48 protein-coding genes (2 of these 48 cut by a window edge) are annotated in these 57,671 nt (G+C 40.7%); 16 read left to right on the top strand and 32 right to left on the bottom strand.

Features of this window, described 5'->3' with window-relative positions:
- Positions 1-514, top strand: partial view of a mechanosensitive ion channel family protein gene (locus tag QWZ17_RS20695; RefSeq protein ID WP_290307211.1) — the 3' end only. 596 nt of this gene lie to the left of the window's left edge; only the last 514 of its 1,110 coding nucleotides appear in the window; its start codon lies off the left edge, out of view; it ends in the stop codon at positions 512-514.
- On the opposite strand, the gene QWZ17_RS20690 is transcribed toward QWZ17_RS20695, so the two are convergent.
- The 5 genes from QWZ17_RS20690 to QWZ17_RS20670 all read right to left on the bottom strand — a co-directional run bounded on the left by QWZ17_RS20690 (position 511) and on the right by QWZ17_RS20670 (position 7,819).
- Positions 511-996: a DUF4126 family protein gene (locus QWZ17_RS20690; RefSeq protein WP_290307210.1), complete on the bottom strand. Its 486-nt coding sequence runs from the start codon at positions 994-996 to the stop codon at positions 511-513. The genes QWZ17_RS20695 and QWZ17_RS20690 overlap by 4 nt on opposite strands.
- Positions 997-1,144: 148 nt before the next feature.
- Positions 1,145-4,588 carry an efflux RND transporter permease subunit gene (locus tag QWZ17_RS20685; RefSeq protein ID WP_290307209.1) on the bottom strand — a complete coding sequence of 1,148 codons (3,444 nt, stop codon included), beginning with the start codon at positions 4,586-4,588 and terminating at the stop codon, positions 1,145-1,147.
- 26 nt (positions 4,589-4,614) lie between these two features.
- Positions 4,615-5,730 carry an efflux RND transporter periplasmic adaptor subunit gene (locus QWZ17_RS20680; protein WP_290307208.1) on the bottom strand — a complete coding sequence of 372 codons (1,116 nt, stop codon included), beginning with the start codon at positions 5,728-5,730 and terminating at the stop codon, positions 4,615-4,617.
- 31 nt (positions 5,731-5,761) lie between these two features.
- Positions 5,762-7,111: a TolC family protein gene (locus tag QWZ17_RS20675; protein ID WP_290307207.1), complete on the bottom strand. Its 1,350-nt coding sequence runs from the start codon at positions 7,109-7,111 to the stop codon at positions 5,762-5,764.
- Positions 7,112-7,198: 87 nt separating this feature from the next.
- Positions 7,199-7,819 carry a TetR/AcrR family transcriptional regulator gene (locus tag QWZ17_RS20670; RefSeq protein ID WP_290307205.1) on the bottom strand — a complete coding sequence of 207 codons (621 nt, stop codon included), beginning with the start codon at positions 7,817-7,819 and terminating at the stop codon, positions 7,199-7,201.
- Between the two features lie 286 nt (positions 7,820-8,105).
- Here QWZ17_RS20670 and purB point away from each other — a divergent pair, with 286 nt between their 5' ends.
- On the top strand, positions 8,106-9,452 hold the full coding sequence (purB, locus tag QWZ17_RS20665) for an adenylosuccinate lyase (RefSeq protein ID WP_290307204.1): 1,347 nt from the start codon (positions 8,106-8,108) through the stop codon (positions 9,450-9,452).
- 252 nt (positions 9,453-9,704) lie between these two features.
- Positions 9,705-10,256 carry a NifU family protein gene (locus QWZ17_RS20660; protein ID WP_290307203.1) on the top strand — a complete coding sequence of 184 codons (552 nt, stop codon included), beginning with the start codon at positions 9,705-9,707 and terminating at the stop codon, positions 10,254-10,256.
- Between the two features lie 158 nt (positions 10,257-10,414).
- On the opposite strand, the gene QWZ17_RS20655 is transcribed toward QWZ17_RS20660, so the two are convergent.
- The 5 genes from QWZ17_RS20655 to QWZ17_RS20635 form a co-directional block, all read right to left on the bottom strand.
- Positions 10,415-11,206, bottom strand: a complete 792-nt coding sequence (locus QWZ17_RS20655) for an inositol monophosphatase family protein (RefSeq protein WP_290307202.1) — start codon at positions 11,204-11,206, stop codon at positions 10,415-10,417.
- Complete coding sequence (locus QWZ17_RS20650) at positions 11,172-11,657, bottom strand: GtrA family protein (protein ID WP_290307201.1); 486 nt, start codon at positions 11,655-11,657, stop codon at positions 11,172-11,174. Before QWZ17_RS20650 ends, QWZ17_RS20655 begins: the two co-directional genes overlap by 35 nt.
- On the bottom strand, positions 11,650-12,816 hold the full coding sequence (locus QWZ17_RS20645; protein ID WP_290307200.1) for a prolipoprotein diacylglyceryl transferase: 1,167 nt from the start codon (positions 12,814-12,816) through the stop codon (positions 11,650-11,652). The genes QWZ17_RS20650 and QWZ17_RS20645 overlap by 8 nt, the downstream gene beginning before the upstream one ends.
- Before the next feature lie 29 nt (positions 12,817-12,845).
- Positions 12,846-14,165: a tRNA (N(6)-L-threonylcarbamoyladenosine(37)-C(2))-methylthiotransferase MtaB gene (gene mtaB / locus QWZ17_RS20640; RefSeq protein ID WP_290307199.1), complete on the bottom strand. Its 1,320-nt coding sequence runs from the start codon at positions 14,163-14,165 to the stop codon at positions 12,846-12,848.
- A 153-nt stretch (positions 14,166-14,318) separates the two neighbouring features.
- Entirely contained in the window at positions 14,319-14,690 is a 372-nt protein-coding gene (locus tag QWZ17_RS20635) for an NINE protein (RefSeq protein ID WP_290307198.1), read from the bottom strand.
- A gap of 192 nt (positions 14,691-14,882) precedes the next feature.
- Here QWZ17_RS20635 and QWZ17_RS20630 point away from each other — a divergent pair, with 192 nt between their 5' ends.
- Positions 14,883-15,728 carry a class I SAM-dependent methyltransferase gene (locus tag QWZ17_RS20630; RefSeq protein ID WP_290307197.1) on the top strand — a complete coding sequence of 282 codons (846 nt, stop codon included), beginning with the start codon at positions 14,883-14,885 and terminating at the stop codon, positions 15,726-15,728.
- Positions 15,729-15,783: 55 nt separating this feature from the next.
- Here the strand turns inward: QWZ17_RS20630 and QWZ17_RS20625 are convergent, their stop codons facing one another.
- The 3 genes from QWZ17_RS20625 to ppk1 (QWZ17_RS20615) form a co-directional block, all read right to left on the bottom strand.
- The gene (locus QWZ17_RS20625; RefSeq protein ID WP_290307311.1) at positions 15,784-16,350 is read right to left on the bottom strand and encodes a UbiX family flavin prenyltransferase; all 567 of its coding nucleotides are present in this window, start codon (positions 16,348-16,350) and stop codon (positions 15,784-15,786) included.
- A gap of 180 nt (positions 16,351-16,530) precedes the next feature.
- Complete coding sequence (locus QWZ17_RS20620) at positions 16,531-17,409, bottom strand: Ppx/GppA phosphatase family protein (protein WP_290307196.1); 879 nt, start codon at positions 17,407-17,409, stop codon at positions 16,531-16,533.
- A complete protein-coding gene (ppk1, locus tag QWZ17_RS20615) occupies positions 17,406-19,457 on the bottom strand; it encodes a polyphosphate kinase 1 (RefSeq protein WP_290307195.1) in 2,052 nt (683 codons plus the stop codon). The genes QWZ17_RS20620 and ppk1 (QWZ17_RS20615) overlap by 4 nt, the downstream gene beginning before the upstream one ends.
- 188 nt (positions 19,458-19,645) lie before the next feature.
- Here ppk1 (QWZ17_RS20615) and QWZ17_RS20610 point away from each other — a divergent pair, with 188 nt between their 5' ends.
- Positions 19,646-20,137 carry a YajQ family cyclic di-GMP-binding protein gene (locus QWZ17_RS20610; RefSeq protein WP_290307194.1) on the top strand — a complete coding sequence of 164 codons (492 nt, stop codon included), beginning with the start codon at positions 19,646-19,648 and terminating at the stop codon, positions 20,135-20,137.
- 64 nt (positions 20,138-20,201) lie between these two features.
- Here the strand turns inward: QWZ17_RS20610 and bioB are convergent, their stop codons facing one another.
- The 5 genes from bioB to ribD all read right to left on the bottom strand — a co-directional run bounded on the left by bioB (position 20,202) and on the right by ribD (position 25,630).
- Entirely contained in the window at positions 20,202-21,209 is a 1,008-nt protein-coding gene (bioB, locus tag QWZ17_RS20605) for a biotin synthase BioB (protein WP_290307193.1), read from the bottom strand.
- Between the two features lie 200 nt (positions 21,210-21,409).
- A complete protein-coding gene (mgtE, locus tag QWZ17_RS20600; protein ID WP_290307192.1) occupies positions 21,410-22,765 on the bottom strand; it encodes a magnesium transporter in 1,356 nt (451 codons plus the stop codon).
- Between the two features lie 129 nt (positions 22,766-22,894).
- Positions 22,895-23,509 (bottom strand): IMPACT family protein, encoded by a 615-nt coding sequence (locus QWZ17_RS20595; protein ID WP_290307310.1) that lies wholly within the window; start codon positions 23,507-23,509, stop codon positions 22,895-22,897.
- Between the two features lie 69 nt (positions 23,510-23,578).
- Positions 23,579-24,469, bottom strand: a complete 891-nt coding sequence (locus QWZ17_RS20590; protein ID WP_290307191.1) for an EamA/RhaT family transporter — start codon at positions 24,467-24,469, stop codon at positions 23,579-23,581.
- A 135-nt stretch (positions 24,470-24,604) separates the two neighbouring features.
- A complete protein-coding gene (gene ribD / locus QWZ17_RS20585) occupies positions 24,605-25,630 on the bottom strand; it encodes a bifunctional diaminohydroxyphosphoribosylaminopyrimidine deaminase/5-amino-6-(5-phosphoribosylamino)uracil reductase RibD (protein WP_290307190.1) in 1,026 nt (341 codons plus the stop codon).
- Between the two features lie 9 nt (positions 25,631-25,639).
- Between ribD and prmC the strand changes: the two genes are divergently transcribed.
- Entirely contained in the window at positions 25,640-26,572 is a 933-nt protein-coding gene (gene prmC / locus QWZ17_RS20580) for a peptide chain release factor N(5)-glutamine methyltransferase (protein WP_290307189.1), read from the top strand.
- Between the two features lie 136 nt (positions 26,573-26,708).
- On the opposite strand, the gene xerD is transcribed toward prmC, so the two are convergent.
- Positions 26,709-27,608 carry a site-specific tyrosine recombinase XerD gene (gene xerD / locus QWZ17_RS20575; protein WP_290307188.1) on the bottom strand — a complete coding sequence of 300 codons (900 nt, stop codon included), beginning with the start codon at positions 27,606-27,608 and terminating at the stop codon, positions 26,709-26,711.
- 41 nt (positions 27,609-27,649) lie between these two features.
- Here xerD and aroQ point away from each other — a divergent pair, with 41 nt between their 5' ends.
- The gene (gene aroQ, locus QWZ17_RS20570) at positions 27,650-28,069 is read left to right on the top strand and encodes a type II 3-dehydroquinate dehydratase (RefSeq protein ID WP_290307187.1); all 420 of its coding nucleotides are present in this window, start codon (positions 27,650-27,652) and stop codon (positions 28,067-28,069) included.
- Between the two features lie 10 nt (positions 28,070-28,079).
- Here the strand turns inward: aroQ and QWZ17_RS20565 are convergent, their stop codons facing one another.
- Positions 28,080-29,117 (bottom strand): glycosyltransferase family 2 protein, encoded by a 1,038-nt coding sequence (locus QWZ17_RS20565; protein ID WP_290307186.1) that lies wholly within the window; start codon positions 29,115-29,117, stop codon positions 28,080-28,082.
- The gene (locus QWZ17_RS20560; RefSeq protein WP_290307185.1) at positions 29,114-29,998 is read right to left on the bottom strand and encodes a lysophospholipid acyltransferase family protein; all 885 of its coding nucleotides are present in this window, start codon (positions 29,996-29,998) and stop codon (positions 29,114-29,116) included. Before QWZ17_RS20560 ends, QWZ17_RS20565 begins: the two co-directional genes overlap by 4 nt.
- A gap of 14 nt (positions 29,999-30,012) precedes the next feature.
- Between QWZ17_RS20560 and QWZ17_RS20555 the strand changes: the two genes are divergently transcribed.
- Positions 30,013-30,648, top strand: coding sequence for a WbqC family protein (locus QWZ17_RS20555; RefSeq protein WP_353959515.1), 636 nt, complete (start codon positions 30,013-30,015; stop codon positions 30,646-30,648).
- Positions 30,649-31,773 (top strand): magnesium/cobalt transporter CorA, encoded by a 1,125-nt coding sequence (corA, locus tag QWZ17_RS20550; RefSeq protein WP_290307184.1) that lies wholly within the window; start codon positions 30,649-30,651, stop codon positions 31,771-31,773.
- Between the two features lie 86 nt (positions 31,774-31,859).
- Here the strand turns inward: corA and msrA are convergent, their stop codons facing one another.
- From msrA to QWZ17_RS20535, 3 genes are all read right to left on the bottom strand, one after another.
- On the bottom strand, positions 31,860-32,516 hold the full coding sequence (gene msrA, locus QWZ17_RS20545) for a peptide-methionine (S)-S-oxide reductase MsrA (protein WP_290307183.1): 657 nt from the start codon (positions 32,514-32,516) through the stop codon (positions 31,860-31,862).
- Between the two features lie 77 nt (positions 32,517-32,593).
- Entirely contained in the window at positions 32,594-32,857 is a 264-nt protein-coding gene (locus QWZ17_RS20540; RefSeq protein WP_290307182.1) for a DUF3820 family protein, read from the bottom strand.
- A 24-nt stretch (positions 32,858-32,881) separates the two neighbouring features.
- The gene (locus QWZ17_RS20535; RefSeq protein WP_290307181.1) at positions 32,882-34,054 is read right to left on the bottom strand and encodes an MFS transporter; all 1,173 of its coding nucleotides are present in this window, start codon (positions 34,052-34,054) and stop codon (positions 32,882-32,884) included.
- Between the two features lie 205 nt (positions 34,055-34,259).
- On the opposite strand from QWZ17_RS20535, the gene QWZ17_RS20530 reads away from it, so the two are divergent.
- Positions 34,260-35,420, top strand: a complete 1,161-nt coding sequence (locus QWZ17_RS20530; protein ID WP_290307180.1) for a putative sensor domain DACNV-containing protein — start codon at positions 34,260-34,262, stop codon at positions 35,418-35,420.
- A 96-nt stretch (positions 35,421-35,516) separates the two neighbouring features.
- On the opposite strand, the gene QWZ17_RS20525 is transcribed toward QWZ17_RS20530, so the two are convergent.
- From QWZ17_RS20525 to QWZ17_RS20495, 7 genes are all read right to left on the bottom strand, one after another.
- Positions 35,517-38,114 carry a BamA/TamA family outer membrane protein gene (locus tag QWZ17_RS20525; protein ID WP_290307179.1) on the bottom strand — a complete coding sequence of 866 codons (2,598 nt, stop codon included), beginning with the start codon at positions 38,112-38,114 and terminating at the stop codon, positions 35,517-35,519.
- 53 nt (positions 38,115-38,167) lie between these two features.
- A complete protein-coding gene (locus QWZ17_RS20520; protein WP_290307178.1) occupies positions 38,168-40,516 on the bottom strand; it encodes a GAF domain-containing protein in 2,349 nt (782 codons plus the stop codon).
- Positions 40,517-40,651: 135 nt separating this feature from the next.
- On the bottom strand, positions 40,652-41,575 hold the full coding sequence (locus tag QWZ17_RS20515; RefSeq protein ID WP_290307177.1) for an SdiA-regulated domain-containing protein: 924 nt from the start codon (positions 41,573-41,575) through the stop codon (positions 40,652-40,654).
- Positions 41,572-43,611 carry a polyphosphate kinase 1 gene (gene ppk1 / locus QWZ17_RS20510; protein ID WP_290307176.1) on the bottom strand — a complete coding sequence of 680 codons (2,040 nt, stop codon included), beginning with the start codon at positions 43,609-43,611 and terminating at the stop codon, positions 41,572-41,574. The genes QWZ17_RS20515 and ppk1 (QWZ17_RS20510) overlap by 4 nt, the downstream gene beginning before the upstream one ends.
- A gap of 37 nt (positions 43,612-43,648) precedes the next feature.
- The gene (locus QWZ17_RS20505) at positions 43,649-44,932 is read right to left on the bottom strand and encodes a Pycsar system effector family protein (RefSeq protein ID WP_290307175.1); all 1,284 of its coding nucleotides are present in this window, start codon (positions 44,930-44,932) and stop codon (positions 43,649-43,651) included.
- 266 nt (positions 44,933-45,198) lie between these two features.
- Positions 45,199-47,763: a DUF3857 domain-containing protein gene (locus QWZ17_RS20500; protein ID WP_290307174.1), complete on the bottom strand. Its 2,565-nt coding sequence runs from the start codon at positions 47,761-47,763 to the stop codon at positions 45,199-45,201.
- Between the two features lie 160 nt (positions 47,764-47,923).
- On the bottom strand, positions 47,924-50,947 hold the full coding sequence (locus tag QWZ17_RS20495; RefSeq protein WP_290307173.1) for a protein O-mannosyl-transferase family: 3,024 nt from the start codon (positions 50,945-50,947) through the stop codon (positions 47,924-47,926).
- Positions 50,948-51,286: 339 nt separating this feature from the next.
- Between QWZ17_RS20495 and QWZ17_RS20490 the strand changes: the two genes are divergently transcribed.
- From QWZ17_RS20490 to QWZ17_RS20465, 6 genes are all read left to right on the top strand, one after another.
- Entirely contained in the window at positions 51,287-52,909 is a 1,623-nt protein-coding gene (locus QWZ17_RS20490) for a gliding motility protein RemB (protein ID WP_290307172.1), read from the top strand.
- A 283-nt stretch (positions 52,910-53,192) separates the two neighbouring features.
- Positions 53,193-54,242, top strand: a complete 1,050-nt coding sequence (locus QWZ17_RS20485) for a winged helix DNA-binding domain-containing protein (protein ID WP_290307171.1) — start codon at positions 53,193-53,195, stop codon at positions 54,240-54,242.
- Between the two features lie 107 nt (positions 54,243-54,349).
- Positions 54,350-54,904: a carboxymuconolactone decarboxylase family protein gene (locus tag QWZ17_RS20480; RefSeq protein ID WP_290307170.1), complete on the top strand. Its 555-nt coding sequence runs from the start codon at positions 54,350-54,352 to the stop codon at positions 54,902-54,904.
- Between the two features lie 259 nt (positions 54,905-55,163).
- Positions 55,164-55,781, top strand: a complete 618-nt coding sequence (locus tag QWZ17_RS20475) for a pyridoxamine 5'-phosphate oxidase family protein (protein ID WP_290307169.1) — start codon at positions 55,164-55,166, stop codon at positions 55,779-55,781.
- Positions 55,778-56,674 (top strand): helix-turn-helix domain-containing protein, encoded by an 897-nt coding sequence (locus tag QWZ17_RS20470; RefSeq protein ID WP_290307168.1) that lies wholly within the window; start codon positions 55,778-55,780, stop codon positions 56,672-56,674. Before QWZ17_RS20475 ends, QWZ17_RS20470 begins: the two co-directional genes overlap by 4 nt.
- Positions 56,675-56,719: 45 nt before the next feature.
- Positions 56,720-57,496, top strand: a complete 777-nt coding sequence (locus tag QWZ17_RS20465) for a DNA-formamidopyrimidine glycosylase family protein (protein ID WP_290307167.1) — start codon at positions 56,720-56,722, stop codon at positions 57,494-57,496.
- A 45-nt stretch (positions 57,497-57,541) separates the two neighbouring features.
- Here QWZ17_RS20465 and QWZ17_RS20460 read toward each other — a convergent pair whose 3' ends face one another.
- A protein-coding gene (locus tag QWZ17_RS20460) for a hypothetical protein (RefSeq protein WP_290307166.1) crosses the window boundary here: on the bottom strand, positions 57,542-57,671 show its end. 458 nt of this gene lie beyond the right edge of the window; only the last 130 of its 588 coding nucleotides appear in the window; its start codon lies off the right edge, out of view; the stop codon is at positions 57,542-57,544.

Genomic DNA, 57,671 nt, shown 5'->3' with positions numbered 1-57,671 from the left:
AGGCTTCCAGATAGCGTTTACACAACCTATTCGTATTGATGATGTATTGGTGGTAGAAGGCGAATGGGGCCGTGTGGAAGAAATTACACTAACCTATGTTGTGCTTAATATATGGGACAAACGGCGGCTTATTTTACCCATCAACTATTTCATCACCAAACCATTTCAAAACTGGACAAGAACCACATCAGAAATATTAGGTACCGTATTTTTATATGTAGATTATACCATCCCCATGGATGTTATCCGTAAGGAATTTGAACGACTCATTAATCTGAGTCCGCTCTGGGATAAAAAAGTACAGGTTGTACAAGTAACAGATACTAAAGAAAATAACATTGAAGTGCGTGTGTTGATGAGCGCCCGTAACTCATCAGAAGCTTTTGATTTACGCTGTTACATCCGCGAAAACCTAATAGGCTACATCCAGCAAAATTATCCGGGTAGTTTACCAAGGATTCGTAATGAAGTGAGCAATCTTGAAAAGTATATGCAGCAAAAAATGGAAAGTTAAGCCGCGTTGGCCAATTCCACACTGCTGCCGATAACCAGGGCATCTTCTATAGCACCCACAAGTGGGTCCATAATCCGGGTGGTTTTAACAACACCTTTACGCAGGTAAAAACTACCAAAGGTAGATGCTAATGCCGAAGCCCCGCCTATCAAAGCGCCCATGGCTGCTTTGCCACCAATAGCCTTGTAAACACTTGCTCCCGCCAATGCTCCGGAAAGCATTCTGAAGCCCACAGATCTTTTCTTGATACGATCAGGGGCCGACGGTAGCTTATCACCAATAAGTTCGCCTACGGCGAGTACTTTAAGCGCCAGCGCCACATTTTTTGATTGCATAAACTCCAAAGGTGAATCATCCAATTGTTTGGATTGATGGTGACTTAATATATGACTTGCAATAGCAGGTGCCGATGCAGAACGCATACCGGCCAACGCCCCCAGCCCTACCACCTGCCAAAAAGGTTCTGATATTTTGAGTTTCATAGTTGATGTTAAATTGATAATTATAAAACCCACCTATCTGTATTATGTTTCTGACCAACCGATATAAATTGGCAAACATCTGTCATAAACAACAATAGCCGCCCGGATTACTCCGGGCGGCTATTGTTGTTTTTATAATAAAAGCCGATTAAACTGTTTCAGCTTCTTCTAATACCGGTTTTGTATGATGCTCACCTTCCTTCTTACCAAACCATTTGGCTTTAAGGTTGTAGCGGATCAGATACATACACGGAACAAGGATTAGCGTAATAACGGTAGCAAAACCTAAACCGAAGATCATTGTCCACGCTAACGGTCCCCAGAAGGCAACGTTATCGCCACCGAAGTGGATATGCGGCGCAAAGTGGCTGAACATCTCCACAAAGTCGATATTGAAACCAACGGCCAAAGGTATTAAACCTAATATGGCGGCTGTAGCTGTTAGCAATACCGGTGTCATACGCGTATGGCCCGCTTCAACAACCGCGTCATGAACATTAGCTCCCTGCTCTATCAGCATATCCGTGAACTCCACAAGCAAGATACCATTTCGCACCACCACACCGGCGAGCGCGATGATACCCACACCAGTCATTACGATGGCCATAGTCATACCAAATAAGCTTACACCCAATAGCACACCAATGATACTGAAGAAGATCTCGCTAATAATGATCAAGGTTTTGCCTATCGAGTTAAACTGGATCATGAGGATGATCAATATCAAACCAAACGATGTAGCTAATGCGCCACCAAGGAAGATAACAGCCTCCATCTGGTCTTCCTGACCGCCTCCCTGGCGAATGATAATGTTATCCGCGTGTTTAAAGCTTTTTATAGCCGTTAAAATACTGGCATTAACGTCATTGGCATTGTAAGGTTTAATAACATTTGAGCCTAAAGTCAATACTCGACGTTGTTGCTTACGTTTAATGTTGCTGTAAGTGTTGGTATAACGTATATCTGTAAATGCAGATATTGGCACTTGTCTTATTGCGCCACCGGTTGCAAGGTCGCGATAAGTAATCTTCATATTCCGTAACTCATCGATATTACCGCGCTGGCTTTCAAGCGCTCGCACCTGTATTTTGTAATCGTCTTCTTTAGTATTTCGGAAGTTTCCGGCAGGGACACCAAAAACGGAAGCTTGCAGGGCGTCTGTAACAGTTTTTGTACTGATACCCTCACGATTTGCCCTTTCCCGGTCAATATCGAAAACAATTTCAGGTTTATCATTTTGCACATCAGCCACCAAGTTTTCTATACCTGCTATGTTTTGTTTTGCCAGGTAACTTTTTAAACGGTTTCCAGTGGTTACCAACGAATCTACATTATCGCCGATAATCTCAATACTAACATCTTTTTGAACAGGAGGGCCGCTATTTTCCTGCGTAACAGAAATTTTTGCTCCAGGAACACCCTGAACAGCAGTACGGATATTTTTTAGAATGGCTTTGGTATCTTTTCCGTTTCGCTTTCCAAATTCAACAAAGGCTACCGTAACCTTTCCTTTATTTTCGTAATCACCCTGGTCTTCGTCAGTTGGGTCGGCAACTCCTTTGGTAACATTGGAAATCACCGATGAAACAATATCTTTATCCGGTTCAACAACCTGAGCTACCCGTTTTTCAATTTGTTTTGTTACCTCATTTGTAGTGGCCTGATCTGTTCCGATTGGCATAGTTATATAAACGTACGCGAAGTTTGGATCGCCTGACGGGAAAAATTCAGGAGTTTTCCCTAAAAAGTGATTGATAACTAAAGCCAATACAAACAGCACGAATGTTCCACCAAGAACAGTAGCTGGCCTTTTAACTGCTCTCTCAAGCCATTTGGCATACCATTTTTGAAATTTCGGCCACACATTAGTTTGAAATCTGTCAATAATCTTTAATAAAACAAAGTGATTAAGCAGATATAATATAATTGCAAATACAAGGAAATTCCCCATACCCATAGTCCATTTGCCCGCGGCAAACATTCCGTAGCTCAATAAGGCCAATACCCCCATTATTAATAAAGTACGCACGGTTTTTTTATCAAACCGTTGATTATCATGTTCACCGGAAACATGGGGTTTCATAAAATCAACCGCAAAAACCGGGTTCATAATATAAGCTACCACAAGTGATGCCAACAAAGTGATAATAAGCGTAATTGGAAGGAAAAACATGAAATGACCAATAAGGCTATTCCAGAATGCGAGCGGAATAAACGGTGCAAGCGTTGTCATGGTACCACTAAAAACCGGAAGAAAAACCTCGCCAGCGGCCATCTTTGCAGCTTGCTTAATTGGCACCTTGCCATTATCAAAAATACGGTGCGTGTTTTCTATCACCACAATCGCATCATCCACAACTATCCCTAACGCAAGCAGGAATGAGAATAACACAATCATATTTAAGGTAAAACCTATAGCGGGCATTATCAAAAACGCTATAAAACAGGATAAAGGAACAGATAGCGCCACAAATATTGCGTTTGTGGTGCCCATAAAAAACATAAGGATAACGGTAACCAAAATAAAACCGATAACTATGGTGTTAATTAAATCATTAAGTGTAGTACGGGTTTTATCACTTTGATCGCCGGTTACAGTAATATTTAAACCCTTCGGAAACACCGTCTTTTGCTTTTGCTTGATTAAATCATTTATTTTATCAGATGCCTCAATTAAGTTTTCGCCCGCTCTTTTACTAACATTAAGCGTAATTACATTTTTAAATTTGGAATTTTCAGGTGTTTTCAAACGTGCATAACTTTCCTGCTCAAGAAAAGAGTCTTTCACATCTGCTATATCACGCAAATAAACAGCCTGGCCCTTAGGATTTCTGATTACCATAGCCGCAACTTCGTCCGCATTCTTAAAATCCCGTTTTATATCTATGCTTCTACGAATACCATCTGTTTTAATACTCCCGGCCGAAGAAAGGATGTTTTCGTTTCCAACCATCTGAATAATATCGCCGAAACTTACCTGGGCTGCTGCCATTTTATTCAAATCAACGTTAATTTGAATTTCAGGAGTTAACGCCCCTACTTCAACTACCTGCGAAATTTCCTTATAGCTTTCTATTTCATCTTTTAATTGATCGGCGTACTCTTTAAGCTTTTTCAAATCGTAATCGCCCGATAAGTTGATGTACAAAATAGGTAAATCTGCTACGTTGATATCGCTGATGTTTGACTCCTTTAAATTGGCATCGTTTTGTGGCAAATCCTGTTTTGCTTTATCAACGGCTTCTTTAACGTCCTGTTTAGCGTCTCTGATCTTTACGTCAGCCTGGAATTCAGCCGTAATTACAGACAAATTCTGAACAGAATTAGAGGTTACTTTTTTAAGCCCTTTTAATGATTTTAGTTGTTTCTCAATTTGTCTGGTAACCAGATTCTCCACATTCTGAGGCGATTGCCCCAGATACGGTGTATTGATAAATACTTTTGACTGCGCTATATCCGGAAAATTTTCTTTAGGCAGTGTGTTATAACTCACCAACCCTAATACAGTGATCAAAAAAATGAGCACATAAATGGCGGTTTTATTATCAATTGCCCAACTTGAGGGGGCAAATTCTTTAGTTGAATCTTTCATAATTAATAGATCAGTTTTTGATATAATTAATTAGTGCTGTTTAACACTTTCACTTTATCACCGTCTTCAATGTCGGTACCACCTTCTGTAATCAAATGATCACCTGCTTTTAAACCTGACAAAACCTCCGCTTTCCCGCCATATGAGGCGCCAGATTTGATATTAACTTTCTTTGCTATACCATTTTCATTTAAAAGTACATAGTCCCCATCTTCAGATTTTAAAATAGCTTTAACCGGTACAACTATAGCATTTGTTTTATTGTAGTTGGCTATCTGAATAATTGCTGTCATATTGGGACGTAAGCTTTTGCGTGTCGGCAATTTAATTTCAACACCAAAACTGCGTGAAGTAGGATCAATAACCTTGGCAGCAAAAGTAACTTTGGTTACTAAGGAGTCGTTCGCATCGGGTACCAAAATTTTGACGTCATTGCCGGTATTTACACTTCCTGAATAAGATTCGGGCACATCTGCCTTAACCTTTAGAGCATCGGCATTAACAATACGTATACCGTTTCCATTTTGACCGGGTTGTATAACCTGGCCCAGTTTCAGATCCATTTGATCAACCACACCAGTTATTGGCGAAGTTATGCGATACATTGCGGCTTGTTCGCGTTGAGCAGATAAAGCTTTTTTACTTGATTGTAACGCCGTTTGTGCCTGTAAAAATTGTACCTCGGTACCAATTTTTTGATCCCAAAGGTTTTTTTGACGATCGTAAAGTGTTTGATTTAAACTAACCTGCGCTTCAGTTTGAGCTATGCTTTGTTTTAAGGCGCTATTATCTAACTGAGCTAAAACCTGCCCTTTTGATACATGTTGACCAACTTTAACGTAAATGGCAGTAATATTGCCAGGCGATTGTGAGAAAGCTGTAACATTATCCTGAGCATCTATTTTACCTTGAATTTGAATGTAGTTGGTAAAAGAGGCAGGCTGCAAGATTATTGTGTTGACATCTGTTGTTTTTGAAGAATCACTTGAACCAACTTCGGCCTGTAGCTTTGCTATTTTAGAATTTAAATCAGCCTGTTGTGTTTTAAGCTCGGCAAGCTCGGCCTTTTTGTCTTTTGGTTTGTTGGTGCAGGCTGCAGCCAAAAGAACAAAAGCAGCCGGTATGTATAATATTTTTTTCATGTCGTGTTTATATAGTGAGTTTAGTTTGTGTTTATTGAATACGTCCGTAAGCCTGGTCAAGGTCAACCTTGCTAACCAGTGCATCATATAATCCTTGTATATATTTGTTGTCTGCATCTTCAAGCGCCGTTTGAGCTTGGGTTACCTCAATACTTGAACCTACGCCTTGTTGATACTTAATTTTTGATACCCTGAGTACTTCGCGGGCAAGGGCCTGATTGGCTTTTTGATTATTTAAGGTTTGCAAACCATTAATGAAATTTACGTTGGCTGTTTTGGCCTGCAAACTCAATTGATTTTTAAGGTCGTTAAGATCATTTTGTGATTTTTGAACAATGATCTTCGATTGTCTTACCTGGTTTAAACGTTGGCCACCACTAAAAACAGGCACATTTAGAGATAAACCTATGTAACTTGAAGGAAATACAGCACTATATAGTTTGCCGAAACCATTGTTTTGATACGATGCAGTATAGTTTCCGTTAAAGTTTAAAGACGGCAAATAAGCTGTTTTCTTATTTTTAAGATCAAGCTGGTTTAGCTTTACGTTGGTTTGCTGCAAATTGTATTCTATACGATTGTGATAAAATGCAGTATCAACAGCTAAATCGCCAGTGTTATCCGCCAGGTTAATGTCTTGTAATTTACTTGTAAGTAACAGGTTGTCATCAATAGGCATTCCCATCTGGAATTTAAGCAATTGATAATTCAGCGCCAAAGACCTGATCACATTTTCGCGATTAGTTACCAGATTATTATATTGAACAGTAATTCTGTCCACATCAATCATTTCAACAAAGCCTTGTTTGTTTTGCGCCACAGTTTGATCAACCTGCTGTTTTAGCTGAGCGATATTAGCATCCAATAACTTCACCTGCTCGTCACTTACCAAAACCTGGTAGTAGGCCTTGGTTACATTTACATTGGCGGTTATTTTTGACCGGGTATAGCTCCGAATTGACAATTCTTTATATGTTTTTGAAGCCTGTAGCCCTACAAAGTAACTTCCGTCAAACAACTTTTGGCTTAAGTTTACACCCAGGTTTGATTGGTATTTAACGCCAAATTTTACGGGTACAAATGTACCTGGCGCACCAAAAAATTCACCGGGTAATAGCGTTGTTGGAATTTTAAGGTAGTCCTGAATACCGGCGGTTCCGCTTACCTGTGGTAAACCAATGCCTGTGGTTTCTTTTACCTTATACTCTGCACTTTTGACATCCAATCCTGAATTTACAACTGTATTTTGATGTTCATACGCGTAATTTACACACTCCTGGATACTAAAGCTAAAAGTTTGATTATTGGGTGGCGCTTCCTGTGCATACCCTTTAAAGGCTATGGCACAAAAAACTGTCGCCGTAAAAAGTAAATATTTCATTGGTTATATATGTTGTTTGGTTATTGTTCTGTTTGCTAATTCAAATATCTTTTGCGTTGATGACAGCCTTATGTCAGTAGGGTTAAGTTATTCCTCGTTTATGTTTCTGTATTGGTTTAATAGTTTGTAGCCTTTTAGCGTACAAATACCGTAGTTAAAATGATCTAAAAACTGCACCTGCACTTTCCAGGTATTAAACTCGGCAACCGGAAAAAGTGATGTGTTAAAACCAAGTTCAACCGTATTAACCCGCATCCGCGCGATAATTTTCGGATCAATTTCTGGTCGGATATACCCTTGCGCAATCCCTTTGGTTAAAAGTTCCTCCAACGTGCTCACCAACACATCCGATTTAAACTTTTGAAACTCTTTCCATGCCTCCGGATGATATTTTTGCATATCATGAATCACAATAGGATTAATGCGTGAAAACATTTCTTCCGAGCATTTGGTCATATTGATCATTTCCTCTATCACGTTAGTTGATCTGCTCATAAATTCCAGCATCTGATCTTCATCTTCCTTAAGTTTCTTTTTCACTAACGCCACCACCAGCTCGTTTTTATCTTTAAAAAACTGGTAAATGGTTTTCTTTGACATGCCCAGGTGTTTGGCTATATCATCCATGGTAACGCTTTTTATCCCTGCTTTCAAAAACAGTTCTTCGCCACCCTGTATTATCCTATCTAATGTTTGAATCTGACTCATTGACTTTCCGAGTCAAAACTAAGGAAACATTTTTTGATTTCAAAGTTTCCGTTTGAAATGACGAATGGATTACAAAGAGTTTCAGATGTGCAGATTTTAAATGTGCAGGTGTGCAAATGACAAAACATTCTTTAAATGAAATGATGAATTGATTTTTCATTTGACTACTGAATATACCCAAATTGGACATCAATCATTAAAAAAATCTGCACATCTATTATCTGCATATCTGCACATCTATCATCTGCACATCTATTTTCCTATCTTTGCAAAAAATTATATTTCAATGAACTTTTCTCCTCTTTCAGCAATTTCGCCAATTGATGGTCGCTACCGTAATACTACCGCCGAACTTGCCGACTACTTTTCAGAATACGCGTTGATCAAATACCGCGTATTTGTTGAGATTGAATATTTTATAGCCCTGGTTGAATATCCACTGCCTCAGTTACAACAATTTGATAGCAATCTAACAGAAAAGTTACGCGATATCTACAGAAACTTTGATGAAGCGGACGCATTGAGCGTTAAAGAGATTGAAAAGACCACCAACCACGATGTTAAAGCAGTTGAGTATTTCATTAAAAGCGAATTTGACAAAATAGGCGGACTGGATGCTTTTAAAGAGTTTATTCACTTTGGCCTTACCTCACAGGATATCAACAACACTGCCATTCCATATACTTTTAAACTCGCGGTAAACAACACCTACTATCCCGCCATTGCCAGTTTGGTTGATACATTAAAAGGTTTTGCTACCGATTGGGATCAGGTTTCTTTATTGGCGCATACGCATGGGCAGCCGGCATCACCAACCCGCCTTGGTAAAGAGATCACCGTTTTTGTGGAGCGGTTGGAAGGGCAGCTGGAAATATTAAAATCTGTTAGATACTCAGCGAAATTTGGTGGCGCTACCGGTAATTTCAACGCGCACCACATCGCCTATCCTGATAAAGACTGGAAAGCTTTCGGTAATCATTTTGTAAACGAGGTTTTAGGACTAAGCCGTTCGCAGTTTACCACCCAGATTGAGCACTACGATAATTTTGCCGCCCAATGCGACGCGCTGAAACGCATCAACAATATTTTAATTGACCTTGACCGTGATATGTGGACCTACATATCAATGAACTATTTTAAACAAAAAATTAAAGCTGGTGAAGTAGGTTCATCAGCCATGCCACATAAGGTAAACCCTATCGATTTCGAAAACTCTGAAGGTAACCTGGGGATTGCAAATGCATTGTTTGAACACCTGGCTGCTAAATTACCAATATCAAGATTGCAGCGAGATTTAACCGACTCTACCGTATTACGTAATATCGGTGTGCCGGTAGCGCATACCTTAATCGCTATAAAATCAACCATTAAAGGTTTGAATAAACTGCTCCTTAACCAGGATGCCATAACCGCAGACCTGGAAGCCAATTGGCCGGTAGTTGCCGAAGCCATCCAAACCATTTTACGACGCGAAGGCTACCCTAACCCTTACGAGGCGTTAAAAGACCTTACCCGCACCAATCAACAAATTAACGCCAATACAATAGCCGAGTTTGTTGATACGTTAAATGTGAGCGACAGTGTTAAGGCAGAATTGAAAAAGATAACGCCGCTGAATTATACAGGAATATAAGTAGATGTGCTGATTTCAAATATGCAGATATGCAGATGAAGGATGTTTTGATTTGAGGATTCAGTTAAAAAATTCCCATCATTTGCACATCTGAAATCAGCATATTTGCACATCTTCTTCCATCATCTGCATATCTGAAATCAGCATATCAGCACATCTAACATCATCATTTCCCCGTCATAACATTTTAACTATTGCTTTTAAATCAAAAAGGTGATTAAATTTGTTTAATTAATCTAAATAGAATCTTCGATGAATATCAACGTATATACAGAATCAACGCCAAACCCGGCAACTATGAAGTTCATAGTAAATAAATTGCTGATTAATGGCAGCGCCGATTTCGCTACAAAAGAAAGTGCCGAAAAATCACCTTTCGCTAAGGAACTATATAAGTTTTCTTTTGTTAATGGTGTTTTCTTTGCCAGCAACTTTGTTACCATCACCAAAACTGATGATAGCGATTGGGCAGACGTTGAGCCGATAATGAAAGAGTTTGTAAAAGGCGCGGTTGAATCGGAATTAAAGGTTCAGTTAGAAGAAGCATCAGAAGAAACCAACTTTGAAGGCTCTGAAACTGAAGTAAAAATTCAGCAGATATTACATGACTACGTTCGTCCGGCTGTTGAGCAGGATGGCGGCGCTATTTCTTACCGTTCATTTAACGAAGGTGTGGTAACTGTTGAACTGCGTGGCTCATGCAGCGGCTGTCCATCATCAACTATTACACTTAAAGCCGGTATCGAAAACCTACTGAAACGTATGGTGCCAGAAGTTACCGAAGTAGTATCTGAGGCATTATAGTTGCACATTAATTTTGATAATTTAAAAAACATGAATGGCACAAATTTATTCGAATTACACGAATTGATTTGTGCCATTTTGATTAATGAAGAATTTGCTTAGCAATTCGAAATTTAAAGGGTTTCGCGCCAATTCGCTTTAATTCGTGAAATTCGTGTCTATTTGAAATATTTTTGAATTGCAGTAAGCATCTCCCCTGTTATTTTGCCGTTAGTAGCTAACAGTTCCCTTGCTTCCAACACTTCACTTCCGCCTTTAAAATTCAGTATCTCACCTCCTGCCTGTTTTACTATCACTATGCCGGCAGCTACGTCCCAGGCGTTTAAGTTATATTCGTAAAAGGAATCAAACCTTCCACAAGCGGTATAAGCTAAATCTACGGCGGCAGAGCCTATCCTGCGTAAACCGTGACTGGTTTTCATCAATTCGGTAAATAGTTCAATGTATGCAGCTTGCTTGGTAAAATCATAATAAGGGAAGCCGGTAGCTATTAAGCTGGTGGCAACCGTATTGTTTTTGCTTACGCTGATTTGCTTACCATTCAGATAGGCTGGTTCATCTTTACAGGCAGAAAAGCATTCGTCCTGGTTTATTTCATAAACTACGCCTAAAACAAGTTCATCGTATTCTTTAAGGGCGATACTTACAGAAAAAGCGGGAACGCCATGGATGAAATTGGTAGTACCATCTAAAGGATCAATAATCCAGTTATAACGTTCGCCAACTGTTGTAGTAGTTTTTTCTTCGGTGATAAAGCCGGCTTCGGGCAGTACCTTTCTTAGTCCTTCAACAATGATCCGCTCGGCATTTTTATCAACGTAGGATACCATGTCGTTAAGGCCTTTGTATTCAATTTTATCAGGATCGAATGATTTACGTTCCTGTCTGATAAAGTCGCCGGCCTGTTTGGCAACTTCAATTACCTGGTTCACTATATTTTGGAGTGTCATTGTTTTTTAATGATAAACTAAATGAAAACACTTTATGAATAAAAAAGCTTGCGAAAAACAAACTTAAAGCTGCACCAATCCTGGCTATGGGTGGATAAATGCCAAATACCTGGATTAGTATTTTGATAACGCCAAGGTTGGCAAAGAACCCCACAAAGGCAACCCCGGCAAAACGGAAGAATTGTTTATAGGCCGATGATTTTGATTGTGTAAAAACCATGTAACGGGTAATTAAAAAATTAACCATAACACCAAGCACAAAAGATATAGCCAATGATATCGTTGAGTTTCGGAAAGTATAATTTCCTATTAAATAAGTGCGCTGTGCAAGCAGGTTATGGTAGAAAAGATAAAACGCGGATACATCCACTAAAAAGCCGGCACCAGCCGAAAGTACAAATCTGAATACCTCGTTATTCAGTATTCTATTTTTGGCATTTTTATTAGCCATGCTTTAAAGTAGCGTTTTCTTTTTTCTTCATTCCGTTAATTATCAGTATGCTGCCCACAACCACCATGATTAATGAAATCATTTCGGCCTGGGTAAAGCTAATGCCAGCTACATGATATTTTGTATTCACCCGGATCAATTCGATAAAAAAACGTTCAACACCGGCAAGTATCATGTAAACACCAAACAAAACGCCCGATGATTTAAAAACGTGCCTAAGCTTCCACAGTAAAAAGAAAAGTAATAAACATATTACACACTCATAAAAAGAAGTAGGATACACCGGAAGCTTAAGTTCATGACAGAATTTGCCTATGCAATTAGCCATAGGTACACCTTCATCGTTCACATTGTGCGGAAATTTAAATGACCACATCCAATCTGGCGCCCAGCTTAACCAACCTGGTTTAGGTGCTAAATTAGGAACGCCCCAATCACCATCGCCAGACATTTGGCAACCTACCCTACCCAACGCGTAAGATAACATCATACCCGGGCCACCAATATCAAGCATATCCAACGGCTTAATACCATGTTTATGAGCTATGTAAAGCACCGCGGCGCCGCCGCAAATAAGGCCGCCATAAAAGGTTAAACCGCTAAAGCCAACCAACATGCCAATGGGATCTTTTACCAACTGATCCCAGTTTTCAAGTCCGTTAAATAATTTAGCACCAGCAAAGCCAAATACAGCCGCCCAAAGTAAAATACTTCCCATTAATTCGGCGGGATGCGCGTCTATTTCTTTAGTTTCGGCCTTGGGTAGTTTATGTTTTTCGCTTTCATAGTAAGCCCAGTATGCAAAAAGGGCAGCACCGATAATACCGCCAATCCAGTTACCGCGGGTAGATAAAAGAAAGCCTTGTGTGTCATCCAAAAGTTGGTGGTAATTCAATATACAGTCTACCAGTTTGTAGCCTAAAATAAAGCCAAAAACTCCGTTCCCGGCCAGCTCCGCTACACTTGCAGGTGCGCCAATGGTAACTGTTTTTTTAAAGGTATGGATAATGCCTAATTGTTCTTTACGTTTAAACTCCTGGGTAAACGCCCAATAGGCCGCAACAAAAGCAATAGCTACAAAAAAGCCGAATGTTTGTATAGGTAAGGGTAAGTTTATGCCAAAAAGGTAATGGAGAAGCGATGTTAAAGTAGGGAACATAGGTGTTATTTTGAAGCGAATATAGTGTTTTAATGCACTAATATTTCCTGGCTTTCTGTTATTTCGACGTCACCATCCGGTGAAATATTTGTTAAGTAAACCATTTTCAGCTCGTTAACCAAAACCGGGTCATACTTAGCTTTTACCTTAACGTAGTTGCGGGTAAAACCGTGCATCAAGCCTTCTTTGATATCGCCCTCAAATAAAACCTCATCGGTTTTACCGAGCTGCGATTCATAAAAAGCCCTGCGTTTTTTTTCCGACAAGATATGCAACATCTTACTCCTATCCGCACGAGCCGAACCGGGTACAGAGCCTTTCATTTCGGCTGCCAGCGTGTTCTCTCTTTCAGAGTAGGTAAACACGTGCAGGTATGATATGTTAAGATCATTAAGAAAATTATAGGTATCAACAAAGTCTTCCCTTGTTTCGCCGGGGAAACCTACAATAACATCCACACCGATGCAGCAATCGGGCATCAGCTCTTTTATTTTGGCTACCCGGTTAGTATATAATTCGCGTTTGTACCGGCGACGCATCAAACCAAGAATTTTATCAGAGCCTGATTGCAGCGGGATATGGAAGTGCGGTACAAAACGCTTTGAAGTGGCAACAAAAGCGATGATCTCGTCAGTAAGCAAATTGGGTTCAATAGATGAGATCCTGATCCGGTCTATTCCTTCTACTTCGTCAAGCGCTTTCACCAGGTCGAAAAACTTATCTTCCCGGTTACCGTTGCGGATACCAAAATCACCTAAATTAACACCGGTGAGTACTATTTCCTTTACTCCCGAAGCACTGATCTGTTTGGCTTGTTCGATAACGTTTTCGATGGTATCACTCCTGCTGGCACCACGCGCCAATGGGATAGTACAAAAGGTACAGGAATAATCGCAACCATCCTGAACTTTAAGGAAGGTACGGGTCCTGTCGCCAAAAGAATATGCCGGCACAAATTGATTAGCCTCACTTACCGGCTGGTTGTAAACAACAGCTTTGGGCTTCTTGGTTAAATCAGTAATATGATCAATGATCTGGAATTTTTCGGCGGCACCTAAAACCATGTCAACGCCGGGTATTTCGGCAATTTCCTGTGGTTTTAGCTGGGCGTAGCAGCCTACGATTGTTACGTAAGCGTTTGGTGAAATCTTGAGTGCCTCTTTAACTATTTTTTTACACTTTTTATCGGCATTTTCGGTAACCGAACAGGTGTTGATCACAAAAACATCGGGAGTGTTTGAAAACTCAACCGTATCATACCCTGCCTGGCTAAACAGCCTGCCTATGGAAGATGTTTCGGAGTAATTAAGTTTACAACCTAAAGTATAAAAAGCGACTTTCTTATTCATTGCAAGGCTGCAAAGATAAGCAATTAGTGAATTAGTGAGTTAGTGAATTAATGATTTTGACAATTAGGTAGTTAATCGAGTTAACATACATGCAAAATAACAAGCGCCAATAAGTTCCCTTAATGGCGCCTGTTATATATGGTAATTAATAAATTAGGCTAATACTTTGCTTTTTTGAGCGGCGTACTCTTCTTCGCTAAGGATACCTTTTTCTTTTAACTCATGTAGTTTATGCAACTGATCTGATATGCTGGGCTGCTCTTTTACGCCGTGATTAGTTGGAACATTAACAACTATGTTATTTACATTGTTATTGTTATGTGCTTCAAAACCTCTGCCAAAAAGCGCATTATACGTATCAACCTGGCCGCCCAATATAAACAGATCAATAAACCAACCTATACCAAAGAGGCCCAACGTAAAAAAATAAATAATTCCAATACCAATTTTATTAAGATAAAATTTATGAGCACCAAATGCCCCAAGGAAGAACCATAAAAGATAAGCTGTAGTTTTTGATTTCATTTTGCGATTTAATTTAAGTTTAATGAAGCAAACTAAACATAATTTTAATATTAAAAAAATATCGAATCATTATTTCAACATAATATTTTGAAATACCGAAACAAACTGACAATCATTAACCATTGGTTATTTTTTGATTTATATTTGATAAAAGCAAAGCCAATACCGCACACATCAAAACTATTATTCCATATGGACCCGCAACAAGAGCTAATTCGCGAGCAGCAAAAACAATCATGGGATAAGTTTTCACCGGGATGGAAAAAATGGGATAGCTTCAACATGGAGTTTTTGCGGCCAATGGGCGAAGCCATTATTGCCAATTTGGAAATCAAGAGAGATGATGAGGTATTGGATATAGCTACCGGTACCGGCGAACCGGGGTTAACTATTGCCAGCTTGGCTCCCAATGGAACTGTGACAGGCACAGATCTGTCTGAAAATATGCTTGCCATAGCCTTAGCCAATGCCCAAGCCAAAGGAATAGCAAATTATCAAACCGTAACTGCCGATGTTTGTGAATTGCCTTTTGCCAACCAAACTTTTAATGCTATTAGCTGCCGGATGGGATTTATGTTTTTTCCCGATATGAAGTTGGCGCTTGAAGAAATGTATCGCGTTTTAAAACCAGGCGGCAGAATATCCACATCGGTATGGAGTGGGCCGGAATCAAACAATTGGGTAACCACTACAATGAGCATTATTCAAAAACATATTGAATTACCTCACCATATTCCTGGTTCGCCCGGTATGTTCAGATGTGGAAAGCCAGGAATGCTTGCCGCGCTATTTAAACAGGCGGGTTTCAAAAACATCAGAGAAGAGGAAATAAAAGGAGATATTGACTACAAAAGCTTTGAGCAGTACTGGGAAATTATGCTGGATGTAGGTGCGCCTATTGTAGCGGCTCTTTCAAAAACCGATGATGAAACCAAAGAGCTGATCAAGAAAGAGGTTGGAGAATTGTTTAAATCGAGAAATGCAACGGGTGAGGCTAAACTGCAATATGCCTCCATCGTGATTTATGCGGAGAAATAACACTCACGATTGCGCATTATCAAATCCGAAATCGAAAATCCCAATTCCGAAATCTTTACATCCCTTTCCACTCGTAACTTTCGTTTTCCAGGCCTATCAAATCAATAACCCGGTTAACAACAGTCATGGCCAATTCTTCAATGGTTTGCGGTTTGCTGTAGTATGAAGGTATGGCCGGGCAGATTATGCCGCCGGCTTCGGTAACGGTTGCCATATTGCGGATTTGGATAAGGTTTAAAGGCGTGTCGCGGGCCACCAGGATGAGTTTACGGCGTTCTTTGAGGATTACATCGGCAGCACGGGTAATCAGGTCGTCAGAGATCCCTCCGGCTATCCTGCCCAATGTGCCCATAGAGCATGGCACAATCACCATGGTATCAAACTTGGCGGAGCCGGATGCAAAGGGTGCCATGAAATCTTTTTTGGCGTAAAAATTATACGGATACGTGCTATAATCTTCATTATCCAGTTCAAAGCGCCATACGTCTTTAGCGTTATCCGACATCACAACGGCAACTTCCTGTATCTGATCTTTTAACTGGCTTAGTTTTTTTAACAACAGATCGGCGTAAATAGCGCCGCTGGCTCCCGTAATGGCCACAACAATCTTTTTCTTCCTCATCATATAAAACCTCAACAACCCTAAAGGGCAAAAGTTACGGGCATAAAAAAGGGTCGAATACAAGTACCCGACCCTACATCTACCTATGAAAAACATGCCCTTGAGAGGGCACTACAAATGTACTAACAGTTTTTATATTATAAAACAAATTTGTAAAAATATTTTTACAACAATATTTTGTTAAGATAAGTTGTCTTCAATTAACGTTTGGATAATACCATCAACCATACCCACACGTGGCACATATATCTGTTTTATGCCCGCCGCTTTCATTACGGTAAGGTAAATTTCGCAGGCCGGGATAATCACATCTGCCCTGTCCTGGTTTAAGCCAAGCACATTAATACGATCCTTCAACGAGAATGAACTCAGGTAAGTATAAAGCGATTTTAGTTTGGTAAAAGCCATTGGCGCTTCATCTCCCTCTTCGGCCAGGCGGTGCAGTTTGTTGATATTACCTCCGGTGCCTATACCTAAAAGTTGTTTGTAACCACGGGTGTGCTCGCGGATAAATTCGCGCATATCATCCCATGTTTCTTCAGTGTCCTGGTTATCAAGGATACGAATGGTGCCTATATTGAATGATTTCGACGCCATTAACTCCCCTGCCGAGAATAACGACAACTCGGTACTGCCACCGCCAACGTCAATATATAAATAGCTTTTGCTTTTATCTATGGTTTGTTCGGCATGGCTGGCATATATGATTTTGGCTTCTTTTGAGCCATGAATAATTTCCAGATCGATATTGGCCTCGTCCTTAATCCGCTTTACCACATCTTCGCCGTTCTTAGCCTCACGCATGGCCGATGTGGCGTAGGCCAGGTAATGCGTAACCTTATACACATCCATCAGGTTGCGGAACGCAGCCATTGATTTTACGAGGTCGGCAGCTTTTTTATCAGAAATATGTTGCTGTATAAAAGCATCGTCGCCCAGGCGCAACGGCACCCTGATGAGGGTATTTTTTTTAAAAGAATAAGAACCATGGTTTTCAATAATATCGGCAATAAGCAGTCGTACTGCATTTGAGCCAACATCTATAGCGGCGTATCTCAATTTGTTTTATTTTTAGATTTAAGGTAGTTGTATATCTCTATCTGCGCACGGTGCGACTCTGCAGCGTGCGTTTTATGGTATTTGTTATTATTTGCGCTATTGATCTCGCGGGCCTTGGTATTGTCATGCAGCTGAATATTGATGATATCCTTTACTTCCTTGCGTAAATGCTCGTCATAAATCGGGAAGCCAACCTCCACACGGGTATCAATGTTGCGCGACATAAAATCGGCCGAGGTAAGGTAAATTAACTCGTTACCGCCATTGCAGTAAATATGCACCCGGGCATGCTCCAGGTATTTATCAACAATACTTATCACCTCTATATTTTCGCTGAAGCCTTTTATGCCTGGTACCAAACAACACATCCCGCGGATAATCATTTTAATTTTTACACCGGCGTTGCTGGCCTGGTAAAGTTTATTGATAATATCCTCATCGGCAAGGCTATTCATTTTAAAAATGGCGTAGGCTTTTTTACCGGCTTTGGCATTCTTAATCTCGTTATCAATCAACCTGTAAATAGCCGGGCGCGAATCAATAGGCGATACTATTAAATTTTTAAGCCCTTTAGGTAGCAGGTTACGTTTTAGTGCTTTGAAAATATTAACCAAATCGTCGGTAATCTTTTTATTGGCTGTAAACAGCGTATGATCGGCATAGATCTTAGCTGTTTTTTCATTGAAGTTACCCGTTGATAAGCAGCCATAGTAAACCATCTTTTGTTTTTCTAAACGGGTAACCAGACAAATTTTGGAGTGTACTTTGTAGCCGGGGATACCGTAAAGTACATTTACGCCCTCCTCTTCCAGCCTGTTGCTCCAGGAAATATTGTTCTGCTCGTCAAAGCGTGCCCTCAATTCAACCAGGCAGTTTACCTTTTTACCGTTTTTAGCTGCATTGACAAGCGCGTGTACTATTCTTGAATTTTCGGCCAAACGGTAAACCGCTATGCTGATTTCTTTAACTTTTGGATCGATAGCCGCCTCACGTAAAAAGTGGATGACATAATCATAAGATTGATACGGCGTACTCACCATATAATCTTTCTTGGCTATGAGCCCTATTAAACTTTTACCGAAAGACAAATCCTCTACCGGTAAAGCAGGATATTTAGGGTATTCCAACTCGGGCTGGCCCACGTTGGGGAACGAAATGAAATTTTTAAAATTGTGATACCTGTTACCGGGGATAAGGCTTTCGCCATGCAAACCCATTTTGGTTACCAGGTATTTTAACATGTCCATTGGCATTTCGGTATCATAAAGCAAGCGCATGGGCGTGCCTTTTTTCCGTTTCTGCAAACTTTTTGATAGCGCGTCAATGAACTTGCCACTCACTTCCTTATCCAGGTCAAGCTCGGCGTCGCGGGTAAGCTGCAAGGAATAGGCCTCGATACTATCGTGATCAAAAATGAAAAAGATATCTTCCAAACTATAACGGATGATATCATCCAACAGGATAATAAACTTCAGGTTATTGGTTTCGGGCAGTACAACAAAACGAGAAAGCGTATCCGGAAACTCGATGAGCGCTAATCTTGATTTTTTATTTTTGGTGAGTTTTACAAAAAAGTAAATTGCGCGATCGCGTAGCTCTGGCAAAGGCAGGCTATCATCAAGCATGATGGGCACCAATGTAGCCAATAACTTTTCCCTGAAATAATTTTTGACGAAAGCCCCACGGGATACGTTCAGCTGTTTATCATTCAGGATAAAGATCTTTTCCTCCGCAAGCTGCTTAACAATAATATTTTCATACAGGTTGTTAAACTTACGTTCCTGTTTTACTACGATGTTTTTAATTTGATTGAGCAGCTTTTTAGGATTATACCCTAAAATCTCTTTCGATTTTTCGTTTAAAGCGGCAAGCCTGCTCATGGTTGCTACCCTTACACGATAAAACTCATCAAGGTTAGATGAAAAGATAGCCAAAAACCTCACCCGCTCAATGAGCGGAACGGTTGGATCGGCAGCTTCCTGTAAAACCCTGTCGTTAAAATATAACCAACTTATTTCCCTGTTAATTAATGGTGGCTGTTTATCCATATAAATTTGCGGCCCCGGGGCCACGTTTACAAAACTGCTTATTTATTTGTTAATTTAATATTAACTCATCGGTATTTAACCTGTTTTTATTGATTAATATTTATTGCAGTATGTAAACAAATTGATAACTAAGCTGTGTAAATGTTTACAATACATTAGTTTTGCAAACATTATAAACATATTTACTTATGCCAACTTTCGACATCGTATCAAAAATAGACGGACAGACACTTGATAACGCTATCAACGTAGCTAAAAAAGAGATTTTAAACCGTTACGATTTTAACGACTCCAAGAGCACTATCGACCTCGATAAGAAAACCAACGAGATAACCATTGTTACCGAAAACGACATGCGTTTAAAAGCCATTCAGGATAGTATTATCAGTCGTATGGTTAAGCAACACCTTGACTCAAGCGCCCTTGATTTTGGGAAAGAACAATACGCGGCAGGCAACATGATCCGTAAAGAAATTAAAGTTAAAGAAGGTATTGACAAAGAAGTTGCCAAAAAGATAGTAAAGAAGATAAAAGACAGCGGCCTTAAAGTGCAGGCATCTATCATGGACGACCAGGTGCGTGTACAAGGCAAAAAAATTGACGACCTGCAAGCGGTTATCAGCCTTTGCCGTGCCGATAATTTTGGCCAGCCGTTGCAGTATATCAATATGCGCGACTAATTACTACAAAACAAAAAGAGGCGCAAATTGCGCCTCTTTTATAATACCTCATTTTAGTAACAGATTAATCCCCTGCTACTTCCATTTCTTCTTTAACCGCATTGGGGCGACCATTTTTGAATGCTTTACGTGGTGATAATCCAAGTAATTCAAACATAGCCATATCAGTATCAAACGATGGATTTGGTGTGGTCAACAATTTTTCGCCGGCGAAAATTGAATTGGCCCCTGCCATAAAGCAAAAAGCCTGTTCAACAACACTCATCTCTGTACGGCCTGCCGATAAACGCACTACCGTTTTTGGCATAATGATACGGGTTGTTGCAATCATACGTACCATATCCCAAACAGAAACCCTCGGCTGATCGGCCAGTGGCGTACCGGCAACGGGAACCAAAGCATTGATTGGTACAGACTCCGGATGTTTCGGCAGGTTTGACAATGTTTTAAGCATCGAAATCCTATCGGCAACAGTTTCGCCTAAGCCAATGATACCGCCGCTGCATACGCTGATCTTCGCTTTACGTACGTGCTTTAAGGTATCTAAACGCTCATCATAAGTACGGGTGGTGATAATACGCTTATAGTCCTCCTCAGAAGTATCCAAATTGTGATTGTAAGCATATAGGCCCGCGTCGGCCAAACGTTGCGCCTGGCTCTCCGTAAGCATACCCAGTGTACAGCAAACTTCCATATCAAGGCTATTTACGGCCTTAACCATATCAATAACCTTATCAAAATCCCGGTTATCGCGCACCTCGCGCCATGCAGCACCCATACATAATCTTGAAGCACCACCTGCTTTAGCTTTTTCGGCGGCAGCGATTACTTCATCTTTAGGCATTATGGCATGCACATTAACGCCGGTATTGTAACGGGCGGCCTGCGGGCAGTACGCGCAATCTTCAGAGCAACCACCGGTTTTGATAGAGATCAATGAACTGATCTGCACCTCGGCATAGTCGGTATTTTCACGATGAATGGTTGCCGCCTTGTAAACCAGGTCGAGCAGTGGTGTATGGTATATTTCGGCTATTTCTTCTTTTGTCCAATCGTATCTTACTTCAGTCATAAGTTTTAATTTATATCCTCAATTACGTTGCGCAAAGGCACTAACGTGCAAATATTCAAAGATTATTTACTATTTCGGCTATTTTCACTCGGCCTTAAAAGCCAAACCGCTATAAAGCAAAGTGTTAAATTTATTTATTATTTTTTAATTAGGCCCTTTAGCCATTAAAAAACTTAATTAACCCCAATGTTACCTTAATATTAATGATGCAATAAAAGTTTAGTGGCTAAATAAAGTGGCAGCAGGAAACCTGCGCAATCTGTAAATGTGGTAATGATAATTGATGAAGCTACAGCAGGATCGATCCCTACCCTTTTCAACACCAATGGGATTGATGCTCCGGTAATACCGGCGATGATGAGGTTGCCGGTCATGGCTAAAAACAACACCAGGCCCAGCATAGGGTTACCATCGTAAAATAAGGCTATACAGAACACTACAAGACCATTGGCGGCACCATTAATCAATCCCACCAAAAACTCTTTAATAACGGTGTTATAAGCCTGTTTATCGGTAAGGTTACTTAAGGAAATACGCCTTACCGTTACCGCGAGCGCTTGCGTGGCCGAATTACCACCCATACCGGCAATAATGGTCATATATGCCGCGATACCTTTTACGAGGGCCACAGTATCATCAAAATGACGAATTACTGATGCGGCCAGGTAGGCTGTAGCCAGGTTAATAACCAGCCATGGCAAACGGCTCTTCACCGCGTCTTTCCAGTTACCACTCAGTTCCTCGTCTTCGGATACACCCGATATCTTCAGGATATCCTCGGTGTTTTCCTGCTCCATTACGTCGATGATATCATCTACCGTAACACGGCCAAGCAGTTTCATATGATCATCAACCACCGGAATGGTGGTTAAATTATATTGAGATATCAGGCGGGCAACTTCTTCCTGATCAAGATCGGCCTTTACAAAAACGGGATCTATCCTAACCAAGTCCTTTACTTTGGCATCTGCATGAGCTTTTATTACATCTTTTATAGATAAGATGCCCTGGAGGGTATTGGTATCGTCAACCACGTAAATGGTATAAAACTCCTCCATTTCTTCCGATTGACGAATTATCTCATCTATCGCTTCTTTTTTATCGAGCAGAATATTAACCTTAATCAGCTCGGAATTCATCAAGCCGCCGGCGGTATCTTCGGCGTAGCTCATGAGCGCACGGATGCTGCTGGCATCTTCGGCATCAATATCCTCTAAAATCTCCTGCTGCTCGTCTTCATCAAGCTGCGATATAATGTCGGTAGCATCATCATAATCCAGCTCTTCAACAATCTCGGTACGTTTTTCGGGATGAAGGTTTAAAAGCAACTCACCGGGGCTGTGCTCCTCATCCATTTCCGACAAAACTTCCGAGGCCACATCAGTAGGCAGAATATTGATGATACGTTCTTTAGCCTCCTGCGGAAGCTGTTCAAACAACAATGCAATCTCAGAGGCGTGATACCCCTGCAGAACAAGCTCTAAATCAACATCATCGCCTTCAAGTGCGTTTTTGATGAGGAGCAGGTCGGTTTTATCGAGATCAAAAGATTGCATATCCGACTAAATTAGGAATTTATGCCCAAAGACGGCGAATTAAAAAGACGTTAAATACGCGTTAAATTAAGACCTTAAAGCACCTCACAACCTGCGGCTCTTTTAAGAATTGAGTCGCCTTCGTGCAAGCTATAAACTCCTGTCATACTTTATCTTAACCCCGCTCATCTTCCCTATTTTACCCAAAACATGTTCCACCTGCATTTTACGGATAGATAACTGAATGTTGCAATCATTATCAAACTGCTGGTTTAAAACAATAAGGTCATCCTCCTTGATAATGCGCATAACATCATTCATTTGCAAATAATCAAATGACACAGTATAAACGTCATTTACGGTTTTTTGAATGATTGTAGCTTCTTTTAAAGCCTCCTCTGTAGCAACTTTATAGGCGTTGATTAGACCAGGAACACCAAGTAATGTGCCGCCAAAATAACGTACCACTACAACCAGTATATTAGTGATATCTTTTGAGAGCAGAATATTCAGTATTGGCCGACCAGCCGTACCCGATGGTTCACCATCGTCATTAACCCTGAATACGGATCTATCGGTACCAAGACGCATGGCCCAGCAGTGGTGATTGGCTTTGGGATGTTCGGCTTTTAGTTTGGCCACAATGGCTTTAATATCATTATCTGAACTGATGGGGTAAGCGTAGCCTAAGAACTTGCTGCCACGGTCGCGAAAAATGCCTTCGGCCGGTTGTTGAATAGTTTGATAGGTATCGTCAAAAAGCATTTTAAAAGCGGAAAGCATAAGGCCTAAAGCAGAAAGCTTTAAGCTCGTTTCTTTAGATTTATTTAATAATTACAGATGCAAAAAGCCCAGTGTTTGTGGAAAGTAAATAACAATAATAGCCAATATGGCTATCACCAAACCAATTCTGTTTAGCGTACTTAACTTCTCTTTAAAAACCAGCATCCCAATTAAGGCTCCAACCACAATAACGCCAATATTTACCGACGAAAATACCGATGAAGGATTGTTAGCCAATGCCTTATGCGCCTTTAAATAAAACAGGATATTGCAAAAGTTAAACAAACCCAATACCCAGCCAATCAAAATATGCGGCCATGAAAAGCGCATCTTTTTGGTGAATACCTGGTAAAGCAACCCAATAAATGAAAGGGTAAATGCTAATATAAAAATAATGAAGATTGCCGTAGAAAAAGGAACGTTGCTAACCTTGGTGAGTTGTTTCAATAGTATGTCGATAACTCCGAAACCAAGGAAAACAATAAGCAGATAAATCCATGAGCCTTTTCCTGCTTCTTTATTGCTTAACCTGCTTGTAGATTTTTGCCACGGAATAGAACACAGGATAGCTATGAAAGCCAAAACAATACCAATGAGCTTAACCGTGTTAACGGCCTCGCCAAATATTAAAAACGCGGAAATTATGGGGATAAATAATGACAAGCGCTGTGCCACATCTGTACGCACTATACCGGCCACCCTAACCGAAGATGCCATAATTACAAACAACGACGGAAATAGAATACCTAACGCCAGATAATTATAAATTGGTGCCCCCTGCAAATTTGTAAAAGATGGTTTAAAGAAAAACCAGGTAAGCAATATGGCGATGGAATAATTCCAGGTGATAGCCTGGTAAACATCAATATGGTAACGCTTGGCCAGTTTAAGCATAACCGACACAATAACACTACAACAGATACTTAAAAAAACGAACAGCATAATTTTGGCTTTGGGGAAGAGTCAAGAATCAAGAATTAAGACAAAAAGCAATAACGGATGGTTACTGGCTAAAACACGATTTTATTTTTTTCGGTCTTGATTCTTGGCTCTTGATTCTTGACTCTATTTCTTATTTTAACTCTTGATTCTTATTTCCAAACGATCGTCTCCTACCAACGACTCACCTGCAAGTATACCGGTTATTTGTGGTGATTTTATGCCTTTTGCTAAAACAGTTTTGCCTGTGAACACCCGGGCCTCATCCCACAAGTCGGCGTCAATGAAAGTCTGCAGCGTATGAGCGCCACCTTCAATAATTACAGATTGAATATCCTGCAGGTATAATTGATACAAAATATATTGGGGTACGTATCTTTCAAAATCCTCTAAAGCGATGTACTTGTTTTTTCCATCCACATTAAATTTAACTTCGTTAAATACCAGTGTTTCAACAGATTGATCAAACACATTTAAAGTTTTATTTAACTCCAGCCGCCTGTCAATCACCACCCGCTTGGGCGACCGGCCTTCCCAGTATCTTACATTAAGTTGAGGATTATCGATAGCCGCGGTGTTTTTGCCAACCAATATGGCATCTTCCTCACTGCGCCATTTATGTACCAACCGGCGAGACTCCGGCCCGGTGATCCAAAGTTGACTCCGCTCCGCCGGGGCAAAAAAACCATCTTGTGTTTGTGCCCATTTCAAAATAATATATGGCCGGTGTTTTTGCACTTTGGTAAAAAAGCGGCGGTTAAGCCACTGGCATTCTTTTTCCAATACACCACTCAAAACTTTTATGCCGGCGGCTTCTAATTTTTCAATGCCTTTGCCATCTACCTGCGGAAACGGGTCGCGGGTGCCAACAACTACTTGGGGGATTTGATGTTTAATAATCAAATCGGCACAGGGCGGGGTTTTGCCATAGTGAGCGCATGGTTCAAGTGAAACGTATATGGTTGATTGCTTTAATAATTCGGCCGCATTGTCGAAATTGTTTATCACCTGCGCAATGGCATTAACTTCGGCATGGGCCTGCCCATATTTTTGGTGGTAGCCCTCGCCTATTATTTTGCCATCATGAACCACAACCGCGCCTACCATGGGGTTAGGGCTAACCAGTCCGGCACCTAATTCGGCAAGTTCCAGGCAGCGCCTCATAAATATTTCATGTTGAACCATGCTGCAAAAGTAGCTTTTATGTTACTTTGTTATATGATTTCGATTAAGGATGTTTTTGAAGATTACAAACAGCTGAACAATATTTACAGCGCCAATGAAACCGAAGCTATTACACTCTTGGTTATCAGCGAAATAACAGCATTATCAAAAGCATCAATCAAAGCGTTGCCGGAAAGGGAGCTAAATACCGAACAGGCAGAACGTCTTAATGCTATCCTAATTGATCTGCTAACCGGTAAACCTGTTCAATATATTTTAGGCGTCACCGAATTTTACGGACTCCCATTTAAAGTAAATGCTAACGTACTTATACCACGCCCGGAAACAGAAGAGTTGGTGGAGTGGATTCTCTTGGAAGGTGAAAGGTTAAAGGCAAAAGGCGAAAGGTTTTCTGGAGCAATACTCGATATTGGGACGGGCAGTGGATGCATAGCCATTAGTTTGAAAAAGAATATGCCGGATGCCCGGGTTTCGGCTATTGATATTTCAGAAGGTGCCCTGCAAACGGCAAAAGAAAATGCTGACTTGAATATGGTGGATATTAATTTTATTCATCTTGATATTTTAAATCCATCACTAACCATTAACCACTCACCACTCACTACTTACCAAATCATCGTAAGTAATCCCCCTTATGTTACATTGGAGGATAAAAAACAGATGCACAGTAACGTTACCGACTTTGAGCCCCATACGGCGTTGTTTGTGCCCGAGGATGACCCGCTGTTGTTTTACCGCACCATTGCTGATTTTGCATTGGTTAACCTTGCAAAAGATGGACTGCTTTTCTTCGAAATTAATGAAAGCCTGGGTACGGAAACAGTTCAACTACTGCGAGATAAAGGCTTTATAAACATTGAATTAAGGCAGGATATGAGTGGGCGGGATAGAATGATAAAAGCAGTTCTGAACCGGAATTAAACTGATTGAGGAATTTTTAAAATTTAATTTTTGTCTGAATCAGAATTTTCAGAATTAAAAAATTAACAGAATTTTGTCTTCTGTTTAATCCAGGTTCAAACAAAAAACTGCAAACTATCAACTGCAAACCGCCAACTCAGGAACGCGGGTGAAACTGGCTTATCGTACTTTTCAGGTACTCCCTATCCAAATGTGTGTAAATTTCTGTAGTGGTAATACTCTCATGGCCCAGCATTTCCTGTACAGCGCGTAAATCGGCCCCGCCTTCAACCAGATGGGTGGCAAAAGAATGCCTGAAGGTATGTGGGCTGATTGCTTTTTTCAAGCCGATTGTTTGGGCCAGGCCCTGGATCATCAGGAAAATCATTTGCCTGCTTAGCCTTGCCCCTCTGCGGTTTAAGAAAACGATATCCTCTTCACCTTTTTTTATTGATGTATGTACCCGTGAACTTTCTATCCAGATTTTTAGCGCGTGGATAGCTTCGGCACCTATGGGTACCAGTCTTTCCTTGTTACCCTTGCCGGTTACTTTTATAAATTCAATTTCGAGATAAAGGTTGGATAGTTTAAGTTCGGTAAGTTCAGACACGCGCAGGCCGCTGCCGTAAAGGGTTTCAAGGATTGCTTTGTTACGCGGGCCCTCGGGTTTGGAAAGATCAATAGCTGCAATAAGTTTATTAATATCTGCGTAGCTTAAGGTATCGGGCAGTTTACGCATAATGCGAGGCGATTCCAATAGTTCTGATGGGTCTGTTGTAATCAAATCCTCCATCAGCATATATTTATAAAAAGCTTTAATCCCCGAGAGGATTCGGGCTTGCGAGGTAGCTATCATACCCAGCTCATTTATCCAGGTAATAAAATTGCGTAAATCGGCTAAAGTAACAGTTTGAGGTTTTAACTTAATTTGCTGTATATCAGAAAATTGATATAACCGCTCTATATCCCTGCTATAAGCTTCGATAGAGTTATCGGCCAGCGACTTTTCTAATTTCAAATAGGCCTGAAAACCATTTATTGCCGAACGCCAATCCAAATTGATTTTTATTTAATGTATTTATACTTAAGTTTGAACCAATGAAGATACAAATTATAAACGGCCCCAATTTAAACCTGCTTGGCGTACGCGAAAAATCTATCTATGGCGACGCCAGTTTTGAAAGCTACCTGGTAGAATTACGCAAACGGTACCCAAACGTCGATATTGAATACTACCAAAGCAACGTAGAGGGCGAAATTATAAATAAACTTCACCAAATTGGCTTTGAGTATGACGGTATTGTTTTAAATGCCGGCGCTTATACCCATACGTCAATAGCCATTGCCGATGCCATTGCTGCAATCAACACGCCGGTTATAGAGGTGCATATTTCAAACGTACATAAACGGGAAGCTTTCAGGCACCATTCGGCACTGGCCGCCAGTTGCCGCGGGGTTATTGCTGGTTTTGGTATGGATTCTTACAGGTTAGCTATTGAGAATTTAACCCTGAAATAATCGATATAGCTTAATTTAGGCGACCGGGCAAATCTGTAACCCTGGTTTTCTTTTTTGCAAAAAACTGCCATACTATGCTTCCCTGGTAAATCCCGGTTAAATCCCAGGATTTTGATATAACTTTTGGCTTGGGGCTTTTTCCTTTTGATGTAAAAAGGCTGATCACAAAACTTTGGTGTGCCCTGCTCACCGCCCAGGCATCCTTGCGCTTTCCATCGGCCAAAAACTTGAGCAATGCGGCCAGATCAAGCCACATACGCAGGCTGATAAGCCATACCGCACGCCAAAAGGGCAAATTCTTTTTAATGAGCCAAAGGTTGTTTCTGAAATTAAGATAGGTTTTAAAAGGATTTTCGGCATTAAGAGTACCGCCGCCTACGTGATATACGGTCGATTCGGCACAATACATTACCTTGTATCCCATATTTTTTAAACGCCAGCAAAGATCAATCTCCTCCATGTGGGCAAAAAATGATTCGTCGAAACCTCCTGCCAAATCCCAGTATTTTTTTTTGATAAATAAAGCAGCACCCGAAGCCCAGAATACCTCGCCCGATTGCTGGTACTGGCCGTGGTCTTTTTCCACTTCATTAAATAAACGCCCTCGGCAAAATGGGTAGCCATAAACATCTATAAAGCCACCGGCTGCGCCAGCGTGTTCAAATGTATCTTTGTTATTGTAAGCTAATAATTTAGGGGCGGCAGCGGCTACAAACTCGTCACTTTCCATCAGCCCAATAACAGGTTCAATCCAATTGGGTGTTACTTCCACATCAGAGTTAAGCAAAACGTAGTAATCGGCATCAACCTGCGCCAAAACGCGGTTATAACCACCTGTAAAGCCATAATTTTGATCGTTTTGAATGACCCTGACATTGGGATAGGTCTGTTGTAAAAACGCTATAGAATCATCGGTAGACGCGTTATCGCCTACCACAACTTCAAGACCAGGCCATGTAGAAGCCATAACCGAGGGCAGAAACTGCTTCAAATATTTAACACCGTTCCAGTTTAAAATTACTACGGCAACTTTCGATTTGTTAATCATCGCTGCAAATCCTCCGGCTTAAACTTCCATCTCCTGTGCGACCATACCCAATATTGAGGCTCGCGCCTGATCATCGTTTCAAGATATTGCACATGTGTATCTGTAATTTCATGCTCGGTAGTTTCTTTGGGAGTTTCGGTAAGCTGTATTAGTGTATAAGTGTAATAACCCCGTTTAATCCGCTTCATGTCATAAAAAACAACCGCGGCATCAATGGTTTTCGCTATTTTTTCAATCCCCAAAAAAACAGCTGTAGGCTGATTCAAAAAATTGGTAAAGTAAGTAGTTTCGTGCCTTACCGGTGTTTGGTCGCCCACCAATACGCTTACAGTTAGCTCCTTGCGGTACTCCACCATTTTACGCATGGTTTGCTTCATGGCCACCGGTTGCCCGCCAAAGCGCGAACGGATCTTGATAAAAAAGTCGTTAAATATCTCGTCTGATAAAGGTTTATAAACGATCATAAAACGTTTATCAGTAACAAAATTGAAATTGAGTGCCGCCATTTCCCAGTTGCAGTAATGCCCGGCCACCGCGATAATGCTTTTACCTTTGGCAAAGTACTCATGCACCAATTCGGCATTGGTAGCCACTACCCTCTTTTGAATTTGCTTTTCAGATACGGTGATCATTTTTACCGTCTCTACAATTAAATCGGCCAGGTAGCGGTAGTATTTACGTTCAATTTGTCGGCGTTCTTTTTCAGGTTTTTCGGGAAAGGCATTTGCCAGGTTTTGCTGCACTACCGCCCGGCGATAATGTGCCAGGTAATAGATAACTACAAACAGCAAATCAGAAATAAGGTATAAAAACCAAAAGGGCAATAATGATGTGAGGTATAAAAATACAATACCTAACCTTAAAAGACCTCTTTTTAACATTATTTTAACCAATTTTGACCACAAACATAAAAGATATGATTGAAAAAGGTGCTGTATTACCTATGTTTTATCTTCCGCCGGTTGAGTATTTCGCGAGATTAAACACCTATAAGCCTGATATTCTGATAGAAAGAGAAGAACATTTCCCAAAGCAAACTTATCGTAACAGGGCCAACATTTACTCGCCCGAGGGCATTCTTCCGCTGGTAGTTCCGGTTGTTAAAGGTTCAAAAACGCATACCAAAATTAAAGATGTTAAAATAAGTTACGATTTTAGGTGGCAACGCATACACTGGCAAAGCCTGGAGGCCTGTTATCGCCGATCTGCCTATTTTGAATATTACGAAGATGATTTCGCGGCGTTTTATGATAAAAAAAAGCAGATTAACTTCCTGTTTGATTTTAATGAAGAACTACTGCATCTGTTGTTGAAGTTCACCAAAATAAAAGTCGACATTAAGTATACAGAAGAATACCACCCTACTTATTCAGTGCCAGATTACCGGGCAAGCATTACACCAAAAAAAGAGTCGGAATTGCAACAAAAACCCTATTTTCAGGTTTTTGAAGAGCGACAAGGCTTCCTGCAAAATTTGAGCATTGTCGACCTCCTTTTTAATCAGGGTCCGCAAAGCATAAATTATTTGTAAATGAACAATATTATAAAGAGGGTAAAGTACAACGCGCGCAGGCATAGCGGTAATGTAGGTGATCGCCCGGGACTTGTGGTGGTCCCCGAAGGTGCCTTAAAACCTCATATAGCCATTTTTAGCTATAATAAAGATGAGTTGATCACTTCTGAAGGTAAAGACATCAAAGTAATTTTATCTCAGCTTAAAAAATGTGATAACCATACCCATTGGATTAAAATTAATGGCCTGGGCGACGCGGAATTAATTGAGCAAATTGGCGAGCACTTAAAAATTAACCCTTTGGTGTTGGAGGATATCGCCAATATCCATCAACGGCCAAAGTTTGATGAGTACGATGATTACGCTTTCAGTACCAGCCGGATAGTACGTTTTAATGATGATGATGAACTGATTAATCACCAGTTTTCGGCCATTATAAAAGATAATATCATCATTAGCTTTGAAGAAGACCATAACGAGTGTTTCGACGCTGTAAAAGCCCGTTTAAAGGCTGGTAAAGGCGCTATCCGTACCGCGGGGCCCGGTTATATGTGTTACGCGCTTACAGATACCATTATTGATACTTATTTTATCCTGCTGGCCAAAATTGGCGATAAGCTGGATGCCATTGAAGATAAGGTTTATACCGATGCCGATAAAAGCATCATGTTTAACTCCCAGCAAATTAAACGTACACTAATCATTATCCGCAGAGCAAGCTGGCCGGAAAGGGATAAGATCAATGATATGATCCGGTCGGAAAGTCCACTAATTACGCCGGAAGTGAAGTTGTTTTTGCGCGATGCTTATGACCACTGCATCCAGGCAATGGATTTGATTGAAAACTACAAGGAGGTAACTTCGAGCATTATCGACCTTTATTTATCAATGGTAAGCAACCGAATGAACGAGATTATGAAGGTGCTCACCATTATATCGGTAATTTTTATCCCACTTACCTTTATTGCAGGCATCTATGGGATGAACTTTGCCCACCAGGATGACAAAGGCCACATTCTCCACAATAACATCCCCGAGTTATACTGGCCAAATGGCTATCCATTCGCGTTGGCATTGATGTTTTCTATCGCTGTTGCTCTGGTGGTGGTATTTTGGAAAAAGGGGTGGTTTAATAAACTTTAAAAAAACCAAAAGCCCCTCTAAATCTCCCCTGAAGGGGAGACTTTAAAAACATAATTGTCTTTTTAAGTCCGACCCTTTAGAAGGACTTATTTCGCAAATTCCGGCTTTAAGTTAGCCGCCATAGTTTTTCTGAATTTCATCACCTTGGGTGTTGATACCGATTCAATGTATGGCTGATCGAGGTGAGTTTTATAATAGCCCTGGTGATATTGTTCGGCAGGGTAAAATACATTGAATGGTACTACCTGCGTAACTATGGGATTGTTATAGTGCTTTGATTCGTTTACTTTTTTAATGGTAGCCAAAAGGATATTCTTTTCTTCTGGCGTACGGTAAAAAGCTATAGAACGGTAGTCTGTACCCTCATCAGGTCCCTGGCGGTTTAACGTAGTTGGATCATGGGCAAAAAAGAAAGCATCGGCAATGGTTGCGTAGCTGATCACTTTTGGATCGTAATAGATCTGCACCGTTTCGGCATGATTGGTAGTCCTTGTACCTACCTCTTCATAGGTTGGATTTTTGGTTGTACCACCAGCATAACCAGAAACTACTTTATTAACGCCCTTCAATTCAGACATCGCCTCGCTCATGCTCCAAAAACATCCGCCGCCAAAGGTTGCAACCGCTTCACCCGTTTTAACTTTTGGTAATGACGCCATCGCATCGCCACCACTTGAAGTTTGGCCGTTTGCGCAACCAACAAACAGAAATACACCCGCTATATACAAAAATAACTTGTTCATAATGATATTGTTTACTCCTTTAGACGAATTTACGAAGCAAACCTTACAACGGATGGTCAGTAAAAGGTAATCTTAGCTTACCTCAGTTTAGGGCTGCTCCCACCGCCCTTGTTAAGCGATTTTTTAACCATAAACAAAATCTCGCTCAGTCCGTTCGTTTTGATCTCAAACACGGTAGATAGCATCATCCCCATCTTATCTTTAGTAAAACCTTTGCCCGCCATCCATTCCAGGTAGCTAATAGGGATATCAGCAATAATGGTGCCTTTATACTTACCATATGGCATGGGGGTTTGAACAATATCGATGAGGATTTTGGGATCGGGTTGTATGTTTTGCACAGCGGTAAAGTTAGTCGATTTATTTTAGGAGGCGATAACTTTGGCTTGTTCACCCTCGTTAATTTGCGATACCATCACAATAATAAGCGCACCAAAGCCGGATACAATGCCAAAAGCCCAGCGCAACCCAACAGCCTGAGCTATAAAACCAACCGCAGGTGGAATAATAAGAAAACCAAGATAGCCGACGGTTGAAATAGCCGCCAGCGCCTGCCCAGTGTTCATATTTTGTGATTTACCAGCGATGCTAAACACCAGCGGAACTATACAGGATACACCCAACCCAACCATAACATAGCCTATGTATGTTGTATACGCGTAGGGCAAAATAACACAAAACAACAGCCCCGTAAATATCAAAACACCGTTAAGGGTGAGTACTTTTTTTATCCCTATGGACGCCACTAACTTGTCGCCGGTAAAACGGCCGATAGTCATGGCTACCATATAAACAACAAATGCCGCTGTGGCCGCAGGTTTTGAGGGCTGCACCACTTTTTGGAAATAGATACCGCTCCAATCGTACATGGTATTTTCGCAGGCCATGCTGCCAAAAGATATTAGTGCAAATTTAATGAGGTGTTTATCCGGAAACGTAAAAACCGATTTAGCTGTATTTACAACCGGCTTTTCATAATAAGTATGCGGATAAAATATAGCGGCGATAATCATCATGGCAATGCCAACGCATAACAAATGCCATGATGCCGATACGTTATATGAAACCATTAAATAGCCCAATGCAGCCCCCGCAAAACCAGCCAGACTCCAGATGCCATGAAAAGTTACCATGATAGACCGTTCATAAAAAGACTGTACCCCTACAGCCTGCGCATTTACCGATAAATTGAAAATATTACGTGCCGAACCAAAAAAGAAAAGCAATATCACCAATTGCCATACATAAGTAGTAAAACCGGGCAGGCAAAGCAACAGGTTAAAAGCTATAGCGCCAACTAACATGATGCTTTTACTGCTAAAATGCTTTAACATTTTGGCAGTAAAGGGTATGGTAAGCATTAAGCCTATAGGTAAAGCAAATAACGCGGCACCTAATTGCGCTTCGTTTAAATGTAAGTGCTGCTGAATAGATGGGATACGTGAAGCCCAGGATGAATACCCAAAACCCGAAATAAAGAAAAATACGCCACAAGCAAACCTCAGTTTAAATTTGTTGGGGAGGGCGTTGTTATCCATGCGGCAAAAGTAAAAAATAAATTAATCCTGCATGGTTTGTTTATTTGTAACCGTTCGCTTGTGACATTACCGGTTGGACACAGATGTCAATTATCGGCTAATTGCAATTTTGAGGCATTTGTTTGTGATGCCAACATTTATGGTTTATTTTTGATAGGGACAAATATTCAAAAGGCTATACAGCCACAGTACTTTTAATAAAAAAATGAAAACAAAAAGCTTATCAGCTGAACCAACATACAAAGCCGCGCGTAGCGTGGCGCCTACATTAGAGCGTCATTTTAAATATTTCCACTCTTTGGTTAAATCGGAAAGTGCTGCAGATTTTGCGGCGCCAACGCCGGATATTGAAACCATTGAAACCATTATAGATATTTCCTTTTGGGCAAGCCTGCGGCGCGAGGAAGGCTATTCGCCAAAGTTTACGCTGGCATTTTTACCGCCCGAAAGCGCGGGACAACCTTTGCTGTTTGGTCATAAAATTCCACTGGCACCAAATATCTTAACCAAATTTGCTTCGGCAGTGCAACAGCCGGGTATTCATTTAGGCGTTTGGGTTGAGGATGGTGAACTATATGTTTGGGGAACTACATTGGCTATCCCCGCCTACTGTTTTGTATTAGAAGTTATAGAACCCGGCCTATTGGTTATAAAACACCGCCGGGTTGATGGCTTTGGCAAGTTTGTGAACATAGCCATCCTAAAAGGAGATGAAATAAAAGTGGTAGATGAGCAGGGTTCTTCGCTATCTGATTGCCCTACCATCCTTACTTCCATGCTTGATTTTACGCTGCCATCATTATGGAACGACCCAGTAAACGTATTGGTGCAGCTCGCAGCCTCTATGCAGGCCCATAAGCGTGGTGGCATCCTGTTGGTTGTACCCGCCGGTAATGACGACTGGATGGATTCAATCATTTCGCCTATCTCCTACCCTGTTTCGCCACCATTTTCTGGCCTTACCGATCTGATGATTCATGAGGGTATTGAAAAATATCATACTTCATGGCAGGAGAAACTCCGCCGCGCCGTTGATACCATAGGCGGATTAACCTCTATCGACGGAGCGACTGTTATTAACGATAAACATGAATTGCTGGCTTTCGGCGCAAAAATCGGCCGGTCGTCAAAAAGTACCCGCGTGGAAGAGATTGTGGTTACCGAACCGATTGTAGGCTGCTCAACCAAAGTGATCCATCCTGCACAAAATGGTGGCACCAGGCATTTATCGGCCGCGCAATTTGTATTTGATCAAAAGGATGCCATCGCATTAGTAGCCTCACAGGATGGCCGGTTTACGGTTTTCGCATGGTCGCCAATTGTGAATATGGTGCATGCGCACCAGATAGATATTTTGCTATTGTAAGGCCTCACCTAAATCCTCTCCAAAGGAGAGGACTTTTGATTTGCGATTTTTAGAAGCCATCCAAAGCCCTCTCCCTTGGAAAGAGTTGGGGTGAGGCTAAAACCTCAAACCAATTGATATATACGGCAAACTGCCTTCTTTTGAAAAACCCATTACGGCTTCTATGATTACCAGTTGAGCGGGTATTACGTAAATACCCCCGCCGTAGCCATCGTGCCATTGATCCGAGTGTTCGCCGGGGCTCCATACACGGCCGACATCGTTAAATCCTATTACACCAAATGAACCGGGCAACAGGTATGATGTAAAATCAAGCACCTTCAAACGCAATTCCAAATTATTATAGGCTATGGATTTGCCAGTAAACCTATTGGTATGAAAACCCCTGAAATTTTGAAAACCACCCAGTTTCATCTGTTGAAAGTAAGTAGCATCGCCAATAGTTGTGCCTAAGCCGGTTCGGTTGGCTATTACCAATACAGAATCTTTATCCGGGTTTAAGTAAAAGCTAAATTCAGAAAGAATTTGTCCATAAGTGTTATGGCTGCTATTGCTTAAGCCTGTAAAACCGCTAACTGTTGTACTCCAAAAAACGCCCTTGGTTGGTATAGTAGCCTTATTACGGGTATCCAATTGTGCCGTCGCCTTAAGGCCTGTATAAATTTTTGTTCCAAACACATTGTCGCCGGGATTGGCCTGGTTATAATCATTCAAAAAACGTTCAGCGTTGTTATCAGCTTTGCTATTGTAATATTGCCAGCCAATGCCTTCGGTAAATTTCCAGTTATTTTGCTTTTGCCGCAGGGAAACATCGCTGTAAATAAAATCATAACGGTTACGGTAGTAACTGATCTCTTTATCGCCCTTGTTTACAAAAGCGGTATTGTTGCCCAAGCCGAAGAAATTGCTCAGATTATGTGGCCCCATAGATACAAAATTAACCAACAGATCATTATTACCTATCAATTTCGTCCAGTCGGCCTTATAAGTTAACAGAAACGATTTACGGCCCAGGTTATAATTAACCAGGAACTCATCCCTAAAAGCATAAGGTTCTTTGCGGAAACCATGTTTTTCAAAAGAAACACCCGCGATAAGTGAAATACCTAAATCAGGACTATAATTGGCCAAAATGATAGGCTCAAACCTGTCAAACTTAAAACTCTTTTTATCGTATTGGTTTACCGTAGTATCTGTTGATGTGCGGATCTTAGCATCTGAAGATGATGGCAGTTTATTTTGCTGATCTGAGCGATCATAAACAAAAAGCTTGCTCCGGTTGTGCAGGTTTTTATCTACGTAAAAGCTATCAACCCCATCACCGCCAATCATACGCACGCTTATGGGCGATGGCGTTGTACCTGCAACTGCAAACTGATCGTCGCCGGCAAAACCGTATAGTCTCACCTCTTTGGTTACATCTGGTTTAAAAGTACGTTGATAAGTTATTTTATCGATGGTACCATCCTTTTTAATCTTATTTACAGTAACAGAGAGGTTGCCCCCGGCCTCATTAACGATTGTGAATTTATCTGTTTTGTCGCTTGCCGGAATCTCTACCTCTTTAGATATAAAACGATAATATTCCAGCGCCTGTTGTTGCAGAATGTTGCGACGGGCAATCATTTTACAGATAATCTCCGGCCCCGATAATTTATAAATGGTATCGGGCATCAGCTTAACCGAAGCCTTGATCAGGTCATCTGTTAATTTACTTTGCACATAAGCTATTTGCTCTTTCCAGTCATCTTCGCTTAAAGCATTTAAAAAATAACGATCAAAATAACGGGCGTTAAAATTCCAGCCATTAATGTCCCTGATCTCCTTACTATAACCCTGAAATTTTGATTTTAGCCATTGGTGCGCTACTATCCATGGAAATAAACCCGAGGTTTTGTAATACACCTGGTCACGGTCGCGCGGAACGGGTTCATAAACGGTTTCGTGTTTACCATCAAGCTTTTCCCAGCGCCATTGGTCTTCGTGCCTGTCCCAATCGCCCAATAGCATATCTAAAAGGCGGGCACGCAGTACAATCTTCTCGTCAACACGGGTATCGTTATCGTCCTGTAATTTCCTTTGTACTTTATCTGTATTGTCGGTTTTCTCTGCATCGAGGGGTTCACGCTCCTCAAACAGGAAAACCTGGTTGGCAAAATCTTTTTGGTACTGGCCCAAAGCGGGATCATCGGGAACATAAACGATGCGAGGGTTGGAATGTGGAATACCCAAAGCCCCGGCCAATGGCGGCACCGTTAGTGCCGAAAAGGGATGAGCCGCAGATACCTGGTCTTGTAAAATATCTTTAGCCACGGTGGGCCGCAACTGAACGGGCAGGCCTTTTTCAGGATATTTTTGTATGGTTCTTAAAACCCATTGCTGCCCGGTTGAATCCTGCAATCGTAATGATTTGGTTTGTTGCCCCCCTCCCTTTTGCAGAATTTTCAGACCGCCCTTCTCTGACGCAATATGAAAGATTTTAATGGTAACCGGCGCGGCCCAAAGCTTACGGTAATTTTCGCCCAGAAAAAAACGATGGGTGCCGCTTACTTTATTATAATCGGGTTCAATGGCCAGTTTGATACTATCGCCGGCAACCTGGGCATTGGCGCTGATACTCAGCAACAGGCTTATTCCCAATAAAAACGGGAATGTTATTTTAAAATACGTTGTGTTAAAGTAAATGTGTTTCAAGGCTAAACAACTATGTAATGCATATTACACAATAGTTTTTATACCTTATAGTTTTATTTTGAAGAAGATATTTGATAATTAACTCCCACCCTAAGCGCTTTAAGCCCGGTAACGCCCTGCAGCTCTTCTAAATCAAGGTATTCGAGGTCGTTATTCAGCACATTTCGTTCTTGCAGGTATTTGATGTATTCGTGATATTCCACCGCCTCATTGGGATTAAAATATACCATGGCTATTTTACCTGGCTGGGTAAGGCGCTCAACAGAACCTGCTATCAGTACTTTGTCTATGCGTTTTTTGATAATCTCGTACCGAATATTATAAGCTCCTTCCACATCAAAACGACGCTCATCATTCCTGAAACTGATATCGATAGGATTTGAATGGATAAAGATCAGTTGCGTTGTTTGCAGCGGGCGCTCTATTTGCCCGGCTAACTCATAAGTAAGCTTGGCTATCTCGGCCATGGATTGTAATTGCCAAAGCCTGATATTTTTTAAATACAACACATCAAACGCCCGGGTTGGCGATATAGATTGCCCTATGTAAATATCGTATTCAACGCCATCTGTCCTGAATTTTTCAAAGTAGCACGGGTATGATCCCTGCACATCATCCTGCACCAGCTCCAGGTAATGGTTAATGGTGTTATTGATAAGCTGCATGGAGTTTTCCAGATTTCGCCGATTGGCAAATGCCAAACCGGTATCTTCTGCCAGGCTTTCAAAATAGGCGTCGATAACGGGCCGTTCGTCCGGGTAATTTTCCCTGAAGTGCTTAAAGAAAGGATTAACCTCGCTTTCCAGGAAATTATCGAGCGTTATCTCATCATTGGTGGTTATAAAACCGCTCACCCTTTGCTCCCACTCCTTACATTTATAAATAAGGTTATCAATTAAACTTAGGTGGATGTGTTCCTTCAACTTTAACAAGGTCTCAATGATGGTGGTCATTAAAGCCTTCAGATCATCCTGTAAAGCGGTATTACGTTCAATGGTAGAGTTGCGGATATCGATGGCTCCAAACAGCGGATAAACGTTATTAAACACCACTGTTTCAATTTCCTTGTTCTTTTTATTCCCGTTTTTAAGATAGTTCCAGGCCACCTCATTAAACTTCCACTGAACTGATGGTTGCAGGGAAGTAAACTTTTCTTTGATAACCCTTTCAATTCTTTCCTCAAACTGATCTATACTGTTTTGCAGTAACTGAGCAATTAGCGGCATGGCACTCTGTAATTTTGACAGCAACTTTTCATAAAAGGCAATCTCGTTATAAGAATACACTTCCATAATGCCTACATTTTTTTTGTTGTAGTACACCGGGAAAATACCGTACGATTTTATACGCGCCTCCTTCAACATCTTCAAAAAGGGGAATTTGGCCACCTTTTCGTCGGTAATGGTGTTAAAAAATATTGGCTTCGGGTTTTTATTGTAATCAAAAGCCAGGGCCTGGAAAGTTTCCTCGGCGGCATTAAAATGCTTGGCTTCAGAGATGATTACGCTTTGCGAACACTCGGTAGTATCAAATATGGGTTGATTATTAATCTTTAAAAAAGGCAATAATCCAAACTCAATACATGAATCCTCCGAAAGGGTTTTAAGCGAATTGATGATATGCTCATATTGCTCGGCCTCATTGGTTGTGTGATTCACCAATTCGTCGCGGATGCTTTCCATGGCATGCGTAAGCGTAACATCTGTTAAGGTGATCACTGTAAAACCCTGAAACATGAAATTTGATAACGGTAGTATCCGCTCCAAAACTTCTATCCCCTCAAAATCATTCAAATATGGTTCTATGGTTTCAAACTTCAGTTCGGGTAGTTCGCCGCGGGTTACAATTTTAACAAACTGGGGATTGGTGAAAATACTATAAAAACGAGTAAGCTTTGTTTCGGGATCTACATAACTGTAAAGCAGTTCGTTTTTAAGTACAGTACTAAAGCCATACATCCGCTCCAATATCAGGTTGTATATAAATCTTTTTTGGCGTTGGGTAAACAGCTCATCATCGGGCATGTTTACAGCATACAAACCAGAATGATGGCTTGAGTGAAAATTAAAAAAAGCCTCGGTACTGAAAAATATCTTTTCGGGCACAGGGGTGCTCAAAGCCCAGTAAAATTCCTTTTCGTTAAGTATTGGCGGAGTAAGTATGCTATAAATAAGTTCCAGAGATTCCCTGAAAGCCTCCGCATTCTCTGGCTGTATATCCAGGTTAATACAAGGGTCTGCTTCAAACTTGTCTAAAACATATTTGTAAAATTCGGTTTTAAGCGTTTTTTCGGTAAGTACGCGCTCTTTTAAATGCTCAACAAAGGGGTTGAACGTAAGGCACATATCTACCTGGCAAATGGAGCAATTATTCTTACTTATATTGATTACTTCTGTATGCATCTTAAAAACCTATGGGCAAAGGTATAACTATGGTAATTATTTGTAAGTAATGATTTTGTAAATAATCTGTAGATTTTGGCACCAGCTAAAAACTTAATATTCAGATGACTGTAAACTGATGCTCCTATGATAATCTTAGGGATTATATCTGAATTTTAAAACGTTACCCATGCCTAATTTACCACCCTCATTTGATATGTACAGGTTTTGCTCCGCGTCAAAAGCGATGCCTTCGGGCTGATTAAATGCCGAATTTAAGGGATACACCGCTTTAATTTTCCAGGAGGCATCAGCAACCACCAGCATTTTATTTACCGACGACAAAATATACCATTCATTAGTTGCCTGGTTTTTTGTTAACGCAGATGGATGGAAAGCAATTTTCTTTTGCCCTGCCAATTTTTCAATCGCCGTTACATCTACACTAAAAGTTCCTGTTTGCTTAATAGTACCATCGGTTTGGATGCTCAAAATATAGCCACTGCTGGCTTTGGTAGTTTTATCATCGGCGCAATGCTTGCACAAAACGTATAATGATTTTGATTTATCATCGGCATACATACCTTCGTACTCGCCTTCGGGCAAAAGGCTATCTTGTTTTCGGGCATCAACTTCGGCACTTTTAACCTGACCGAAAGGAAATGTAAAAAACACGCCATCACTCCTTAATAACACCATGTTGCCATTGCAAATACCAAGATCTTCATAATCGCCTTTTTTACCAAAATGAACATAACTCGCCTGCTTATCGCCTAACTTAAGGTAATAAACACGGCCATCCTCATCTTCTTCGGCGTAAAGCATGTCGGCATTGCCGTTTAAAAAAGTGATACCTGAAATTTCGAGCAAATCATCTGGCATATTGAATTTCTCGGGTTTTGACAAATCGTAACCTTTGGGGTTAGCACTTTCAGCCGCTTCGCTTTCGTTGGTGGGTTCATCTTTTGATGCTGATTGACCTGATTTTTGTGTACACGAGATGTTGATCATCAAACCGGCCATTACAAAGAGAATCAGTAATAGGTTGATGGCAATATTTTTACTCCGTTTAATTATCATACACTTTTAGTATTTAAAAACTCATAAACAGCCCGCTGTGATTGTATTAAAGGTTCTGTTTTTTCAACCGGGTTGTTTTGCAATTGCTCGTCTAACCTTACTCCCTGTACATTATCGTGCAGTTGTAAATCAAGCATTTGTATAACTTCAGCCTTCACACTTTCATCGTAAACCGGGAAACAAACCTCCACACGCCGGTAAACATTACGGTTCATCCAATCCGCCGATCCCATGTATATCCTTGGGGCATTATTGTTATTAAATACAAAAATGCGGCCATGCTCCAGGTAACGGTCAACAATACGTGTAATGGTGATATTTTCACTCATCCCCGCCACATCCGGAATAAGGCAGCATATGCTTCGAACTATCATATTGATTTTTACGCCAGCCTGCGATGCATCGTATAATTTGGCAATCAGGATACGTTCTTCCAGGTTATTCAGTTTAATGGTAATACCGGCAGGTAAACCTTTCTTTGCATTTTGTATTTCGTTGTCAATCAGGGCTAAAAAATCGTCCTGTAAGTTAAACTGGGCAACAAGCAGGTGTTTAAATTCGATGGGGTAGTCGACTGCCGATTTAACCCTTTTGGATAGAAACATAAATACCAATTCCATCTCGCGCAATAAGGCAGGGTTGGCGGTCATCAAAATATGATCGGTATAAAAGGCAGCCGTACTTTCGTTAAAATTGCCGGTAGCCAATAAACCCGAGTATTTTTCACGACCATCTACTTGTCTTTTAACCAACGCAATCTTCGCGTGCACCTTGAGTTGTTTATGGCTGTAAATGATCTCCACGCCGGCGGCTTTCATTTTTTTTGCCCATTTGATGTTATTAGCCTCATCAAAACGGGCTTTTAACTCAACCATCACACGCACTTTTTTGCCATTGGTAGCCGCACTAATCAGCGCGTTCACAATCCGCGAGTCGCTGGCCACACGGTACAGGGTCACCGAAATTTCGGCAACGGTAACATCGGTAGCGGCTTCGTTAAAAAAACGGAGGATATTATTGTACGATAAATATGGCGGGTGAAAAATGTAATCCTTTTTATCTATCTGCTCAAAAAACGAACCTTCCTCGGGATGGATGCCACTTAAAATTGGGGACCATTTACTGTATTTCAAGGCAGGGTTACTAACCGGCAGACTCATCAGATCCTTGAGGTTATGGTACATCCCTCCTTCTACAATACTTGTACCCAACAGATTAAACTTATCGGCAATAAAATTAAGCGTTCGCAATGGAATACCCGGCTGATGTAAAAACCGAGTGGCTATGCCTGCATCGCGCTTAAGCAACTGTTTTTCTATCTGTTCTGACACATCGCCCTCAAATTCGCCATCCAGATCAAGCTCGGCATCTCGGGTTACTTTAAAACTGTAGCAGCCGCCAAGGGTTTCTGTTTTAAACAAATTATCCAGGTTGTGCCTGATGATATCGTCCAGAAAAACTATGTACTGAATGCCATCGTTGGCAGTAATACTTAAAAAGCGGGGTAACTGGTTAGAGGGGATATTGAGAATTACGTTGCGCTCTGTATTAGCCTCGTTCTTTAAACTTAATAAAAAGTAAAGCCGGTTATTTTCGGGGAAAAATTTCTTTTTGGTATCGGCCAAATCAAGCGGTTGTAAAAAGGCCAATACCTGGCTAAAAAAGTAGTCGCTTACCTTATCGGCAATAATATTAGGGATTGGCTCATTAAACAGCAGGTTAACGTTACTGTCCTTTAAAAGCGAGATCAAGCGCTCCCGCAACACTTTTCCGAACCGTTCCTGCTGCTGCCCCACCAACTCCTGCGCACGGTGAAATACGTCTTCTTTATCGCTTTTATTGTTTTCGCCGATGCTATGTAAAGCGGATAATACGGGAATACGTACCCGGTAAAACTCATCGAGGTTTGATGAAAATATTGCCAGGAAATTAACCCTTTCCATTGTTGGCAGGCCTTCACGTTCGGCCTCCATCAAAATGCGCTCATTAAAAAGCAACCAGCTCAGGTCGCGGTCAAAAAACGAGTACTGTTCCATAAATAGCAAATTGTATGTTAGCAGTAAATGCTATTAATTATAATATCGAAAATACTATGTAGGCTATTACCGCGGCAATTAAGCCAAACATGAATATGTTATAAGAGATGCGCAACAACCTGTACTTTTTACCAAGCACCACACCCTGCGAATAATTATCTCGGATGAGACTACCGTATAAAAACTCGCTATCATCCATCATTTTGAGCATGCCATCGCTGTAATCCTCATAGCTCATACGGTAAAAATTACCAAAGAAAAGCAGATTGGTTGTTTTGTTGGCGATATCCTCCCGAGTGAAAACACCCATGGGGATAGACGGTCTTGTAGCCAGTATAGAAAATGTAATGGTCAGCAAACTAACGGTGAGCAGCAGAAAAGTGGGGAACAATAAATGCGAGTGTTCGTCCATTTTACGCAGCACCAAACTGATGATAGCCGAAAGAATGATGGAATTAACGGTGATCATGATATGGGCTTTATTATCGGCCATATCGCTCAAACGCTGGTGATTTGCCGAACTTATCCTAAACATGGTTTCGATACCTTTTTCAGGCTTTTTCTTCCTTAATTTTTTTGAATATTTTTCAATATCTTCAGAAACCGTTGTATCATCGTCTTCGTCGTGGTCATCATCCATGTCAATATCTTCGTCGTCCTCGTCTTCATCATTTATTACGATGGTGCTTCCTTCAACTGGTTGCGCAGATGACTTCTTATCTTTTACCTCCTCTTGTTTTTTGATCAGTTTATCGAGGTTTTTTTGCTGCTGATCGCCCAGTAATAAACGGCAATAATCGGTAAAGTATTGATGGCCTTGTAATAGTTCGATACTTTTTTCGCGCCATACATCTTTATCAATGGTGATTCCTTTTACAATCTCGAACTCCTTGCGCACCATTTTGCTTTTTTCCTGGAAATCGCTGCCACCTAAGTGGAAAAGGTCCGCATCGCAAATGATTTCCTGTAATAAACCTTTAGGTTTTTGCGGCATTTCAGTCGCCAGGATACAGCCTTTAACTTTATCAATAACCTGTGCGCTAACCTTCAATTGCTTTAATTCATGCTCGGCCAGGCTAATGCTTTTGGCTTCGTGCTCAGCTTTATCCGTAAAATACCCGGTATCATGAAACCAGGCAGCGGCTACCACTGCAAAAAAATCTTCATCGCTCAACTGGTAGTGATTGGCTATTTTGGTTGCCGCGGATACAACATCTTTGGTATGGCTTAAATCGTGATATATAAGGTGGGGGTCCTGGTAAGCATCAAAATAAGCTACAACGTAATGCTTAACATCCTCTAATAACTGTTGAAATTTCATTTGGCCGATGTAATTGTTTTTATCAAATTTATTCTAAAAATCGTTATTTACCGCCAATTAGTAAATTATATAGTTGTTACTAATACTGGTTGATATTTGTTAAAAGTTTCTTTATTGATTTCCTTAATAGTCAAATATTAAGCCATAGTAAGAAATAGTTGGCTATCAATTCAATAACAAATAAACCGTTGCAACAAAAACGATATATCGCTAAATTGATCGTAAAAACCAGGAAAGGTTACAAAACTACCGAATTTTATTTCCTGTTATTTACCATCCGGGCCTTCATAGCTGTAGTTATATGGAGGATATGGAACGATAAAAGTATGCTCAACCCGGGAAGACTTTTTGAAATAAGGAATACCAACACCTGCGATAACAATGCTGTAAATTAACACGTATGGGTGTGGTTGTACTATTCTATTGTGTTTTAATATAAGTGTGCATACAAAATCAATAAAAACAAAAACGGCTGTATAAAGCAGATATACGGTAATTACTTTTGGTAATATGTCTCGCTTGTTAACAAGCAATACAAAGCAGTAAACGGAGAAGCATAGCAATATTGTGAAACAGGTTATTTCCATCACAACAAACATTTTGTAACTAAGTGCCTCACGGCCGGTTTTAACCAAATTCCAGGTTGTGAGGCTAAAATAATCACTACTTAAAAGCATTGCGCCCGAAAATAAAATCGCCAAAAGCAATAATACAACCGCGAGGATCAGCCAACCGCCCACCGGGGTAAAACCCGCACCATAGCTAAACACAATACCAGGTGTTTCGCGTTGATAAACCCATACACCTAAAAAGATAAGTCCCACAGTTAAAAAACCGGCCAGCATCACCATGTAACCATTAACATCGGCTTCAGACTGCGTATCTGGGCCAATACTAAAATTATAGCTTAACCCATTATAATTAAGTTTTTTTATATCGCTCCTAAATTCGTTCAGCTTATCAACCGAGACGTAATCCTTCAGGTAATTCAGTTTATAGTTAAGTAGTAAAGTATCGCCCGATACCGAATAGTTTGATGCAAACTTATAATAGTCCCTGTTTATAGCCTGATTACTATCGCTCACGTCCCAGCCATTGGGCAAAACTACCTTGATGGTATAATCATAGTTAAGCGGGTAATTAAGTGCCACCGGCGTTTTGGTTTGCCCGTTGATAGATGGCAACTGTTGAGATATATAGTTTGCATACAGATCAACAGAACGTTTATTGGTTTCAGAATCCGTTCTGAAAAAGTCTTTGATGATATAAGTTTCCTTTGTGGTTAATATGTTTTTTTCCAGATCGTCGGTTACGGTTATGGAATCCTTGGGGTCTATTTTGGAATAAATCTTGGCATAATACTCCAGGTAACTCTTCTCGGTTTCGGCCATGCCGCTTGATGCCAGCCTGCTGCGGATGTCATCTGCCTCGTCGCCCGTATACATGGTTTTTACAGTAAACTCAACAGGCGCTTTATCGTTTTTGACCTTATAAAGATCATTAAAAACAATCTTTCCTCCTTTTGACGGCGGTATGCTGGTAAGCGATGTATTGCCCGCTTTTAACACAAGCCCCATGCCGTAATTGGGGAAATAAATATCTGTACCCGCGCCACCCTGGTAACTTATGGTGGCATCAACCCAAACCTGCTTACCGTTTACATTAGCAGTTACCACAGCGTGATCAAAAGCATAATAGGTTGGTATATAATCGGCAATGTGCGAACGAACGCCGGAGTTAACCAACACCATAGATGCATCGATACCGCCGGCTTGAAGCATAGAAACCAACAAGAGTGATTTATCTTTACAATCGCCATAGCGTTGCTTAAAAACCTTTTCGGGGTTATTGGCGCGATGCGAGTATTGCCCTATTTCAATCCCCATGTATCGTACCTCGTCTTGTACCGTTCTAACAGCCTCACGAAAGTATTTCACTTTGTCGGTGCCGGTTTTGGCCTTTATTTCGGCAATTCGTGTGGCCAGTTCGCCTTTTATATTCACATCGGCAGGGTTAATACCTAACGACCAATTAACCACTTCGGCCCAGCTGTTAAACTCGCTGATCTGTACCCGGGCGCGGCCTTCATACCACGCCGGCTGAGTATCATCGTCATGGGCGGCAGGCACCTGGAAGGCTTCATATTCATACCGTCTCAGCCCTTCGCCTTCTGTGATTGCAGCCTTGGGTATTGTATTAAAAGCTTTGAAGTTTAATTTTCTTTGTGCCGATGTTATGAGCACCGTGTATTGATGCGCTATTGGCTGATACCACTGCAGTACAATATCATCGCAAAACCTGCCGGCAAATATGGGATTCCGTCCGGTAAGGGTATATGAATATTCTATCCTATCCCCTTTGCGGATATCGTCCAGTATTAATAAAGCGGTATAACTGCCCTGGTAAATAAAATTAGACAAATCTTTTTCGTCGGCAATCACCTTAAAGCCCGATACATTTAACCGGTTTATGGGTTTACCGCCCCGCCAAACCGTAATTTCATGAAAATCCAACCGTTGAAAACTGGGGTCGAAGCCAACGTTTATTTGTGAAGCATTCTGAATGCCGGTTTCGGATACAATCTCTTTGATCACATGATGATAATCGGCTTGCTTTTCAACCTGTATCTGCTGCTCAATAAGGGCGTAAAAATAGCCATTCTCAATGGTTCGGGCAGATGGCCGCTGGCTGTAAGGCTTGCAGGTGCTTAACCAGGTTGGCTTTGCCGATACGTGTACTACAGGATTAGCGGCATTAGCAGAATAGCTATCGACTAAAATCAACAACACACAGGCAACAAGGCTTAGATAAAGTTTAAGTTTTTTTTGCATCACGGCTATGAAAATAAATAAACAAGACGAATTATAATTATTTATTTCACATTTAAGCTCTTGTAAACAAAACCATCAACAAATAAGTTCCCCCTAAAACAAAAATGGAACTATCCTTTTCAGAATAGATCCATTTTTGTTTTATAGTGGGAAACCAGTGTTATTGCTGACCACCCAAAACAGGTTGGAATTTTTTAACATAGTCTTTTAACTGACCGTCAAACTTTTTGAATAAACCGCTTTGGTTATTGTCTTTTGCAAAATCGGCCATTCCGTTTAATACCTGCAAACTGATTTGCACGTTACGCATATCTAATCCGCTGCCATTGCTGCTTAACAAGTGATAATTGTAATCAAGCTGATCAACAGCGTAGTTATCAATATTAGTCATCATACGGGTACCTAAAACAACATCATTTAGCTGGAAAGCCATTTGTGCTAAAAACATTTTACGACCTGCAATATCTATGTACGGGTTAATATCAGGCATTTCCTGGTCGTATTTATGCAGTGCTTTTAATGCCAGGTCATTATGACCTTCTTTCATCAGGTTTTGGATCAGATCGCTAAAAGTGGTTACCATTACCGGGTAAAACATCGATGTCGACTCGTGATCAAGGTATTTAGCGGTTTTAAAATTGCCGAATTTAAACTTGGTCATGATGTTGTTATACATTACCAAAGTATTGGTTTTGCTCAACTGATCGCGAAGGCTTGTATCCTTTTGAAAAGGTATCAGGTGGTAAGTGAAACCTTCTTTGTATAAATAAGGTTGCAAACCAATCAGGTTTTCGTTACCAATGGTGGTGGTAAAGCAAATAGGGCGTTTCCAGTGATTATGAGCAAGGATATCTAATATAGCCAGGTTCTCTTTAGTCACATAGTTTGGCGGAAACTTCCAGTCCATGATTGTCGCTAATTTACCTTTTTGATCGGGTGTAATTACACCGTTGCTTAAAACTTCTTCCGGATTAATAGTCAGTTTAAGGTTTTTGGTTGGCATATAATTACCATAATCGCCGCTTTGGTACTCAACCTGGGCTGCTTTATCATCAGAGGTAATAAAGTCGAATACTTCTTTCACTTCCTGAGGACCGTCCAATTTACGATCGCTGTAGTAAATGGCATCCCTTACCCCCTCTTTATATTTATCATAAGGCATGGTGATAGGCAACGGCTCAGATTCGTTCATTTTACCTTGCATCTGGCGGATATACCAGTCACCGGTAAATAAGCTCAAATTCACGATGCGTACATCGGGCCTGATGCCTTCCACTTCCTGGTCATACCATAATGAGTAAGTATCATTATCGCCATAAGTAAACAGGATGGCGTTTTTAGGGCATGATATGAGGTAATTATAGGCCATATCATGCGGGGTAAGCTTGGTTGAGCGGTCGTGATCGCCCCATTCTTTGCTGGCCAGTAACACTGGTGCCGCTAAAAGGCATATAGCGGTTGAAGCTAAGGCGGCCGTTTTGCCATTCAAAAACTTGCGCGCGCCTTCGGCAATGGCTATTACGCCTATGCCTATCCAAATGGCAAACGCGTAAAACGAGCCGACATAGGAGTAGTCCCTTTCGCGTGGCTGCACGTTGGCCTGGTTTACGTATAACACGATAGCGAGGCCGGTAAAGAAGAATAACAGTAACACCACTAACGCATCTTTTTGCTTACGGGTGAAATGATAGGCTACACCAATTAAGCCAATAATTAATGGCAAGGCATATAAAGGCGTGTAAGTTACGGCCCCGGTTACCGATTTTGGCAGATGTTTACCACCATCAAAAATACCGGTTGTCCAGTTACCGTCAATGCTTTCGGTGCTTTGCTGACCATCAGCATCGTTGTACCTGCCAACAAAATTCCACATAAAGTAACGCCAGTACATCTGGTACATTTGCCAGCTAAACATCCATTTCATGTTGTCGACAAAAGTTGGTGCCTGTCCTTCCGGAATTTTTAACCATTCCTTATAAAACTGCACATCCTGCCCTTCGGCGCTGTACATACGTGGTAAAAAAGTGGTGTGGTCATATTCGTAATCAGTTTTTTTACCAGCATTCTCGTATTTGGTTTTTCCTTTACGATAAATGATGTTACCGTCTTTTTGACCTGTTACCTGGGCATCATAATACTGACCAAATAACAATGGGTTTTCACCATACTGAATACGGTTTAAGTAACCATACAAGGTAAAAGCGTTATCGGGATGTGAGTTATTCAAATCCGGATTTGCTGTAGCCCTGATAGGGATATAAGCAAATGAAGAATAGCCCAAATAAATAAACGAAACACATAATAAAGCCAGGTTTAAAACCGGTTTTTTATTACGGATACTGTAAATGATACCGAATACCAAAGCAGCCACAATAAGCAATACAAAGAACAAAGCGCCACTACCAAAACCTAATCCCAATGTATTTACAAAGAAAAGATCAAAGTATGCCGCAAACTTTATAGTGTATCCCCTTATGCCGTATTGTACTAAACCAAGTATAACAATACCGGCTAAAATTGCCAGTATGCCATTGCCAACGGTGATTTTTTTACTTCTGCGGAAGAAGTAAACTATGGCCAAAGCTGGTATAGTTAATAAGTTTAACAGGTGAATACCAATTGATAAACCAATAACATAAGCTATAAAAACCAACCATTTATCGGCACCTTTTTCATCGGCATGCGCATCCCATTTTAGGATAGCCCAAAATACAATAGCTGTACATAATGATGATAATGCGAATACAATGGTTTCAACAGCCGAGAACCAAAAAGTATCGGTATAAGTGAATGCCAATGCGCCAACCAAACCGGCACCCATTATAAGGATAAGATTTGTTTGATCAACAGCATCGTCACGTTTGTTTAAAAGCAGCTTTTTAGCCAATGCGGTAATTGTCCAAAACAGGAACATAATAGTAGCACCACTGGCAATTGCCGATCCCATATTGGTATACTTGGGAACTTTAGTAACATCACCAAAAGAAAGCAGTGAAAAAAGTTTGCCCAACATGGCAAATACCGGATAGCCGGGTTGGTGAGCCACCTGTAAACGATACGCGCACGAAATAAATTCGCCGCAATCCCAGAAACTTACAGAGGGTTCTAAGGTTAAAATGTAGGTTACAGAAGCTATAACAAAGCAAAGCCAGCCTAATAGGTTATTGATTTTTTTGTACTGCATTTAATAATATATAGTAGTGTTTTTCGCGCGGGCAAATATCATGTTTTTTATAGCTTTATTAAAAAAAACAGATACCCACGGTCAAATTTAACATTTATTAACTTTTTTAGAGCAAGGATTATGGGACTATTGGACTTTTAGACCATGAGACTTTGGGATTTTGGGACTGTGGGACTTAGGGACTATTGACAGGAGGCTTTTAGAAATTCATTTCATTTATCTCGGGGTCCCATAGTCTAATCGTCCCACAGTCCGAAAGTCCAAAAATCTTTTTTTCCCTCCAAAAACTAACAGAAACGAAATTTTTATGTTACCATAAATAATACTTATTTTGTAACGATGCAAAAACTCTACTTTTTCAGGTACAAAAAAACTTTATTGATGGCCGGAATTATCTTTTTTTCGGTACAATTAAGTAATGCGCAGTCTACCTATCTGCCCGATTCATACCAGTTATATCAAAAATTTAACGCCGATATTTATTCAACAAAAAGCGCGTTCCACACTTCAATGCGTCCTTTTTTAATAGATAGCCTCATTCAGCATACTTATGATTCGGTTATGAATGTGGGCGTAAGCGATAAAAGAAAAAGCTGGCTTAACCGTAAAATATTTAATGAACACCTGTTTGATGTAAAAAAAGCAGACTATACTTTTTATGGCGATATTATCCTTGACGAAACTATTGGCCGGGATTTCACTGAAAAAAAATCTACTTATTTAAATACCCGCGGCTACCAGTTTGGCGGTACAGTTGGCACTAAATTTTCGTTTTTTACCAGTGGTTTTGAAAACGCTGCAAAATTCCCTACTTATTATAATAACGTAGTTGGTTCAACCGGCTTCATCCCGGGCCAGGCTTATCTGCGCAATTATATCGGACAAACCAAAAACACGGCAGATTGGTCGTTTGTTACTGCTATTTTATCATACAACGTTACTCCCAATGTTAACATCACCATGGGCGAAGACAAAATGTTTATAGGTGATGGATACAGATCGTTATTACTATCAGATTATGCAGCCAATATGCCTTTGTTAAGAGTTACGCTTAATTTAGGTAAACATGTACAATATATGGCCACCTGGGCCTACCTGGAAGACTTCAAGGAAACCACGTACGACACCTTCGGCGGTAATCGCCGTAAATGGGCATTTTTCCACTACGTGGATTGGAACGTGAGCAATCGGGTTTCTTTTGGTTTCTTCAATGCCTTGATTTCGCCGGAAGCCGATGCAGCCGGTAACAGGCGTGGGTTTGATGTTAATTTTATAAACCCGATATTGTTTTCGAGCTCTTTAGGTCCATCCCGGCAGCCAAAGGATAATACACTTGTTGGTTTTACAGGTAAGTATAAAATACTGGATAAAACCGCATTATATGCGCAATTGCTGTTAGATAGGTTTAAAGGCAGCGACCTCTTTTCGGGCAAGACTAATGATAATACCAATGGCGTACAGGTTGGTATCCGAGGTGCCGATTTATTGGCTGTTAAACGTTTTAACTATTTATTTGAATTTAACACAGTTAAACCGTACACCTATCAAAACGCCAACACCATTAGCAGCTACGCCTTTTATGGCGATCCGCTTGCGCATCCATACGGCGCAAATTTCAGGGAATTTTTAGGCATTCTGAACTACTCTATAGGAAGGATAGATTTGCAGGGACAAATGAATTATGCTAAATACGGCCTGGACTTGACTAAGGCTGCAAATAATGGAAAAATTGTAACCAAACCTATTGTACCAGACGGCACTACAACTATAGGCCAGGGTTTGAATACACAGCTATACTATGCCGAAGGCACTGTATCTTTCCTGATTAACCCTAAATATAACCTGCGTTTTGAATTGAGCGGGCTTTACCGCAAAGAAAGCAACAGTGCATCTGATAATAAAACCACCATGTTAACTTTTGGCTTAAGAAGCTCGTTCAGAAATTTATATCACGACTTTTAAGCAGTACATAAATAGCTTAAATATTCAATTTATGATATAACCGGGATAAGAAATTGTCCCGGTTTTTTATTTTCTTACGCTTAACAACCCGCCAAAAACCAGTCCTATCGCAACACCAACCTTCATACTATGTAGTGCCACACCAATAATCAAACCTATAACAAATCCACCTATAAAATACCTCCCGTTCAATTGATTCATTAGTGTTAATATTGTTTTTACTGCTGACAGGCTGTTGTCATTTACGTGCGGTAAATTTATTAAATATTTATAAAGCCAATCAATGATACCAGATCATCGCCTTGCCGACCTGCGCATACGGAATCAACATATTGATACCAATGATTTTAAAACGCCCGAAGATGTAGTTAAAAACATGCTGGCCATGCAGGCACAGAACTATGCCGGTGCCAAGTGGGCCATTGGTTTAAGAACCCAAAACGCAAACAATGCAATTATTGAGCAAGCCATAAACGATGGTAAAATATTGCGCACACATTTATTAAGACCCACATGGCACTTTGTTTCGCCCGGGGATATACGGTGGCTATTGGCACTTACCGGGCCGCGCATCAATGCTATTAATGCAGAGATGTATAAGAAATTCGAGCTTGACACTAATACCTTAAATAAAGGGAATGATGTTTTTGTAAAAGCTTTGCAGGGTAATAGGCAATTAACCCGCACGCAGCTGGCAAACGTTTTACAAGAAAACGGCATCCCAACAGATGAGCTACGATTTACCTTATTACTCATGCACGCCGAGCTTGACGCTGTTATTTGCAATGGCGCACGGATTGGCAAGCAATTTAGCTATGCTTTGCTTGACGAGCGTGCTGCCGCAACACCACCTTTGAGTAAACAGGAAGCATTGGTAAAATTAGCCACAGGATATTTTAATACACGCGGCCCCGCTACTATTCATGATTTTGCTACATGGAGCGGCCTTACCATAGCCGATTGTTCCGTTGGATTAGATAACATTAAACATCAACTGGTACACGAGGTAATTGATGGCAAAACCTATTGGATGCCTGATAATATTGTAGAAGCAAAAACAAACCGCCGGGCCTACCTCCTGCCCGCTTTTGATGAATTTGCCATTGCCTATAAAGATCGTGATGCTTTGGTAAATTCAAAATACCAGGCACAGGCCCGCAAGGTAATTTTTGACCCTATTATTGTTGTTGATAACCAGGTGGTAGGTAACTGGAAACGAAGTATCAAAACCAATAGGATTGATGTTGGCTTAAACCTATATGGCAAATTGAATAAAACACAGCTTAAAGCGGTTGAAGCTGCTATCAAACACTATCAAAAGTTCATGGAATAAATGGCCTGGGAAAATTGTCCATCTGTTGACGAAATCTATCCATGTTATAAAATTGCCAATGGATGCACTTTTGTATTGTCAATAACGACAAACAAAAAATTACGACAATGACACGTTTAACAGCATTAAACCCAGACGAAACTATCGGTAAAGCAAAAGACTTATTTAACGTCATACAAAGTAAATTAGGTGTGGTACCTAACATGATGCGCACCATGGGCAATTCGCCCGCCCTTTTAGAAGGTTATCTTAACCTAAGCGGCGCACTTAGCCACGGCAAACTTGGCGCAAAAACCGGCGAGCTTTTAGCTCTGGCCGTATCAGAAAAAAACAGTTGTGATTACTGTTTATCTGCCCACACCTATATCGGCGAAAAATTAGTTCATATTGATGCCGAAACTTTAAACAATGCACGTAACGCCGAAAGCACGGATGCCAAAACAGCAGCGATTTTAAAATTCGCTAATGTGGTAACCGCTAAACAAGGTCTTGTTGATGACGCCGACGTTGACGCTGTAAAAGCAGCCGGACTTACCGACGGCGAAATTGGCGAAATTGTTGGGCACGTTGCCCTAAACGTTTTAACCAATTATTTCAATAATGTAGCTAAAACCGCTATCGATTTTCCCGTTGTAAGAGCGTATAATTCAGTTGAAGCATAATCTGGGGGAACAAGGATAATTGGGAACAAGGATAAAAGGAACAAGGAACAAAGACAGAAAAGAATAGTAAAAGAGATTTTACTCATCCTTGTTCCTTACTCTTTTTATCCTTTATGCCTTCTTTACTCCTTTTATCCAACTTCTGTCTTTGTTCCTTGCTCCTTTTATCTTTTGTCTGCCTTTTGTCTTTAATCTACAATGTGATCATCTATATCATTGCATTAGCTAATTTTATCTAAATTTTAAGTATCGTAGTTGTATGAATTACCCCAAAATTGCATTTACAGATGCTGTGAAAGGCTTCCAGGAGCGTTACGGAAGTCGTGCCAGCTATGGCCGCATGGAAGAATTTAGGTATGCCGATGGATTTACCCAAAGCGAGGAAGATTTTATAGCCAGTCTGGATAACTTTTACATGGCCACAATAAGTGAAAGCGGGTATCCATACATCCAATTTCGTGGTGGCCCTAAGGGATTCTTGAAAGTACTTGATCATGAAACTTTAGGGTTCCTTGATTTTAGCGGTAACAAACAATATATATCAACAGGTAACCTGGCTACCCATAATCAGGTTTCCTTATTTCTGTTAGATCAGGCTGCAAAAGCAAGGTTGAAAATATTTGCACAAGCCAGTATTTTGAGCATCGAAGACAATCCCGAATTATTTGAAAAACTTAATCTTGAAGATTATAAATTTAAGCCCGAAAGAATAATTTTACTAAAAGTAAGCGCCTACGATTGGAACTGCCCGCAACATATTACGCCAAGATATACGCTTGACGAAATTCAGCATGAATTTGCGGTTCAGCACGAATACATTAATAAATTAAGGGCCGAGAATGCCGCTTTAAAAGCACAATTAACAGATAACAAATGACCGATCAGTCCAACACATTTACCTTAGTTGATCCTGTAAAAGGAAATCTTGCCTTTAAAATCATTTCGTTTGACGATAACAGCTATTTTGATCATTTGCAACGCAATAACTATTTTTCGGTAATATGGATAAAAGAAGGAAGCGGCAAATTAAAATCTGATTTTTCGGTGTATAATTTTGAGCAGGATACACTTTTGGCTTTTGCTCCCTATCAACCTTTTATGTTGTCAACCGATAAACCCATCAAAGGTACAGCCATTCAATTTCACCCCGATTTTTTTTGTATCCATAAACATCATAAAGAAGTATCGTGCAGCGGGGTTTTGTTCAACAATATTTATAACCCTCCATATGTTAAGGTCGATGCCGCAAGCGCTGCTACGTTTGGCCTTATCGAAAACCAAATTAAGGTTGAAATGCCAAACCAAGGGCTGGCACAATATGAGATACTGGTATCGTACCTCAAAATTTTCCTGATCACAGCGTCCAGATTAAAAACAGAACAACAGGCGGCCGCACGCATGCCCGATGAAGCTGATAAAGAACCTTTTATCTTGCAGAATTTAAAAGAATCAATTGAAGAGCATTACAAAACCAAACACAGCGCCAGTGAATATGCAAATTTGCTGAATATCTCGGCAAAGGCCCTTGCCCGCATCACTAAAACGCATTTTAATAAAACCATCAGCAACCTGATAGCCGAACGCATTATCATTGAGGCGAAACGGGAATTATATTTAACTAATAAGCCTGTAAAAGAAATTGCCTGGGAATTAGGCTACGAAGACGAGTACTATTTCAGCCGATTTTTTAAAACCAATGCCGATGTTTCTCCGCAATTATACCGGGATTCTGTAGGCTTTAACCGTGAAGCAGATTTGGCTATAAACTAAAACTTATAGCCTTATATTTGGTTAAATATACAAACACATCTCGCCATGCCCGAACTACCAGATCTTCAAGCTTTCAGCTATAATCTTGATAAAAAACTTGCCGGTAAAACGCTTAAAGAGGTTGTTATTGTAAACGCGAAAAAGTTAAACGTATCGCACCTGGTATTAAAAGAAACTTTGGAAGGCCAAAAATTGGATAAGATATACCGGGAAGGTAAAGAGCTTTATATTAAATTTAACAAAGGCGATATATTGGGTTTACACCTGATGCTGCATGGTAAATTATTTTTTATTAATGGCAAAAATGCCAACAAATACCCTGTTATCGAATTGTATTTTAGTGATGATACCGGGCTTGTACTTACCGATTTCCAGGGGATTGCCACCCCTACTCTAAATCCGGAAGAAAAAGACGCTCCAGATGCATTATCAAAAAATGCAGGAGCTGATTACCTTCAAAGCATTTTACAAAAGAAGAAAACAAATATTAAGACCATCCTGCTCGATCAAAAGATCATTCGCGGAATTGGGAATGCTTATGCAGATGAAATCCTTTGGCATGCAGGCATCTCCCCTTTTTCAATCAGTAATAAAATCCCTGCCGGTAAAGTGGCCGAGCTGGCAAAATCGATTAATACCGTATTAAAAGATGCTGAAAAATCAATCCTTAAATCAAATCCAGATATTATTAATGGCGAGGTACGGGATTTTATGTTGATTCACAACTCAAAGAAAACACATAGCCCAACAGGCGCTGAGATCAAAATAAAAGAAGCTTCAAGAAAAACGTACTATACAGACGAGCAGGCTTTGTTTGAATAATTATATAATCATCTTCTTCAATCAAATTGAAGAAGATGATTGAATTTATTTCAGCTTTTTAACCAATACGTTAAAATCGACTCCAACCACAGGAATCTTTTTCCATGGTTGTGTTATGCCATCTTTATGAAAAGTACCGCCATTAAGCAAGCCGCAGGCGAAGCTAATATTTGAT

It is taken from the genome of Mucilaginibacter flavus, from assembly GCF_030409315.1.
Lineage (GTDB): Bacteria > Bacteroidota > Bacteroidia > Sphingobacteriales > Sphingobacteriaceae > Mucilaginibacter > Mucilaginibacter flavus.
This window is presented reverse-complemented; position numbering and strand designations above follow the sequence as displayed.

What these genes read in the sequence shown, in the direction of transcription:
- QWZ17_RS20635 (WP_290307198.1), bottom strand. Translation starts at nt 14,690, where the DNA reads ATGAAATCAAAAACTACAGCTTATCTTTTATGGTTCTTCCTTGGGGCA.
- QWZ17_RS20690 (WP_290307210.1), bottom strand. Translation starts at nt 996, where the DNA reads ATGAAACTCAAAATATCAGAACCTTTTTGGCAGGTGGTAGGGCTGGGG.
- QWZ17_RS20630 (WP_290307197.1), top strand. Translation starts at nt 14,883, where the DNA reads ATGGACCCGCAACAAGAGCTAATTCGCGAGCAGCAAAAACAATCATGG.
- QWZ17_RS20520 (WP_290307178.1), bottom strand. Translation starts at nt 40,516, where the DNA reads ATGCATACAGAAGTAATCAATATAAGTAAGAATAATTGCTCCATTTGC.
- purB (WP_290307204.1), top strand. Translation starts at nt 8,106, where the DNA reads ATGAACTTTTCTCCTCTTTCAGCAATTTCGCCAATTGATGGTCGCTAC.
- QWZ17_RS20485 (WP_290307171.1), top strand. Translation starts at nt 53,193, where the DNA reads ATGATACCAGATCATCGCCTTGCCGACCTGCGCATACGGAATCAACAT.
- prmC (WP_290307189.1), top strand. Translation starts at nt 25,640, where the DNA reads ATGTTGAACCATGCTGCAAAAGTAGCTTTTATGTTACTTTGTTATATG.
- aroQ (WP_290307187.1), top strand. Translation starts at nt 27,650, where the DNA reads ATGAAGATACAAATTATAAACGGCCCCAATTTAAACCTGCTTGGCGTA.
- bioB (WP_290307193.1), bottom strand. Translation starts at nt 21,209, where the DNA reads ATGACTGAAGTAAGATACGATTGGACAAAAGAAGAAATAGCCGAAATA.
- QWZ17_RS20625 (WP_290307311.1), bottom strand. Translation starts at nt 16,350, where the DNA reads ATGAGGAAGAAAAAGATTGTTGTGGCCATTACGGGAGCCAGCGGCGCT.
- QWZ17_RS20480 (WP_290307170.1), top strand. Translation starts at nt 54,350, where the DNA reads ATGACACGTTTAACAGCATTAAACCCAGACGAAACTATCGGTAAAGCA.
- QWZ17_RS20470 (WP_290307168.1), top strand. Translation starts at nt 55,778, where the DNA reads ATGACCGATCAGTCCAACACATTTACCTTAGTTGATCCTGTAAAAGGA.
- QWZ17_RS20645 (WP_290307200.1), bottom strand. Translation starts at nt 12,816, where the DNA reads ATGTTCCCTACTTTAACATCGCTTCTCCATTACCTTTTTGGCATAAAC.
- QWZ17_RS20505 (WP_290307175.1), bottom strand. Translation starts at nt 44,932, where the DNA reads ATGAAATTTCAACAGTTATTAGAGGATGTTAAGCATTACGTTGTAGCT.
- QWZ17_RS20650 (WP_290307201.1), bottom strand. Translation starts at nt 11,657, where the DNA reads ATGGCTAATAAAAATGCCAAAAATAGAATACTGAATAACGAGGTATTC.
- QWZ17_RS20535 (WP_290307181.1), bottom strand. Translation starts at nt 34,054, where the DNA reads ATGGATAACAACGCCCTCCCCAACAAATTTAAACTGAGGTTTGCTTGT.
- QWZ17_RS20475 (WP_290307169.1), top strand. Translation starts at nt 55,164, where the DNA reads ATGAATTACCCCAAAATTGCATTTACAGATGCTGTGAAAGGCTTCCAG.
- QWZ17_RS20685 (WP_290307209.1), bottom strand. Translation starts at nt 4,588, where the DNA reads ATGAAAGATTCAACTAAAGAATTTGCCCCCTCAAGTTGGGCAATTGAT.
- QWZ17_RS20610 (WP_290307194.1), top strand. Translation starts at nt 19,646, where the DNA reads ATGCCAACTTTCGACATCGTATCAAAAATAGACGGACAGACACTTGAT.
- QWZ17_RS20660 (WP_290307203.1), top strand. Translation starts at nt 9,705, where the DNA reads ATGAATATCAACGTATATACAGAATCAACGCCAAACCCGGCAACTATG.
- QWZ17_RS20515 (WP_290307177.1), bottom strand. Translation starts at nt 41,575, where the DNA reads ATGATAATTAAACGGAGTAAAAATATTGCCATCAACCTATTACTGATT.
- ppk1 (WP_290307195.1), bottom strand. Translation starts at nt 19,457, where the DNA reads ATGGATAAACAGCCACCATTAATTAACAGGGAAATAAGTTGGTTATAT.
- ppk1 (WP_290307176.1), bottom strand. Translation starts at nt 43,611, where the DNA reads ATGGAACAGTACTCGTTTTTTGACCGCGACCTGAGCTGGTTGCTTTTT.
- mgtE (WP_290307192.1), bottom strand. Translation starts at nt 22,765, where the DNA reads ATGCAATCTTTTGATCTCGATAAAACCGACCTGCTCCTCATCAAAAAC.
- QWZ17_RS20565 (WP_290307186.1), bottom strand. Translation starts at nt 29,117, where the DNA reads ATGATTAACAAATCGAAAGTTGCCGTAGTAATTTTAAACTGGAACGGT.
- QWZ17_RS20560 (WP_290307185.1), bottom strand. Translation starts at nt 29,998, where the DNA reads ATGTTAAAAAGAGGTCTTTTAAGGTTAGGTATTGTATTTTTATACCTC.
- QWZ17_RS20670 (WP_290307205.1), bottom strand. Translation starts at nt 7,819, where the DNA reads ATGAGTCAGATTCAAACATTAGATAGGATAATACAGGGTGGCGAAGAA.
- mtaB (WP_290307199.1), bottom strand. Translation starts at nt 14,165, where the DNA reads ATGAATAAGAAAGTCGCTTTTTATACTTTAGGTTGTAAACTTAATTAC.
- QWZ17_RS20675 (WP_290307207.1), bottom strand. Translation starts at nt 7,111, where the DNA reads ATGAAATATTTACTTTTTACGGCGACAGTTTTTTGTGCCATAGCCTTT.
- QWZ17_RS20495 (WP_290307173.1), bottom strand. Translation starts at nt 50,947, where the DNA reads ATGCAGTACAAAAAAATCAATAACCTATTAGGCTGGCTTTGCTTTGTT.
- QWZ17_RS20590 (WP_290307191.1), bottom strand. Translation starts at nt 24,469, where the DNA reads ATGCTGTTCGTTTTTTTAAGTATCTGTTGTAGTGTTATTGTGTCGGTT.
- QWZ17_RS20595 (WP_290307310.1), bottom strand. Translation starts at nt 23,509, where the DNA reads ATGCTTTTTGACGATACCTATCAAACTATTCAACAACCGGCCGAAGGC.
- ribD (WP_290307190.1), bottom strand. Translation starts at nt 25,630, where the DNA reads ATGAGGCGCTGCCTGGAACTTGCCGAATTAGGTGCCGGACTGGTTAGC.
- QWZ17_RS20655 (WP_290307202.1), bottom strand. Translation starts at nt 11,206, where the DNA reads ATGACACTCCAAAATATAGTGAACCAGGTAATTGAAGTTGCCAAACAG.
- QWZ17_RS20680 (WP_290307208.1), bottom strand. Translation starts at nt 5,730, where the DNA reads ATGAAAAAAATATTATACATACCGGCTGCTTTTGTTCTTTTGGCTGCA.
- msrA (WP_290307183.1), bottom strand. Translation starts at nt 32,516, where the DNA reads ATGAACAAGTTATTTTTGTATATAGCGGGTGTATTTCTGTTTGTTGGT.
- QWZ17_RS20490 (WP_290307172.1), top strand. Translation starts at nt 51,287, where the DNA reads ATGCAAAAACTCTACTTTTTCAGGTACAAAAAAACTTTATTGATGGCC.
- corA (WP_290307184.1), top strand. Translation starts at nt 30,649, where the DNA reads ATGAACAATATTATAAAGAGGGTAAAGTACAACGCGCGCAGGCATAGC.
- QWZ17_RS20530 (WP_290307180.1), top strand. Translation starts at nt 34,260, where the DNA reads ATGAAAACAAAAAGCTTATCAGCTGAACCAACATACAAAGCCGCGCGT.
- QWZ17_RS20465 (WP_290307167.1), top strand. Translation starts at nt 56,720, where the DNA reads ATGCCCGAACTACCAGATCTTCAAGCTTTCAGCTATAATCTTGATAAA.
- QWZ17_RS20500 (WP_290307174.1), bottom strand. Translation starts at nt 47,763, where the DNA reads ATGCAAAAAAAACTTAAACTTTATCTAAGCCTTGTTGCCTGTGTGTTG.